A 57,671-nucleotide genomic window follows, 5' to 3' on the forward strand; every position below is an offset into this window, starting at 1 on the left:
GCTGGGGAGGACCGAACCCACTTCGCAGTCAATCAGTTTCGTCATTGCACCGAACCCCGTCGCCTCAGTTGCGGCAGCATCTCGCCGTGAGCGTGCTCGGAGAAGGTCACTTCGAGTTCCATGCCGAAGTCGAGTTCCTCGTGATCGATCCCCGCGATGTCGGCAACCAGACGCGTGCCTTCTTCGAGATCGACGAGTCCGACGGCGAGTGGGTACTCGAAAGCAGGATCCTTCGGGTGATGGATGACCGTGAAGCTGTGCAGCGTGCATCGCCGCGTGGATTCGACTGTGTCCCAACTGAACGAGCGGCATTCCGGGCACGCGGGTGCGGGTGGGTGGCGCAGCGTCTTGCAATCCGCACACCGTTGGATCTCGAGGCGGCCCTCTTTGGCCGCGGAGAAGAAGAAATCGTTGTCGTCGGTGACGGTCAGTCTCGGAACAGCGGTGTTGCGGGAGCCAGTCTCGCTCATGCGATTACCTCCTGGACTTCGAGTTGAGTATCTGTCTGGGCATCTGGTTTGAACCTGAGCAATCGAAAACGCTCTTCGACCAGCGTCTTTCCGCCCTGGTCGACGTACTTCTTGAACAGAGTGATGAAGCACCCGTGACCGAGAGCCGTCTGTTTGAACGGCGAGATCGCTTCGATGGTGAAATGCGCGGTGACGTGGTCACCGGGGCTCAGCTCCGCGAAATACTCCTGCTCGACGTTGGTCGCGACAACGGAGGTGTATCCGGCCTCGTCCAACAGCGCCAGCAGTCGTGAATAGGCGAAGTCCTCGGAGACTCCGTCGGCACGAAGTTGCTGGACCTGCCGATAACGTCGGTAACCCGCCATCACCCAGGTCGAGATCATGGCGGGCGGACAGACGACGTCTCGACGACCGGTACTGCGGGCGGCCTCGGCGTCGACGTAGATCGGGTTGCGGTCGTCGTGTGCCTCGACCCAGTTGCGGATCATCGCCTCGTTGACCGCGTAGCGAGCGACCCGGGCTGGTTCGGCCTCTGTGCCGATGAAATTCGGAAATTGCGTCTGCAGGCTCTGCACTGAAATCCTCCGTGAACGAAAGTTGAGCAAGCGCTTGATTCTGAAGCTAGCATAGGAATCCGGAAGTGGAAACACGCGATCTCACCGACGAATTGGTTCGAGCCGGAGCTATCGGGCAGGATTGCGCTACGTTCGACGCCGGCAGCCCGGCACCCCCGAAACCCTGCCCTGAGCAGGACCGACAACCAGTGGAGATTTCAGTGGCATCACCAGATCGTCGGGAGAAGATCCTGGAGAGCTCAGCCGAGCTGTTCGCCAGGAAGGGTGTCGCCACCACGACCGTTCGCGAGATCGGCGACGCCGCCGGTGTGTTCTCGGGCAGCCTCTACCACTACTTCAAGTCGAAGAATGCGATAGTTGCCGAGCTCATGCGCGGCTTCATCACCGACATTCAGCTCCGCTTCGATCAGGTGGAGAAGACGGCAAACGACCCCGAGGAAGTCCTGCGCGGCTTGATCCGCGAGACGCTGGTCGTCATCGAACTACACCCGCACCCGACGGCGATCTACCAGAACGATCGGGCTTATCTTCGCGACAACGATCTCCTGCAATCCGTCGACGGGCCTTCCCGCCAAGTCCGCGAGCATTGGATGAAAGCGATTGCCGAAGGCGTCGATCAGGGAATCTTCCGCAAAGACGTGGCACCGGAAATTTTCTATCGATCGGTACGAGACACCTTGTGGTCGACAACGCATTGGCCGGATCGCCAGAAGTACACCACCGACGAGTTCGCGGATCTGATGATCACGCTCTTCCTCTCGGGATTCAGGGTCGCCTGACCAGATCCGGCAAATCCAGATGTTTCGGGGTTCGTCCCTGCGGCAACAGGATCGACACCGCGAACACGACCACCGCGCAGCCCGCGCACACCAGGTAGGCGACGGAGAATCCGGTCCACGACGTGGAATGTTCCGAACCGCTGATCACGAATGCAGCGAGAATGGTTGCCACCGTCGCACTGCAGATCGTGCTTCCGGACGTCCGCAGAAGTGAGTTCACCCCGTTGGCAGCCGCCAGTCGCTGACGAGGTACGGCAACCAGAATCAGCAGCGAGAGCGTGCTGTACACGATGGCAGTCCCGACCGCTGTGATACCCAGTGCTGCAACCACTCCCCACAGCGGCTTACCGGCAACGGCGTGAATCCCGTACCCGCCGGCGAGGAACACGGCGCCGGTCAACATCGCGGTCCGTGAACCGAAGCGGTCGGTGATACGCACCGCAACCGGTGAGAACAGCACCATCGCGATACTCGCCGGAATCTGGCAGAGCGCTGCCGCGATGATCGACAGGCCGTACCCGGCACCCGGCCCCTTCATCCCCTGCAGCAGTTGTGTCGTGATCAGCGTGTTCCCGAAAAACGCGAACCCGACCAGCAGAGCCGCCAGATGCGGGATCAACACTGCACGTTTCACGAGAGCACGGACGTCGACCAGCGGATTTACGTTGCGCCGCTGTTGAATTACCCAGAGCGTGAACAGCACCGCCGACGCGGCCAGCATGGAGATCACCGCTCCACTGGTCCACCCCCAACTCGACCCCTGAGTGATCGGCACAAGCAGAGCAATCATCGCGGCGCTCAGACCAACCGCCCCGACGCCGTCGAATCTTCCCGACGGATTCGGCTCGGACTCTCGAATGAACAGCACCGCAGCAAGAGTCACGGACAGCCCGATGGCGGTGGTTACCCAGAACAGGACGTGCCAATTCGAGTACTGCGCGATCATCGCGGAAAACGGTATGCCCAAAGCGGTTCCGACACCGAGCGTCGAACTCATCATGGCCACTGCGCCGTTGACCTTGTTCCGTGGCAATTCGTCACGCAGCATGGAGATTCCGATGGGGATGACTGCCGACCCGGCCCCCTGCAACGCTCTCGCGAAGATGAGTACAGCGATGTCCGACGACAGCGCACACAACATCGAGCCGAGAGTCATCATCGAGAATGCAACCAGAAGCATCTTCTTCTTGCCGAACATGTCGGCGAGTCGACCGAAGATGGGAGTGACGACAGCGCCGACCAGCAGCGTGACGGTCACCAGCCAGGACACGGTCGTGCGTCCAGCGCCGGTGAAGTGCGGCAACTCCGGCAGCAGTGGAACGATGACCGTCTGCAGAACAGCCTGGAACACTGCGGCGGCGACAACGATGGGGAACAGGAAGCGGGAGCGCGGCTGCGCGAGTCCCGTATCGAAGGTGGTGACTGCAGGCGTGCCCGGCGGACGGTCGAGCGTCGTCACCCCACACCGCCTGTTCTCACTAGGTAAATATCCGTTCACCTACATTAGGTGAACGGATATTTACCTAGCAAGAATTGTGACGCCGCTCACCCGTCGAGCAGCTTTTGCACCAGCGGTGCGTACAGCGCAACCACCTCGTCCTGGGTGCCGGTGGCATGGCCGGCCATCATCCGTCGGCGCATGATCGCCACTCCGACCACCATCGACATCGCCAGTTCCGCGCGCAATCTCGCGTCGCGGCCGGACAGGCGAGCGGCGAGGGTGTCGATCATCTGCGTCGAATAGTTCTCGCGCAGCTTGCGGTTGCTCTCTTCACTGACGCCGCTCATGAACAACAAGCTCATGGACAGCGGCTTGTACGACTCCAGCGGCTTGGTGAACAGCGAGACCATGCGCTCGCCGAGCGAGTCGTTCGGGGCGTCGAAGACCGTGACCGCCGCTGCCCGGAAGTCGACCAACTCGTCGTACAACTGCTCTTTGGAACCGAAGTACTTGATGATCAGCGGTGCGCTGACGCCTGCGTCTTCGGCGATGTCCTTGAGCGTGATTTCGCGGTACGGCCGAGTCGCGAATGCTTTCCCGGCCGACGCGATGATCTGCGCACGCGTCTGCTCGGACGTACGGCGCACCTGCTGACCTTGCTCCGTGCCGCTCATCAAGCGTTCCGCGACAATTCGCGACGGCCGGACAAAGCGCGACCCAGCGTCAACTCGTCTGCGAATTCGAGATCGCCACCCATCGGAAGACCCGAAGCCAACCGAGACACCGTCAGCCCCGGAATGTCTCGCATCATGCGAACGAGATAGGTAGCTGTCGCCTCGCCCTCGGTGTTGGGGTCGGTGGCGATGATGACCTCGGACACGTCGACGCCGTCCTCCTGATTTGCGATGCGAGCCAACAACTCCCGGATACGCAACTGGTCCGGCCCGATCCCCGAGAGCGGATTGAGCGCACCGCCGAGCACGTGATAACGACCCTTGAACTCACGGGTGCGCTCGACGGCCTGGACGTCCTTCGGTTCCTCCACGACGCAGATCACCGTGCGATCGCGACGTGCGTCGGCGCAGATGCGGCACTTCTCCTGATCGGAGACAGTTCCGCACACCGTGCAGAACTGAACGCCGTCACGGATGCGCTGCAATGCATTTTTCAAACGGTCGATCTCGGGAGGCTCCACGGAGAGCAGGTGAAAAGCGATGCGTTGAGCGCTCTTCGGCCCGACTCCGGGAAGCTTCCCGAGTTCGTCGATCAGATCCTGAACCGGACCTTCGTACACGCGTTCTCGTTTCTAGAAGCCGGGGAGACCGGGAAGGCCTCCGCCGAGTCCGCCGGCCAACGGGCCGAGCTTCTCAGCAGCGACTTCCTGTGCCTTACGCGAAGCGTCCTCGATCGCGCCGATCACCAGATCCTGCAGCGTCTCGACATCTTCGGGGTCGACGACCTTGGGATCGATCTGCAGACCGACAACCTCGCCGGTGCCCTTGACCGTGGCGACAACCAGTCCGCCACCGGCCTGACCGGTCACTTCGGCCTGAGCCATTTCCTGCTGCGCCGCCATCAATTGCTGCTGCATCTGCTGAGCCTGAGCCAACAGAGCAGACATGTCGGGTGCTCCACCTGGTTGCACGAGCGGTCCTTTCTACAGAGTTATCCCCACCAGCGTAGTCGGTGCGCGCTACCGTGAGCGGGTGCGCCGGAACCAGTCAGACACCGTAAAACCGTCAAGAGGGTCAAACATGGCATCACGTGTGTTCCGCTCCACTGCCCTGATCGCCGTGGTCGGGGCCGGGCTTCTGAGCGCTGCGTGCACGATTCCGACCGAGACTGCCGAGGCCACGACTTCGGTCGAGGTGTCTCCGCTGAGCACTGTCGCCGCTGACGTCCCCGCTGCGCTCACCGGCAAGGTCGTCTTCCTCGATCCCGGGCACAGCGGGGCGAACGACGACAGCATCAACACCCAGGTCCCCACGGGCCGCGGCGGCACCAAGAACTGCCAGACCACCGGCACCAACACCGATGCCGGGTTCCCCGAGCACACCTTCAACTGGGAAGTCGCGAGCCTGGTCAAGAGCGAACTCGAAGGCCAAGGCGCCACAGTGGTCCTGAGTCGACCGGACGACATCAGCGTCGGATCTTGCGTCGACGCACGCGCCGAAGCTGCCAATTCCTCCGGCGCCGACGTAGTGGTGAGCGTTCACGCGGACGGCGCAGCAGCCGGAGCCGAGGGCTTCCACGTCTGCTACTCCGCGCCCCCGCTGAACGCGGTGCAGGCCGGCCCGTCCGTCACCTTTGCCGAAACCATGCGCGACTCACTCGTCACAGCCGGACTCACCCCGTCGACCTACATCGGTGACGACGGGCTGGCACCACGCGCCGATCTGACGGGACTCAATCTGTCGCAGCGGCCGTCGATTCTGGTCGAACTCGGCAACATGCGAAATGCCGACGAGGCAGCGCGCATGACGAGCCCGGACGGTCAGCAGGAATATGCGTCCGCCGTCACCAGCGGAGTCACCGCCTTCCTCACAACCCCCTGACCTGTCTTTCTGTGGAGAAATTCCACTTGTCCACAGGTATGTCGGCACCGCCGAGGTAGCCCGCTCACCTGGATACGGTTCTGCCATGGGGCCGATACTTCAGGTAGATTTCGCTGCTCTGCAGCAACTTTCAGCTGATCTGTCTCGAATTGCGGATCAGATCTCGGGGATCGATTCCGCCGGTACGATTTTCGAAGCCGCGGCGGCCCTGAACTCGTCCGCCGTCGCGGCTGTGTCGACTGGGAATGCCGGCGTCATCGCCGACGCGTACCGGCACCTGGCTACGCAATTGGGACTCATGGCGTCGGGAACCGCTGCCGCAGCACGTCTGTACGACGCTGCCGAGGGCGAAGTGGTGTCCGAACTGCGCGGAGCCTACTGATGCGGCCCACCGTCTCTCAGCTTCGAACGTGGTCACCGGAGAAATTGCGCACAAGCGCTTCGGAACTGATCGACATCGACCGGCAGATCGAAGTCCTCGGCAATGACGCCGGACGCAGCATCGACGCCGTCCGCGAATTCTGGCAGGGACAAGCGTCGAGCGCAGCCGCAGTGCAGTGGTCTGGTATCTCGCTTTCCTCGTCGCGGCTGTCGATTGCAGTTCGCGTAGTTGCGGATCTGTATGGCGGAGCAACCAATACGATCGGTGCGGCGCGAAAATCAGTTCTGGACCTGATCGAGGAGGCGACTCTCGAACACGGCTTGACGGTGTCAGACAGTGGAGCGGTATCGGCACCTGAGACGAAGCAGCCGTGGAATCTGGCCGACGCCATGCAAGATTCCGAAAACGACACGGCTGCACAGGTTTTTCAGCAGAAGATCTCCACTGCATTGACGGCACTCGACGACGAAGACAACCGGGCCGCGACTGCTCTGGGTGCGGCATTCCGAGAGATCGGATCACTCCTTGGCAATCAGCCTGATCGCCTCGACCGCACTGTCCTCGACATCCTCGACGGGAGGTCGACACTCCCCGGGACACCAACGGAGCTACACCGACTCTGGGAATCGCTCACGCCCAACGAGAAAGACGCGTTGGCGAGGTGGGATCCGTCCATCGGTAGCCGGGACGGCCTTCCCGCTCTGGACCGGGACTACTACAACCGGCGGTACCTCTCTGCGCTCGAGCAGTTGCCGGATCGAACGGTAGCTGCCGGATACACGGCCGTGCGCGGCGAACTTCGACCGGACACGTTCCTTCTCTCGGTCACGGATGGGCATGCCGTCGTGGCAGTCGGTAATCCCGATGCCGCCGGCAACGTCGCAACACTGGTTCCCGGAACCGGCTCCGGGCTGTCGGGCGTCGGCGGAGACCTGCAACGAACCAAGGCCATGTACGACGCGGCGGTCAGGGCGGCGCCAACGGAAGCCACATCAGTGATCCTGTGGTCCGGATACGACGCTCCCCCAGGCATTCCCGACGCAGCCTCGGATCGGTACGCCACCTCCGCAGCGCCGAGGCTCGACAGCTTCCAGGACGGGTTACGAACCTCGCATGACGGCCCGCCTTCGCACAACGTGGTGATCGGTCATTCCTACGGCAGCACCGTCATCGGTGCTGCGACTACCCGTGGCGCTTCTCTCGACGTCGACGAACTGGTTTTTGTCGCAAGCCCCGGCGTCGATGCCGAGCGCGTGAACGAACTGAGCCTGGACGGCGTCGACTCGGACGAGGTGGCTCACCATGTTCATTCGACGACGGCCTTCTGGGATCCGGTCCAATTGATCCCCAAGATCCTCGGAGTCCACGGGTTCGACCCGTCGGATCCGGAATTCGGCGCGCAGGTATTCACCGGATCTCCCGGGGAGCCTGGGTTCGGAGTTCACAGCGATTACTGGGAAAGCGGAAACCCCGCACTCACCGAATTGGGGCGGATCATTACCGGCCCGTGAAAGAAGGCGCCGTACCGGTGAAGGTACGACGCCATCTCGGTGATGCAGGATCGGTTAGACGAGTTCGCGCTTGAGGTTGTCCAGGACCTGGGCCTGGATGCGCTGCAGACCCTTCGGAGCGAACGTGCGCTCGAAGAAGCCGCCGATACCGGTGGCACCCTGCCACTGGGTGAGCGTCGTCACCGTCGTTCCGGTGCCGTTGGGGGCAACGGTCCAGGTGGTGACGAGGCTGGAGTTCGCGTCCTTCTCGGTGATGACGTTGCCGTCGACCGTCACTGTCGCCTTGACGTTGCGCGAGCGCTTTTCCGTCGCCTTGAGCGTCCACTGCGCGACGGTTCCGTCACCCTGGCCACCTTCGACGACCTTGTAGTCGAGGTACTGCTCGGACAGGATTCGCGGGCGAACCGTCTCGTAGTCCGAGAGCGCCGCGAGCACCTTGTCGGGTGCTGCTGTGACGACTGTCGAACTCATTGCATTGACCTGACCCATATGCCCTACGTCTCCTTGCTCGACCAACGCGGCTCGATACCGCGAATGACTACCCGAATCCGCACCTCGAACTGCGCAGATATTCCTTTCCATACTGCCTGCTGCGCCCGGGTATCTCGACCATCTACCCATTCCGTGTGAGCTGGTTCACCACTCGGAGCATTTACCGAGTTCGATTGCAACAACTCGATCAAATTCGGGCATTAATACCCCTCCGGATAGCTTGCACACGCAACTACCGATAGCGTCAGGGTGTGACTCTCTCGTTCAATGGGGTAGTTCAGAAGTTAGATCGAATCCGGACAAAGCAAGGCCCGGGTTCCGATGCTGCGCGTGAAATGGGGTTCGAGCAGCACAGAGAAGGCGTCGAACGCCTACTCGCGTCATACCGCGCCATTCCCGCCGATGCTTCTGTACGCCTGGCAAAGAAGACATCCAATCTGTTCCGCGCTCGCGCCAAGACGTCGGCCCCCGGCCTCGACGTCAGCGGTCTGGCAGGTGTCATCGCCGTCGATGCGCAGGCGCGCACAGCCGACGTCGCCGGCATGTGCACGTACGAGGACCTCGTCGACGCGACGCTGCCCTACGGGCTGGCGCCCCTGGTCGTGCCTCAACTCAAGACCATCACCCTGGGCGGTGCGGTGACCGGCCTGGGCATCGAGTCCACCTCGTTCCGCAACGGCCTGCCGCACGAGTCGGTACTCGAAATCGACGTACTGACCGGAAGCGGCGAGATCATCACCGCAACACCGGACGGCGAACACGCCGAACTGTTCTTCGGTTTCCCCAATTCCTACGGCACCCTTGGCTATTCGACGCGATTGAAGATCGCACTCGAACCCGTCAAGAAGTACGTCGCCTTGCGCCACGTGCGCTTCGATTCGTTGAAGAAACTCGAAGAAACGATGGATCGCATCGTCACCGAGCGCGAGTACGACGGGATCGCCGTCGACTATCTCGACGGGGTGGTCTTCACCGATTCCGAGAGCTACCTCACACTCGGCGCGCAAACCGACGAGGAAGGCCCGGTCAGCGATTACACCGACCAGGACATCTTCTACCGGTCGATCCAGCATTCGTCACTCACCCAGCCCAAGACGGATCGCTTGACCATTCGCGACTACCTGTGGCGCTGGGACACCGACTGGTTCTGGTGCTCACGAGCTTTCGGTGCACAGAACCCGAAGATCCGGCGCTTCTGGCCCAAGCAGTACCTGCGCAGCAGCTTCTACTGGAAGCTGATCGCCCTCGACCACAAGTACGACATCGGAGATCGCCTCGAAAAGCGCAAGGGCAAGCCCCCGCGCGAACGCGTCGTCCAGGACGTCGAGGTACCCATCGAACGAACCGCGGACTTCGTCTCGTGGTTCCTCGAGGAAATCCCGATCGAACCACTGTGGTTGTGCCCGTTGCGTCTTCGCGAGCCAAGCCCTGCCGCCGCTTCTGCATCACGGCCGTGGCCCCTCTACCCCCTCGAACCCAAGCGCACCTACGTCAACATCGGCTTCTGGTCTTCGGTGCCGATCGTTCCCGGTGAGCGCGAGGGGGCAGCAAATCGACTGATCGAAGAAAAGGTCAGCGATTTCGACGGACACAAATCGCTCTACTCCGACTCCTACTACTCGAAGGAAGACTTCGAGGAGCTGTACTACGGCGGCGACCGGTACATCGGACTCAAGGAACGCTACGACCCGAAATCCCGTTTATTGGATCTATTCTCTAAGGCGGTGCAACGTAAATGACCACGTTCAAAGACTCCAAAAGCCAGGACAAGCTCTCTATTGCCGAGATTCTCGAGACGCTTTCCGACGGCATGCTGCCGCTTCGATTCACCGCGTACGACGGCAGCACCGCCGGCCCCGAAGATGCCGACTACGGACTGCACCTCAAGTCGACTCGCGGAACCACTTATCTCGCAACAGCTCCCGGCGACCTCGGCATGGCCCGCGCGTACGTCTCCGGCGATCTCGAAGCCGAGGGCGTCCACCCCGGTGATCCGTACGAGATCCTGCGCATCATGGGTGACGAACTCCACCTCAAGCGCCCGTCCGCACTGACGCTCGCCAGCATCACGCGCTCCCTGGGCTGGGATCTGTTGCGGCCCATCGCCCCGCCGCCCCAGGAACATCTCCCTCGGTGGCGTCGCGTCGCAGAAGGACTGCGTCACTCCAAGACTCGTGACGCCGAAGTCATCCATCACCACTACGACGTCTCCAACACCTTCTACGAGTACGTCCTCGGCCCGTCCATGACGTACACCTGTGCCGCTTACGACAATGCGGAACAGACGCTCGAAGAAGCCCAGGAGAACAAGTACCGCCTGGTGTTCGAGAAGCTCGGACTCCAGAAGGGTGATCGACTTCTCGACATCGGCTGTGGCTGGGGCTCGATGGTCCGCTACGCGGCCAGGCGCGGCGTCAAGGTGATCGGCGTGACTCTCTCTCGCGAGCAAGCGGATTGGGCACAGAAGGCCATCGAGGACGAGGGCCTCGCCGATCTCGCCCAGGTCCGTTTCTCCGACTACCGCGACGTGGCCGAGACCGGATTCGACGCAGTGTCCTCCATCGGCCTGACCGAGCACATCGGCGTCGGAAACTACCCGGCGTACTTCGAGTTCCTCAAGGGCAAGCTGCGTGAGGGTGGGCGTCTGCTCAACCACTGCATCACCCGTCCGGACAACCGAAGCAGCGCCAAAGCAGGCGGATTCATCGACCGGTACGTCTTCCCTGACGGGGAGCTCACCGGTTCGGGTCGCATCATCTCCGAGATCCAGAACGTCGGCCTCGAGGTGCGTCACGAAGAGAACCTTCGCGAGCATTACGCACTGACGCTCGCCGGATGGTGCCAGAATCTCGTCGACAACTGGGACGCGTGCGTCGCCGAGGTCGGCGAAGGAACCGCCCGCGTCTGGGGCCTGTACATGGCCGGCTCACGACTCGGGTTCGAGCGCAATGTCGTTCAGCTGCACCAGGTTCTGGCCGTGAAGCTCGGCCCCAAGGGTGAGGCGCATGTGCCGCTTCGCCCGTGGTGGAAGGCCTAGGGGCAAAGCCCCTGTGCGCCTTTTTGGTAGTCGGCACTACCAAAAAGGCGCACAGGTGCCGCAGGCACCCGACTGCGTCCTCACCCAGCCTCCCCGCCGCAAGACCGTCTCCACCTCGTGCGCAACCTGGCACGGGGTCTTCATCACCTCGTCGAATCCGTAGACCAACCGCGGACGACCTGCCAGCTCTGCCGCATTGTCACGGCGGCGATCACGAAATGCCACTTCTGCCATGGAATGCGCCCACCGACCGTCGAGACGCACGATCAGCGGCACACTGACTTCGCTGTAATCGCAGTCCTCGTACAGCGTGCGGCCGTCGACGCGGACCGGAGACTGGCGTCTGGCCGACGGCAACCCGTGCGCCTGCTCCACGTCGACCGCATAGTGGTATTCGAGCGTTGACTGCACCCCGTCTGCCAGGAGTCGTACCGCATCGGAAAGCGCACCCTTGAATCGATGTGGTGTTCGTTCGTCAATCCGACGACGCACATCGTTCAACGGAATTCGCGCATTTGTCACTGTGGTGATGAGTGAAACGTAGGCGCTTCGCGCTGTGGATTCGGCGGTCGCAAGATCAATCGCGGTATCCGCCCGCGACGTTCGAGGTATGACTGACGGCACGCCGATGTATCGGTGGGCTCGGGATCGGTGGACGACTACCCCGGGGTGAACCACGCCACCCACTCTGACAAGTGCACCCGACGTTCGCGCTGGAACTCGGCGGATTGTCGCGGACTGACAGCGAGCGGACTTGCCGTAGGGCACGGTGACATGGACTGGCTTGTCTGCGTCGATGCGACGCATTCCCCATTCCTCAGCTGCAGTGTCGTGGCTCAGAATCGCTTGCGGGCCACCATAAAGCCAAGCGGCGTTCAAGATCATTTCTCTGGTGAGCGGGCCAGCGGTCACTGCATACACGCCTTGTAGAACGCGCTGCCATTCGCCGCGGTCCAGAAAGTTCCGCAGCATCCCTCGGTTGTATCCGAATGACGAGAGTTGCTGTTGCCGTACCAGACCGGATTGCGCATCGAGAATCCGGAGAAACTCGCTTCCACCATGAGACGTAGTCATGGCACCAAGCGTCAGGCCGAACTCCGACAGGACTGACGTGAAATTCGCTGTCGGAGTTCGTCTGTGGATAACTCACCAGCTGGGGATGAACCCCTGTGCGCCTTTTTGGTAGCCGTAACTACCAAAAAGGCGCACGGGGGCTATGCCCCTAGCGAAGCCGGCGGGGTGAACCGCGGGCCGTACTGCGCAGCGAGTTCCTTTGCACGAGCGACGAAGCCGGCCGTGCCGCCCTCGTAACCGACGATGAACTGGTGAACGCCACCGGTCCAGGCCGGGAATCCGATGCCCATGATGGAGCCGATGTTGGCGTCCGCCGTGGTGATCAGGACGTTCTCGTCGAAGCACTTCTGCGTCTCGATCGCCTCGATGAACAGCATGCGGTCGATGAGGTCCTGGATCGGGGCGTCGGAGGTTCCGGAGTTGAAGTTCTCGCGGAGTCCGGACCACAGGCCGGTGCGCTTGCCCTCTGCGTAATCGTAGAAGCCGGCTCCACCGAGCTTGCCCTTACGATCGAACTTCTCGACGAGGGTGTTGATGACCTCGCCGGCCGGATCTGCCGGCAGTTCCTTGCCTTCGGCCTTGGCGGCGTCGGCAGATTCCTTGCGGATCTTCTGCATGAGGGTGAGGTTGAGCTCATCCGAAAGCTGAAGCGGCGCAGCCGGGTAACCGGCCTGCATACCGGCCTGCTCGATGGTGGCAGGCTCGACGCCCTCGGCGAGCATGCCGATGGCCTCGTTGATGAAGGTTCCGATGACACGCGAGGTGAAGAAGCCACGCGAGTCGTTGACCACGATCGGCGTCTTGCGGATCGCCTGGACGTAGTCGAACACGCGAGCCAGAGTCTCGTCGGAAGTCTTCTCACCGCGGATGATCTCCACCAGCGGCATCTTGTCGACGGGCGAGAAGAAGTGGATGCCGATGAAGTCTTCCTGACGCTTCACGCCGGTGGCGAGACCCGTGATGGGCAGCGTCGAGGTGTTCGAGCCCAGCAGTGCCTTGGGATCGACGATGTCCTCGATCTCCTGGAACACCTTGTGCTTGAGTTCCTGGCTCTCGAACACTGCTTCGATGACGAAGTCGACGCCGGCGAAATCTGCCGGGTCAGACGTCGGGGTGATCTTGGCAAGGAGTGCGTCGGACTTCTCCTGCGTGGTCTTGCCGCGCGAGAGTGCCTTGGCCTCAATGCCTTCGGCGTACGCCTTGCCCTTGTTGGCAGCCTCGATGCTGACGTCCTTGAGGACGACGTCGAAGCCTGCCTTGGCGGAGACGTACGCGATGCCCGCGCCCATCATGCCCGCGCCGAGGACACCGACCTTCTTGATGGTGGACTTCTCGATGCCTGCCGGACGTGAACCGCCGCCGTTGATCGACTGCAGGTCGAAGAAGAACGCCTGGATCATGTTCTTCGCGACGCGGCCGGTCACCAGCGAGGTGAAGTAGCGAGCCTCGATGAGCAGCGCGTTGTCGATGTCGACCTGCGAACCCTCGACGGCTGCGGCCATGATGGCGCGCGGAGCCGGCATCGGAGCGCCCTTGAGCTGCTTACGCAGGTTCGCGGGGAACGCCGGAAGGTTGGCAGCGAATGCCGGAGTGGACGGAGTTCCGCCAGGGATCTTGTAGCCCTTGACATCCCACGGCTGAACGCCGCCTTCGGGGTTGGCCTTGATCCATGCCTTCGCAGCCGGAACCAGCTCCTCTACCGAGCCGACGACCTCGTCGATGAGGCCGACTTCCTTGGCCTGAACGGGTCCACGCTGCTGCCCCTGGAGCAGGACGCCCATGAGCGCGTTCTGCAGGCCGAGCATCCGCACGGTACGCACGACGCCGCCGCCGCCGGGCAGCAGGCCGAGGGTGACCTCGGGCAGGCCGATCTTGACGCCCTTGACGTCTGCCGCGATGCGGTGGTGGGTCGCGAGAGCGATCTCGAGGCCACCGCCGAGCGCCGCACCGTTGATGGCGGCGACGACCGGCTTGCCGAGAGTTTCGAGACGACGCAGGTCTGCCTTGATCTCGACGCTGTGGTTGTAGATCTCCTCGGCCTGCTCGGGGCCGACCTTGATCATGTTCTTGAGGTCGCCACCGGCGAAGAAGGTCTTCTTGCCGGAAGTGATGACGGCACCGGTGATGGAGTCCTTCTCGGCGACCAGACGGTCGACGGTGGCCTTCATCGACGCGATGTACGCGTCGTTCATGGTGTTTGCGCCCTGGTTGGGATCGTTGATGGTGAGCACGACGATGCCGTCGGCGTCCTGGTCCCAGTTGATGATGTTCTGATCAGTCACTTTGCTTGACTCCTGGTAAGCCTCGTTGGAAGGACGGACGCCGCGTCAGACGCGCTCGATGATGGTGGCAACGCCCATACCGCCGCCGATGCACAGGGTGATGAGGGCGCGCTTGCCGCCACGACGCTCGAGCTCGTCGACCATCGTTCCGGTGATCATCGCGCCGGTTGCACCGAGCGGGTGACCCATGGCGATCGCGCCACCGTTGACGTTGAGCTTCTCGTCCGGGATGTTCAGGTCCTTCTGGAACTTCAGGACGACGGAAGCGAATGCCTCGTTGATCTCGAAGAGGTCGATGTCGTCGACTGTCAGGCCGGCAGCTGCCAGAACCTTCTTCGACGCCGGCGTCGGGCCGGTGAGCATGATGGTGGAGTCGGCGCCGCTGGTGGCGGTGGCGACGACGCGAGCGCGCGGCGTCAGACCCATGTCCTTGCCGGCCTGCTCGCTACCGACGAGCACGAGGGCAGCGCCGTCGACGATTCCCGAGCTGTTGCCGCCGTGGTGAACGTGGTTGATCTTCTCGACCCAGTGGTACTTCTGCAGCGACACGGCGTCGAATCCGCCTATTTCACCGATCACACCGAACGCGGGAGCCAATCCGGCGAGGTTCTCTGCCGTGGTGCCCGGACGCATGTGCTCGTCGTTGTCGAGGATGGTGATGCCGTTGATGTCCTTGACCGGCACTACCGACTTGGCGAAGTATCCGCCGGTCCACGCCTTGGCGGCGAGGTCCTGCGAGCGCACGGCGTATGCGTCGACGTCGTCACGCGAGAAGCCCTCGATGGTGGCGATGAGGTCTGCGCCGACGCCCTGCGGCACGAAGTAGTTGTCGTAGTTGGTGGCGGGGTCGAGTGCCCACGGTCCACCGTCGGATCCCATCGGAACGCGGGACATCGACTCGACGCCACCGGCGATCACCAGTTCGTCCCAGCCGGACCGAACCTTCTGAGCAGCCATGTTCACGGCCTCGAGGCCGGAAGCGCAAAAACGGTTGAGCTGAACGCCGCCGACGGTGTCGGGCAGTCCCGCATCGTTGACTGCAACGCGGGCGATGTCCATTCCCTGATCGCCAACGGGGGTGACGACGCCCAGGATGAGGTCGGAGATCCGGTCCTCGTCGAGGTCGGGAAAGCGCACGCGCAGTTCCTGGATCAGACCCGTGACCAGCGAGATCGGCTTGACCGAGTGCAACGACCCGGTCTTCTTGCCGCGGCCTCGCGGGGTACGGATGGCTTCATAAATGAATGCCTCTGTGGTCACTGTGAGGTGTTCCTTCCGTGTAATTCGTCGAACCGGTCTGCAGATCGTCCGCGCCACCTTCGGTGGTGACGCATGGCCGAGGTACAGACCTCAGCCCTTTCACTGTAGAACGTGTTCCAAATTCATGGGAAGGACCGAAGCGATCCTGCTAGGTGACCGAGGTGATCAGGTGCGCGAACGCCTGCCCGCTTCGGTTCATTTCGGGTGCGCCCCCGGAAGCACTCACGGCACGATGCGATACGGCAACATCATGTCGTGATCTTCGTGATCGAGTAGATGGCAATGCCACACGTATCCCTGGAGTCGACCAGAATCAGCCATATCGTGGCGCCCACCGCCCGTCATCCCACTACCCGTCATCACACCGCTCGGAAGACGATCGAACATCGCGTCGGGATCGAAACCCAGCTCATCCGCGGTGGGGAATCGCACGATGATCCGGGTGACGGTGCCGCCGTCCACCCTGACGGTGTCCTTCATTCCCGCTTCCCACGGCGCCGGCGCGATCATCGGCCCCGCCTCGAACCCTTCGGGCGACGGAGTCCACTTGTTGCCGATCACCGGCTGCGGATGTCGGATCAAGTACTCCAGCGTCCGCATCGGTGTTCTGCCGAGAATCCGGAAATTCACCAGGTGCAGGTGTATCGGATGCGGGTCCGGCGTGGTGTTGACGATGTTCCACTGCTCGACGGTGCCTTGCCGCGGCCTCTCGACGTCCGTGGTGCTGAACGTCAGGTTGTTCAGCGTCATCTGAGCCGGTGGATTCCGCAGTTCCAGTTGCTGGCTCACCGTCACCGTGCGAATTACCGTCGGCTGCTCCAACGGGGCGAGAACGTCACGTTGCCGGCGCCCACCGCGCAGTTGCGACGGAACACCACCGGTGAATCCGCGCCTGGCGTCACCGCGGAACCGGCAGAACAGCGGCATCGTCACTTCACCGATGACAGCGGCGGGTAGCGGGGGCGCCTCGTCGTTGCGAAGCTCCACCGTCGAACCCTCCGACAGTCCGGTGAAATCGACGAGGAGGTCGTACCGCTCCCCCGGTGCGCAGCGGAAGGCATTGACCGCGACGGGCGCGTCGAGCATTCCGGCGTCGTTGCCGATGACCCAGAACGTCATCATGTTCGAGAAGTGAAGATTCCACACACTTGCCGACGACGCATTGACGATGCGGAAGCGGTAAAGGCCCCGAGCCACAGACAGTTCCGGCCACACCTTGCCGTTGACCAAGCCGACGTCGCCCACCGCGCCGCCTTCCCACGATCCTTCCGGGATCAAGATGGTGGATCGGCCGTTCTGGGCGCCTGTCGGCGTGAAGATCTTCTCCTGCAGGATCAACGGGATCTCGAATTCCTCGGCCGGCAACCCCAACGGATTTCCCAGTTTGCCGGTGTCGAATTCATCCCTGATCAGATAGTTGCCGATCAGACCGGCGTAGACGTTGAGCCGGGTGATGCCCATCGCATGATCGTGATACCAGAGGTGGGCGGCTTCCTGACCGTGCAAAAAGTGATGCATCGCAGCCTGTCCCGGCATCACCAGCAGTTCCGGGTGGCCGTCGCTCTCAGGTGAAGTGACTCCTCCGTGCAAGTGCAACGACGTCGGCGGGTGCGCACGAAAGTCGGCCTGCATTCCGTGCAGCGTCATATCCATGTCCGCTGCCAACGGATGTCCGGTCAGATCGTTCTCGAACGTCAACATGATCGGCTCGCCGGAATGCGCCTCGACGGTAGGGCCCAGATAACCGCCACCGATCTCTCCGCTGCGGTACGACAGTGCTGGGGACGGGGGAAAATCCCGATGAAAGGCATGTTGCCCCACTTGCGCTGTCAGTGTGATCTCGTTTCCGGAAAGCGTTGACAACGAATGTAGTTCGTCACAGAACGGCTCGAACTCCGGCGAATGAAAAATCAACGGAGACTCGATATCCACACTCCCCGCCGGAGCAGCACCTGCCTTTGCGCCCAAAGCAACAGCCGCTGTGCCGACTACCGACCCTTTCAGAACCGATCTTCTGGAAACCCCGATACCCATACATGCCCCTCCCCATCGAAACGGGTTGCGTTCTCCGGCAAGGAAAACGCAACCCGTCTCTCCACTTCGATCTCGGAAAATCCCCCGTCTACTTTCCGTCGATCGCCTCCAGCACCGAATCGATCAGCGACTGTGGAAGTTTCGACGGCGGAGAGATTTCCAGTTCTCCCGGAGCGCCCGGCATCGTCCAGACAGTTCTGTGCCGAGCGATCGCGAGCTTCTCCCGTGATCCGTCCTCATTGACCTTGAAGTACTCGAACTCGAGGTCGATCCCCCTCTCGTAGAGGGCAGACAAGGACATCGTGACCAGGACGTCGTCGAACGGCATGACCTCGCGCAGATGCTCAACCCTGGTGTGCACACAACGAAGTTCCCCGAGAGCGCCTCTGGCCGCCATGGCCTCACGCTGAGAACGGACCAGGAACTTTTCCCGAACCCTCGACTGCCAGATGTAATAGTTGCCGAAGTAGATGTTTCCCACGACGTTTCCGTCCTGCAACGTCGTCGAGAACACCTCGGATTCGAGCAGGTACGGATTGCGCGGCACCATCGGAGCCGAGCGGATCACGGAACCACGATCGACGTTCTTCGGTTCGGTGGGAACAGCGATGTTCTTCGTCCCCGTCGGAATCGTCATCGGCTCGATGAAATCGTGGAAGTACTGCGGCATCGGCCGTGCCGCCACCACACCGTGGGAGAGGATTTCCACCCACGTCGTCTGCATCGCACTCCACCCGATGTGAGTGCGCGTCTCGCCGTCGACCCGGCACCATTCGACATGCAGATTGGTGGTTGCCCGATCCGGACCGGTGAGCTCGGTGATCCAGATCGTCCCCTCGACAATGTCGTCGGTGTACAGGTTCGCATCGATGAACACCTCGGAGTTGTTGGTCACCATGCCCCAACGACCCGTCGCCATGTCCTCCACGATCTGCTTCGAGATCGGTCCGGTTCCCCTCTCTCGCAAAGCGCCCAACACAGCGCGAAGCTCGCGAACCCCACTGATCCACCGACGTTGCACGCGTCCCGGAACCCGACGGGGAACCGGATCGACACCGCCGGATAGCCGCTCCGGGCCACCACATGCACGTCGGAGCCGTAGGCCATCGGATCGAACTGCGCGAGAGACTTCGCCGACAACGGTCCGGAGTCGAACTGCGGTGCCGGGTCCTGCGCCGGTTCCTCCGCATCCTCCTCATGAGTCACAAACGCGAGAATCCGCTCCTCGTTGTCCGTCAACAGAGCTGGAAAAGTCAGAACCACCACGCTTCCCTCTGCGCCGCCGCGGAAGGTCACTGCGTCGTCCTCCCTGGCGCCCATCGCCAGAGAAACCGACATCTGCCCCGCGGCCTTTCGGATCGCCTCGGCCGCCGCCCACAGCCTGGTTCCCGCACGATCGAGTGATTCGCCGCCTGCGATCAACTCGTCCAGCAGCGGAATCCGCGCCGAACCCAGAAGCGCCTTCCACTGCACGGCGGTTCGGGAGCGAATCGGTTCGATGTCACACCCCTGAGGCCAGTCGCCGGCCGAACTGAGTGACTTGCTGCCGTCGTGCGAGAGCGAGACATCCACAGAGGGCGGAATATCACCGACGACGACGGGCTTTCCGGTTTCCTGCCATTCGATGGCAAAGGCATTACTCATTTGATCACCACATCCTCATCGAGATGAATGTTCACGGCCGCCTCGGCGATCGGTTTCTCCTGCTCGTGGCGTTCCGACTTGGTCAACTCGTGAATCCCCGGGGTATGCGCGACCACAACCCGCGGGCTCTTCACTCCCAACGCCCGGCTGTGTTGCGCGAGCTTGTCGAGAATGATCTGTGCGTCGCGCGCAGTCGGATCCGCGATTTCCTCAGCTGTAGGACGGCTTTCGTCGTGGGAGAGAATCTGGGAGCGATATCCCTCGAGCTGCATCACCACTCGTCCGTCCTTCACCACCGCCACGTCGGCTTGCATGTGGGTCTCTGTCTGCACCTTGTCGTAGGCGTACGCGGTGAACGAACGAGCCTCGAATCGTCCGTCGTACATGTCGATTCGCGCAATGTTGACCGGAAGGCAGATCTCCCGCGGAACCATGATCTGACCCGATTGGAGCAGGGAATCGAGGAAGTAGGGATCACCGAGGAGGTGCTGCTTACGGTCGGCTCGCGAAATAGCGCTGAAGAGAATGTGCTCGGAATCGAGGCTCGAGATCTCTTCGAGTCGGCGGAAATCGCCCTCCTGGAACAGCAACCACGAGTAGAGATCGTCCAACGGATCGATGTCGAGCACCGGTCGCGGCAACTCCTTCTCGAACTCCGGCAGTGTTTCGTCCAGCCCGAAGATGAAGTCGGCCGAGAAATGGGGCCGTCCGTACCCGGTCCGTTCGGTGCCGATCGTGACATGCACCCGCGTTCCTGCAGCATCACGATCCTGCTCCACGACGCTTGCCTTGATCTCGACTCTGGTGCCCTCGACCGTGTCGACGACGATCGGTCGATCCAGCTTGATGTCGTCGATGCGGACGCGGCCCAGAGTCACGCGTCCGGTGACATAGGCCGCCGCCTGCGACATCGCCTCGAGCCCGAACACCGTCGGAAGCAGCGCCGATCCCTTCCAGACATGATCGAGGACAAAGGGATCCGCCGAGGTGGACAACGTCGTCCGGGTCACCAGTTCTACCTGCGGCTCGAATGTCACCACTTGGTCGATGTAGCGCGACACCGCCGGCAGAGCCGGTGCTGCCGGCGCCCAGGTGTCGAGACCGCCGAGTCGACTGGTCACGACGATACGACTCGCCTCGGGTCCGCTGTCGACCAGGCGAAGGAAATGATCCACTCCCGCAGCCGTGGAAATCGGCATGACACCCATCTTCGCGAGGTGGTTGACACTGCCCATGCGGGCGCCCATGCCGGTCTCCCCCCACACGCTGTACGCGAGCGAGAACGTCCGAGTCTTCGGGTGCCCGGCGGCATACCGCACCACCATTTCGTCGAGAAGCTCGTTTCCGTATGCATACCAACTGTTTCCGGGCATACCTGTGAATCCGATGATGGAAGAGAAGCCCACGAACAGCTTCAGGTCACGATCAGCGAGCGCTTCGACGAAGTTGGCTGCGCCCAGGACCTTAGGTGCAACCTCCTTGAAAGCCGCAGCGCTGTCGACTCTCTCGAACCGCCGCGGAACATTCGCCCCCGCACCGTGGACAAACCCGGTGATCGGCCCAACCTCGACCTCGATCTGGGCGACGACGCCGGCCACCGCCGCAGCATCCGTGACGTTGCAGCGATAGTAGTGAGCGCTCAATCCGGCAGACGTGAAGTCCGCAAGAGTGGAAGCGATTTCGTCACCCGCTTGTCGCTGAGAGCTTCCGATCAGCACTAGTTCGGCGCCTGTCTTTCGACCGAGAGCCAGAGCGCATTGCGCCATGATGCCTTTCGCGCCACCGGTCACGACCACTACATCCGAACTCCCCAACCCGCTCTCGCGGACGGTGTAGTCGCTCGAGGCGAGAACCCGCGGTTGCAGTGCCGTGCGTCCCATCTCGGTGCCGTAAGTCGCGAACACATAGGATGCAACCGAATCCAACTCGGAGACGACGGTGGTTGCCACCACCGCGTCCGCAGTCGAGCCGTCGAATCCTATGACGCGGACATCCAGTTCGGGGCGCTCGTGATGCACCGAAGCGGCAAAAGCCGCCGCACTCGATACCGGCGCCGGATTGCCCAACTCGACATCGGTGAACTGAATCACTGCCAATGTGGTTCGTGCGCCTCCACTTTGCTGCGCCGGAACCATCTTGTACATGTGTTCGATCCCACGGCGCAAGCCGATTTCGGTGACGGAATCATCGGTCACACGCGGCATTACGGCAACCACGTGCTGTGCATTCGCAGGAGCGCCGTCGGAGAATGTGCGAATGTCGACCTGAGCACCACGCCCTCCCAGTTCGGATTCCAACCTTCCGACCAAACCGGCGTCGTCACCGATGACGACAAACGTCGTGTCCGTGAGGTCTCGGACTCCGTGCAACGCTGTCTCGCTCCGAACCTTTTCCAGGGTGTAATCGCGAACCCAGGTGAAGCTGTCGGCTGATAGACCCTTTGCCTTCACCGGCAGCGCCCGCGCAACCGGCTGCTGCTGCCCCGACTTCTCTTTCGCGGATCGATCGAGCACTTCGATGAGTTCACCCAGGCTGACGTTGACGAGTTCGGCCGGATCCAGATCACCCTGAACACCCAATCGCGTTGCCACAGTTGCTATCGCATCGGCAGCCTTGATCGAGTCCATGTTCAGGTCGTCGAGCAGGTGGAGATCCACATCGAGAGACTCCACCGGAAATCCGGTGTCCTCCGCGATTACCTCGAGCAGTATTCGCGACACGTCCGACTGCACCGAACTCGCTGCTGGAACGGCGGAACCGGGATTCGGTGATGCCGCAAGGATCAGCGATGCTGCTTCTCCGATCGTGGCATTGGCCAACTCGGCAGGGTCGAGGTCGACAACCTCGAACTGATGCGCAACCTTCGAAATAGCCTCTGCCGCACTGATCGAGTCGAGATTCAGATCATCGAGCAGACGCAGATCCGTTCTGATCGACTCGGCGGGGAATCCCGTCGTATCGGCGAGGATCCTGATCAGCTCACTTTCCACGGACCCAGCGCCCGCGTCAGCCGGCTCTTCGACTACCGGAGCCGAAACCGGCGAAGGAGCTTTCGCTGCTACGGATTCGTGGCCGTTAGTGACTGCCCGCGAAGTCGGAGCAGATGGAGAAGACGGAGAAGTCGCTCCACTGCCTACATCAGCACGAATCACGTCGACGAGGAAGGTCCCGCGTCGGCTCAGGTAATCGGCCAGCGCCGCAGCCGGATCCCCGCCGGACGTACCAAGTGCGAGCGGTTCGGGAGCAGAGGTAACCGTCAGCTTCGCCTCGGCCAGGTTCTCGATGAACACCTTCTGATCGGCAGGAACGAATTCGCGCACGAACCGGCCGTCGAAAAGTTCGTTCCATCGGACCTGAGCGCCGTGTACGTACATCGCGGCCAGTGCGACATTGAAGTCCTCGTCGCGTCCGGACTTGGACGCAACGGGGAAGCAGCGCACGCCGTCGGTCCCATTGATCGCCTTGGTGAGCCCGGTCAGCACACGGCCAGGACCGACCTCGACGAGCAGGTCCACGTCCTGCGAGATTCCACTTACCGTCTTGACCCAGTCGACCGGTGAGACAACCTGTTTGGTGACCAATTCGCGAAGTGCCAGTGGCGTCTGTACGCGTTTCCCTTCGACGCAGGAATACACGGGGCAAGTCAGCGAATCGACTTGCTCGTCAACGGGCGCAGTGGACTTCAGCTCCCGCTCGGCCTCGTTCATCATCTCGGAGTGGAAAGCATTCGACACGGCAAGCGCCTGAGCCGACACTCCGCGCGTCTTCGCGATGGCAACCACATCGTCGACCGCGTCTTTGGTGCCCGAAACCACGGTCTGTGTAGGCGTATTCAGATTCGCGACGGTCGCGTAACCCTTTGTTTCCGCGATGATCGCCTCAGCCGTCGATCGGTCGCAGGTCAGGCTCGCCATCGCGCCGTTTCCACCACCACTGACAGCCATGGCCGCACCCTTCGCCGCAGCCAAGGTGATCAGCGTCTTCTGGTCGTAAGCTCCTGCCGCGTAGAGCGCGGTCAACTCGCCGAGACTGTGGCCGGCGACAGCACTGGGTGTGACACCCAATCGGCGGAGGTACTCGAACCAGAGCAGCGAAGCCAAAGCGACGGCAGGCTGGGTGAACTGCGTCTGGGCGAGATCCCGCTTCCACTTCGCCAATTCCGCAGCGTCAGCGCTCTTGACCGGGTTCCGCAGAATTCGAGGCGTGATCGCCTCCGCTCCAACTCCCTCCAACCAGCCGTCCGCCTCGGTCGCCAGTTCGCGTGCCCACTCGAAGCGCTCGATCAGCACGCGCGCCATCTCTAGTTGTTGGGATCCCTGTCCAGGGAACAGGAATCCGATGTCGTGGTGGACGGCGTTCGAGATCGAGATCTCGTTGCTCACGACCTTCACCTGGCCGGATGCAGGAGCGGAGTTCTCGCAGATCACGGCAAGCTGACGCATGCGTTCGGCCAACTGCGCGGGACGTCCGGCCACCACTGCGGCACGGAAGGGCGCGGTCGGCGAGATCACTCGAGAGAGTTTCGCCGAAAAGTCCAGCAGCTCGGCAACACTCAACGGAACCGCCAGATCTGCAACATCCCGCGCTCGGGTCGCCAAGTCCACCGCGGAATCTGCAGAAAGTACGAAAACCTCGGTGGCCTGATACGACGCCATCATCGTGCGGACGTCTTGCGAGGGTGTCAGCTTGCTGGATGGTGCATCAGCCGATTCGATCGCGACGTGGCAGTTGATACCGCCGAAACCCATGGCTTGCGCACCGGCACGCATCTTCTCGGACGGATCTCTGATCTCACCGTTGACGAGCGGAAAGAGTGCCGGCGCTTCGGTTCCGAACGCCGGGTTCGGGTCGGTGCAACCGGCGAGCGGCGGAAGGATTCGTTGATTGACGGCCATGGTCGCCTTGATCAGCGCAAGGATGCCCGACGCCGCCTTCGTGTGCCCGATCAACGACTTCAGTGACGTCATGCCGATGCTACGAGCCTCGACGGGCCCGTCCGTCTGAGCGGCCTGCTGGACGCCGGCCAGTTCGACGGGGTCTCCGACGGGAGTACCAGTTCCGTGTCCTTCGACGAAGGCAACCTCGCTGGCCGCGAATCCCGCTCGCGAGTATGCGCGACGGATCATCTCGGCCTGAGTTTCGGCGCGGGGCTTGGTGATTCCACCCTTGCCATCGGTGGAGATGCCCCAGCCGCGAATCGTCGCGTACACGTAGTCGCCGTCCGCCCTGGCGTCCTCGAGTCGTTTCAAGGCCACGAATCCGCAACCTTCACCCGGGATGAATCCGCTTCGGCTTGCGTCGTACACGTTCATGTCGCCACGGGTCAGTGCACCCAAACGGGCGAATCCCACCAGTTCCAAAGGATCCAAGCTGACGTCGACTCCCCCTGCCAAGACGAAGTCGGCCGCGCCGGACGCCAGCTTTTCGGCTGCAGTCGCCACCGCGAGCATTCCGGACGCGCACGCACCGTCCACGACGTACCCGCCGCCGTTGAAGTCGAGATAATTGCAGATCCGGCCGGCAATCGTATTCGACAACATGCCGGCGAGAGTGTCTTCACTCGGCTCCACCAATGGGCCCTTGTAGACCTCTTCCATCGTCTCGGCGAGAGCATCGGCGACGGAACTGTCCAACTGGCGCGCTTCGGCTGCCACAGCGAGTGCGCGCTTGACGTAAGGCCAACGCAAACGCATCGACCACATCCGGGATTCTTCACCGGTGAGGGAGTTGCCGACGATTGCGGCGCTGCGTCCAGTGGGTACCGATCCTCGGCTGTAGCCCGCGTCGGTCAAAGCCCCGAGTGCTGTTTCCAGAGCCAACCAGTGTGTGAGATCTGTCGACTTGAAGGTCCGCTCCGGTATCCGGCGACCGACCCAGTCGAATTCGAAACCATCCATGAACGCGCCGCGATCGGCGTATGTCTTGTCGACGTCGTCAGGGCTCGCGCTCCAGTAGTCGTCGAGGGACATCCGTGACTCCGGAAACTTTCGGAATTGCATCCGACGCGCGAGGACGTTCTCCCAAAATCCTTGCAGATCATGTGCACCGGGGGACCACATGCTCATCCCGACTATCGCAATCGCAGGATTAGTTGAATCTTCAGTCATCTTACACTTCCTATTTTCGCGCGCATCCACGGGAGACTCAATCGACCGAAGACTAACCACGCCCTCATCGGTGTGTAAAACGCAGATTCACCTCAAGGCATAAACAAATAACAAAGGTTGTTCGGCGCAATGAACGTGTCTCAGCAATTTGACAGCAATCGAGAGTTAGCTGTAACTCGGAGTTACTTATTTGCTTCGTAACCGGTCATGCTCCTGCTTGAACATCCGTACCGGATCCCGGTTTCACGGTCGCCATTTTCTCGCGATCGGCAAATATTCAGTTGAATATGCACCGAAATGCCGCAATGCCGAATATGTGGCCAATTCGCCGAATGTCCCAAATTGGTCGATCCCCGCAAAACAAACATCCGACAACTATCAATCTGAACATTCGTGACACACCGAAATTTAACAGCAGCACTCGAATGCCCATCAGACAACGAGAAATTCCAGATATTCTTCGGCGACCATCGTCCGAATCGACGTTTCGTTACACCGGAACTGAGCGAACGAATGTGCCAGCAAACCAGCCACATACAATTCAGCTTTGCGAGGCCGAGCCGGTGCGCTTTCGAGACGCGCGCGCACAAAGGGAACGGCACTTATAACAATTCGATCACACAGTGGTGCAGCTGGATTCCGACAGCTGTTTCACGCACACGGACCGAGACGGCAACTCAGCTTTCGAGGCGGCGAGCTCCGAGGACGTCCTTGAGGAGTTCCTTTGCAACATCCTCGGGATCACGTCTGGCAGTCGGATCAGCGGGCTCCGCCGCCTCCGCAAACATCTCGTCCTCGTCCTCCGGCGTTGCAGGCGGAGGAGTTGCCTCGTAGTCGACCTCAGGAGCAGGGGCCGGTCCAGGGTCTTCCGGATAGTCGGGGGCCTCGGGCGGCGGAATGTCGTCCGAATCTCCGCGCTGGGGCTGCGGGGCCTTGGGCTGCTGCGCTGCGCGCTCCTGGCTGGGGCGCGAGAAGCGGGGCGCAGCGGCAGGGCGGCTCGGAGCTTCCGTCGCCTTGGTTGCGCTCGATACTGTCGGCGCTGTAGGCGCACCTTCTTGATACTCGACTTGCCAAGTGCCACCGAACATTTCGGCAAGGACCTCGCAAATGACCGCCGCGTTGTGCGGTTGCGTCACACGAGCACCCAGGACCGGTGAGCCGTGAGCGATGACAACGACATGTCCACGCACGTCGTGAACCGTCGCAGCGGACAGCATGGCCGGAAGAACCTTGTTTCGTTCACCGACCTTGTTGCGCAAGGTGTTCCACGATTCACGGAGAGTCTCGACTGTGGGGCCTGCCGAGACCGGCGCAGCTTCGGCAACCGCCGGCTCGTCGAACTCGGGCTCGGGCTCGTAGTCGGGTTCCGGCTCGGCAAGCCCGATCAGCTCTTCCGCTTCGACAGGAGCAGGGGCCGGTGGTTCAACCACAGGAGCTTCAACTATTGGAGCTTCGGCAACCGGAGCTTCAACCACTGGAGCTTCAGCAACCGGCGGTTCCACGATCTCGACGGTGGGAGGCTCGACCACGGGAACTGCCGCTACCGGAGGTTCTACGACAGGAGCTTCCACAACCGGCGGTGCCGCCGGAGCAGGCGCGGCTGGTTCCGGCCGTGCCTCAGGCTCGGCCTTACGTTGGGAGGGCCGTTGGAACTTGGAAGCAATCTCCGGTTCGAGCGGCGGCACGGTCGGTGCCGGCGTTGCTGCCGCGCGAGGGGCAGCCGCGACTCCGGCAGCCGGAATACCTTGTTCCAGGCGCTCCAGCCGCTGCAATACAGCTGACTCGGTGTCGGAGGCCGACGGCAGCAGCATTCGCGCGCACATCACTTCGAGCAGCAGCCGCGGCGCCGTCGCCCCACGCATTTCGCTGAGTCCGGCATGGACAGTTTCGGCGAAGCGGGTGAGCGTGGCCGGGCCGACTCGTTGAATCTGCTCACGCATCGTGACCAGCTCCGCTTCCGGAGCGTCGACCAATCCTCGTTCGCTGGCGTCGGAAACAGCCTGCATCAAGATGAGATCACGCAGGCGCTCGAGAAGATCGAGCGCGAATCGGCGTGGATCGTGACCGGCGTCCATCACGCGATCGACAGTGCCGAACAACGCGGCCCCGTCACTGGCAGACAGGGCGTCTACTGCTTCGTCGATGAGCGCGACGTCGGTGACTCCGAGAAGAGAGAGCGCGCGCGGATACGTGACACCTTCTTCTCCTGCGCCCGCGAGCAGCTGATCGAGGACACTCAACGAGTCACGAGGGGAACCGCCGCCGGCCTTGATGACCAGTGGATACACCGCAGGCTCGACCGGTACGCCCTCCTGGGCGCAGATCTTTTCCAGGAGTCCGCGCATGGTCGACGGCGCCAACAGGCGGAACGGGTAATGGTGTGTACGCGAACGGATGGTCGGGAGAACCTTTTCCGGTTCCGTCGTCGCAAAGATGAAGATGAGGTGTTCCGGCGGCTCTTCGACGATCTTGAGCAGCGCATTGAAACCCGCCGCCGTCACCATATGTGCCTCGTCGATGATGAAGACGCGGTAGCGAGATGCGGCGGGTGCGTGGAACGCCTTGTCTCGGAGTTCTCGGGTGTCGTCGACGCCACCGTGACTTGCGGCGTCGAGTTCCGTCACATCCAGGTTGCCTGTGCCGCCCGGGCCCAGCGAAACGCACGAGTCGCACACGTTGCACGGCGTCGACGTCGGTCCCTGCTCACAGTTCAGCGAACGCGCCAGGATTCGCGCCGACGACGTCTTTCCGCAGCCGCGCGGGCCGGAAAACAGGTAGGCATGGTTGATGCGTCCGGTGTCGAGGGCCGTGCTGAGCGGTGCGGTGACATGCTCCTGCCCCACCACCTCGGCGAAGGACGCGGGTCGATACTTCCGGTACAGGGCCACGCGCAAAGACTACCGGCGACCCACGACAGGTGGTCCGGTGCGGGTGCAACGCCGACTTCTCCCGAAACATGTTCGCAACACAATCGCAGTGCGGAGGCAACCGCACGCACTCATCGTGGGTTCCGTGCACGCGGGCTGGTCCGCGTGCGTGAGGAGAAAACTGTGCCCGCCACCATCGATGCCGGAGCGACTGCCTGGTTGCTCGTCAGTACTGCACTCGTACTTCTGATGACGCCAGGACTCGCACTGTTCTACGGCGGCATGGTCCGCTCGACGGGCGTACTCAACATGATCATGATGAGTTTCGTCTCGATCGCACTCGTCACGGTTGCGTGGTTGTCCGTGGGCTACAGCCTCGTGTTCGGCGACGATCACGGTGGCATCATCGGCGGACTCGAGCACATCGGCATGGCGGGCATCGACCCGTCGACGGTGCACGGGAATGTCCCGGAAGTGTTGTTCGCAACCTTCCAATTGACGTTCGCAATCCTTACTGCAGCGCTCATCAGTGGTGCGATCGCCGACCGCGCGAAGTTCTCCGCCTGGATGATCTTCGTCCCCATCTGGTCCTTGCTCGTCTATGTCCCCGTCGCTCACTGGGTGTGGAATCCGCAGGGATGGCTCGCCCAGATGGGCGCACTCGACTACGCCGGTGGCCTCGTGGTCGAAATCGTGTCCGGAGCGTCGGGTCTGGCATTGGCACTGGTCCTCGGCCAGCGGATGGGTTTCAAGGCCGAGTCGATGCGTCCGCACAATCTGCCGTTCGTCCTGCTCGGCGTCGGCCTGCTCTGGTTCGGTTGGTTCGGATTCAACGCCGGCTCGGCCCTTGCGGCCGACGGTATGGCCTCGCAGATCTTCCTCAACACACTCGTCGCCGGTTGCACCGGACTACTCGGCTGGCTGTTCGTCGAGCAGAATCGTGACGGACACCCCACGACGTTCGGCGCAGCTTCGGGCGTCGTCGCCGGTCTGGTCGCGATCACCCCGTCGTGCGGAACGGTGAACATGTTCGGTGCGCTCGTCATCGGTCTGATCGCCGGCATCGTCTGCTCGTACGCCGTGGGATGGAAGCACAAGCTCGGCTACGACGACTCCCTCGACGTCGTCGGCGTGCACCTCGTCGGCGGAATCGTCGGCTCGTTGCTGATCGGACTCCTCGCGACGGCCGTGATGACGGGCGGTCCGGAAGGTTTGTTCTTCGGCGGTGGATTCGCGCAGTTGGGCAAGCAGTTCGTCGGCGTCGTCGTGGTCGCGCTCTATGCCTTCGGTGTGACCTACGGTCTCGGAAAGCTCATCGACAAGACCTTCGGCTTCCGCATTTCGCGTGAAGACGAGGCCCGCGGAATCGACGTTGCCCTGCACGCGGAGTCGGCCTACGAGCACGGAGTACTCGGCCACGGTCCGATCGGCGGACAGAACCCGAGCCCGTTCCTCCAGCGTCAGCGGGAGGAACGGGAGAACCGCGAGCGGGACTGACCGCCCTCACCGGTTCGCGATTTCCTCCATCAGGATCGGAACGCCGACATTGCAGGAATGAATCCCGACGACGGTGGTCAGTTTCAGCACCTCGAGAATCTCCTTCGGGGTCACTCCCATGTCGAGCGCGGCGCGAATATGGCGTCGTACGCCGGGTGCGTACATGTGTGTGCTCGCCGCATCGACGGCTATGCACAGCAACTGGATCACCTGAGGTGACAGCACCCCGCTGTTCCAGGGCTGCATCGCTGTCTTCATGTACAGCTCGGTCCACTCGGGATCCAGCTCCGAAAGTCCGTCCCACAACGGATTCCAGCCACCCGAATCCTTCATGGCCTGGGTCACGGGAAAAGCTTCACTTGCTCGAACGTCAGTCATCGATCTCCTCAGACCATCGAAAATGCTTGATTCAGTTCACGTTTGAGAATCTTTCCGGTTGCCGTCATCGGCAGCGACGGCACGAACTCGATGCGGCGCGGATATTTGTAGGCGGCAATCTGTTCCCGCGACCATTCCACGAGATCCGATTCGGAGATCTCTTCACTCGGCTCTCGGATCACGTAGGCGACAACTTCTTCGCCGAGGCTCGTGTCCGGCACCCCGACGACGGCGACGAGTGAGACGGCTGGGTGAGTGAGCAGAACCTCTTCGATTTCGCGTGGGTAGACGTTGAATCCGCCCCGCACGATCATGTCCTTCGCGCGATCGACGATGTAGTAATTTCCGTCGGTATCGACCCGTGCCAAATCCCCGGTGCGAAACCATCCGTCGCACATGACTTCCGCCGTCGCCTCTGGTCGGTTGAAATAGCCCTTCATGACGTTGTGCCCGCGAATGGCCAACTCTCCCACTTCATCGGGGCCGGCGATCGTGTGCCAAGAGTCGTCGACAAGCCGCGCTTCGACGCCCCAGATCGGCACGCCGATCGAACCGGGCCGGGGGTCACTCTCCGGGGCACTGAACAAGGCCAGCGGAGAGGTCTCGGACAACCCGTACCCTTCGAGGATCTGAACACCGAAGCGTTCCCGGAACTGTGTCAATATTTCCACGGGAAGCGCTGCGCCACCCGAGATCGCGCACCGCATGTTCTGTGCAACGGTCTCGATATCCACCCCGGATTTCACTACCTCGTCCAGCACGCCGAGCAGTCCCCAATACATGGTCGGGACGCCCGCGAAGACCGAGATCTTTTCGCGTTCCATGATCTCGAGTGCCGCGGTCGCATCGAAGCGCGGCATCAACACCAAAGTGGCACCGACGCAGATTCCCGCATTCATGGTCACTGTCTGGCCGAACGAGTGGAACAACGGCAAAGTCAGGAGATAACGCTCATGCATGGACGGAACGCTCTCGAACAACCGGTTGGTCGACAGTGCATTCAAGACCATGTTGCAGTGAGTGAGTTCGGCGCCCTTGGGCTTTCCTGTAGTGCCGCTGGTGTAGAGAATGACCGCGGTGTCCGTCGGTTCACGAACAACCGCGGCTGCAGGCGTTTCCGTGCCGGACACGGATGCCAGTGCTTCGCCTAGAGTCTCGACTCCGAGGATCGACGACGGTGCACCCGGTTCGGCGCTGATCACGATCAGGGCCGAACAGGTCTCGCTCTGCTCGAACCCGGCGATGGCGTACTCGGCGATCGGCAATTCGGGACTTCCCTCGAAACAGAAGTACAGCTTCGCTTCCGAATCAGCCAGGTGATAGGCAATTTCGCGCCCCTTGAGCAGGATGTTCAGAGGAACGACGACGCCACCGGCCTTGAGAATCCCGTAGTAGACGATCGGGAACTCGAGAACGTTCGGGCAGGACAACGCCACCTTGTCACCTGGCTCGACACCCCGCGAGACGAGCAGATGGGCGATGCGATTCGCGTAGGCGTCGAACTGCGCATACGTCAGCCTCGCTTCCCCGAGAACCAGCGCATCCCGTTCCGGGTATCGCCGGGCCGAATCTTCCAGCAGAGCAGCAAGATCAAGCACGACTGTGTTCCTCCTGCGCCTCGGAATCCGTGGCATGAGACGAGGCGGCGCGCGACACCGACTCGAGCAGTTCCCGCACCAACGATTCCGCCCGCGGCCAATACCCGTATCCGGACGCCGGATTGAGATGTCCGACCTCACCCAGATCCAGCAACCGACTCCCCCATCCTTCAGCCAGACCCACAACTCGGCGATACCCGGCGAGCGGATCGTTCCGACTCGCCGCGACCGTGCTTGGAAACGGCAGACGCTGACGCGGTATCGGTAGCCACCCGTGACGGTCGAGATCTTCGAGAGACGGATAGGACTCGGGCAGCGGAAGTTCGAGATCCGCCGGCGTGACCAGAAGTGCGCCCGCAACCTCTCGATGATGCGCCCTCGCCCAGTGAGCAACTGTCATGACTCCGGCGCTGTGCCCGACCAGGACCACCGGCCCGCAGACACTTGTCAGCACCTCGTTCAATGCCGCAACCCTCGCATCGCGGCTGAGCTTGTCGGTCTCGAGGGGAGGAACCGTCAGAACGTTGTCGAGCCTGCGCGCGAGGTGAGTCTGCCAATGATCTTCGACATGATCCCGCAGACCGGGAACCATTACTACCGTAGTTGATTCATTCATCATGAGCTCCGAACGTCTGTTACTTCAGTGGCGCCGGGGATCTCGGGCCGATTCTGCAACGTCGCCAGCCGCCTCATCCCGGCGGGATAGGCACGCTTGCCGGCTACCAACGCGAGGGCCGCGACGACATAGACGAAGGGCGAAAGCTGTAGAGCGCCGAGAAGACCCAGGTGATCGGCGAGGATGCCGACAACGAAGGGACCGAGCGCCAGCCCGAGAAGGTTGTTGGCGACGGTGAGCGTTCCCATGGCCGACGCTCGAATCGAGTGATGGGTAAGGTTCGCGACCATAGCTGCCGTCGGCCCCGACGAACCGGCGGAGAAGAATGCACCGATACCGAGCAACACGAGTTGTGCTGTCCCCGTGCCCAACCGGAGCCCGATGCTCAGCGTCACCAACGAGATGGCGCAGTAGACGATGGCGGTGGTCCATTTTCGCGCCGAATCGTCGCGGCTGAATCTATCTGTGATGAAACCGCAGACCACCATCCCGCTTCCGACCAGGAGGACGAACACGGAAGCCGTGACGCCGGCCTTGTCCGGGGCCAGATCGTAGTAACGATTGAAGAAGCTCGGCAACCACGCCAGAAGTACTGCGGCGGTGAACATCTGGAGACCACCACCGATGTAGGCGAACAACACGGCTGGATTGGTGAACAGCGAGGACACCGGCGCACGAAAACCGTCGTGTCTCACCGCTTCCCCGGCGGCATCCGGCGCGGCCTCGACGGCGTAAGCGGTGAGCTTCTTCTCGGTGACGAGGGCACGGAAGAGCGCGACCAGAATCAGACCGAAGATTGCCATGGCGGCAAAAGACCACCGCCAACTGAACTGGACTGCGATGAACCCACCGATTGCCACACCGATGACCGAACCGAACGATCCACCGGCCATGAAGGCACCTGCAAGAGCTGCGTGCACGCGGGGCGCAAACACACTGAGGACCACGGCGATACCCACGCTGCCGTACGCCGCTTCACCGACACCGACCAGGAACCGGGCGCCCAACATCTGTTCGTAGGTCTGAGCGATTGCGCACAGCAACGTCGCGACACTCCACAACACCGCCATCAAGATCAAGCTCTTGACGCGGCCCCAGCGGTCCGCGAGCAGCGACAACGGGAACGTCAACAGCCCGACCATCAATGCCACCACGCTGCTCAGGGAGGCGAGGTGCGAATCGGAGAGATCCCAGTCCGCTTTCAGGATCGGGAAGACTGCACTGAGCACCTGCCTCGACATGTAGTCCGAGAGCAGAAGACCGAAAGCCAGGGCGAAAACGATCCACGGGTATAACTTTCGTCGTCCGCCGATTCCGAGCGCGGTGTCCACACGTGGCGTGGCGGGAGCTTGCAGTCCCATGACTCTCCTAGGAAGTACTCGAGGTAGACGGGGGGATTCGGGGGTACGAACCGTCGCGGTTCGTACCCCCGGAACTGTTGTACGAGAGGGTGTGAACTCAGGCGTGCTGCGTGAATCCCAGCTGGCCGATACGGCGGTTGGGCGCGTAACCCAGCTTCGCCAACGTCTCGTCGGTGTCGGCATACGTCTCGCCGATCCGGTAGATGTCCCGAGCTTCCTTCGCGGTAGCCACCTCGCGGCCCAATTCGCCTGCAATGCGCACCAACTGCTCGATCTGCTGCACCGACGTCATCTTCTCGCCCTTGCGGCCCCAGATGGTGTCCTCGTTGCCGCAGCGAGCGTGCAAGCCCATCGCGATGGCCATCGTGTTCACCGGCAGGACGCTACGCATCAGCGTTTCCAGCGTCAGGCACGCACCGTCGGGAACACGCTGGACGAAGTTCATCATGTTGTACGGGTTGGGTCCGTCGAAGCCGCCGCCGATTGCGACCCACGTGAGGTTGACCGGACCCGTGTAGATGCCGCGTCGGATCAACCGCTCCACCGTTTCGAGCTGCGGAATACTGGACAACTGGAAATGCGGCTGGATTCCGGCGGCCTGCAACCGGCGCAGGTGCTCTGCCACCCACTCCGGACCGGCGGGCACAGTCATTTCCCGATACGTATCGGCCAATTCCGGACGCTGCATCGACGTACCCGCGATGTCGTCGTCGGTCATCAGTTCCATGATGTTCATCTGGCTGGTATTGATCGCGATCGTCACCTGATCGGGAGCCGGCTCCAATTCCGCCAGCATGTGACGCACGTCGTCGGACAACCACTTCGCATCGGCACCTTCCCCCTCCGGGGCAAACGAAATCGACCCGCCGACCTGCAGAATCATCTCGGGAACGGCCTCACGCAAGCGACCGAGAAGCTCGTTGAACTTCGACAGACGCTTCGAGCCCTTGCCGTCGAGTTCACGCACGTGGATGTGGAGAACTGTGGCACCGGCGTTGAAACAGTCGACGGCTTGCTGGACGTGCTCGTCCATCGACAGAGGGAGGTCTTCTGCAAAATCGTCCGGCTCCCACTCCGGTCCGTAGGGAGCAACGGTGATGACAAGCTTGTCCTGGGTTTCGGGGAACAGTGAATCGTCGTGGAAATGCATAGCGTGACTCCGATCGAGTGAATGAATTTATCTTCGGGGCTGGGAAGAGAGATCAGAACGGTGCGTCGCCGATGATTCCGGCGCGCTCCATCTTTCGAACCGCGGGCCAGTAGTCCTGCACCGCGTAATGCTGTGTCGATCGGTTGTCCCAGATCGCGACGCTGTTTTCGGTCCAACGCCACCGAACCTGGTACTCGGGAATCTGAGCCTGGCTCGCCAGGTAAGTGAGCAGATTCCCGGCGCCGGGGGCGTAATCGATTCCATAGCGGACGTTCTCGGGCGTGTGATAGTTCACGAGGTGTGTGGCGAACGAATTGACGAAGAGAATCTTCTCGCCGGTCTCCGGATGTGTTCGTACCACGGGATGTTCGGCGTCGGGAAAGCGTTCCTTCAGCTGGTGCCGCTGTTCGATCGGCATCCGAGCGCCGAAGGTCGACTCGATACTGTGCCTGGCACGCAGATCCTTGATCTGCTCCTTGACCCGCGCCGGCAGATTTTCGTAGGCGAGTGCCATGTTCACCCAAATCGTGTCGCCGCCGACAGGAGGTGTTTCCACACAACGCAATACACATCCCATGGGCGGGTTAACGCGCCAGGTGGCGTCGCAGTGATATGCATTCTCGAAATGCTCCGGCGGGCTGTCCAGATCCTTGTAGATGCGGACCAGGCCCGGGTGGTCGGGGTCGCTGCCCAGAGCCGGATGATCCTCGAATTCACCGAATCGCTGGGCAAGTTCTACGTGCTCGGCTTTGGAGAAGGTCTGGTCGCGAAAGAACAGAACCTTGTGTTCGAGCAACAATGCCTTGATTTCGGCGAAGAGTGCATCATCTCGCGCGACCTCGCCGAGATCCACCCCGGACAACTCTGCCCCGATCGAACAGGTCAATTTCTCGACGCGGATCGTATTCCTCGACGAGGGAAGGTTTTCTGTGAGCGTTGCGGTGTTGGTCATGACAATTCCTCTGGGAAGTGCTGTTTCGGTTCAGACGGAGAAGACGGAGGAACCGATACTGCGACCGGACTCCATGTCGTGGTGCGCACGCACCGCATCTTCGAGGGGGTATCGCTGGTTGATCTCGATCTTGATTCGCCCGGACTCGACGTGTGAGAACAGTTCGCCCGCCAGTTCGGCACGTTCTTCGGGATCCGCGATGTAATCGGCGAGAGCCGGACGTGTGAGGAAGAGTGATCCCTTGACTGCCAACTGCATTGCCTGAATCGGCGGAGTCGGTCCGGACGCCGTTCCGAAGCACACCAGCAGCCCCCGCCTGGCAAGGCAATCGAGAGAGATGTCGAACGTGGATTGCCCGATACTGTCGTAGACAACCGGCACGCCGACGCCCCCGGTGATCTCCTTGACACGCGCGACGACGTCCTCGCGGGTGTAGATGACGACTTCATCGCAACCGTGAGCTCGGGCAACGCTCGCCTTCTCGTCGCTCGACACCGTTCCGATCACTTTGATTCCCAACAGTTTTGCCCACTGGGTGAAGATCAGTCCAACCCCGCCCGCCGCAGCATGTAGCAACACGGTGTCTCCCGCTTTCAACGGGTAGATGCGACGCAGAAGGTAGGCGGCAGTCAGTCCTCGCATGGTCATGGCGGCCGCGGTGTCGAAGGCGATGCCGTCGGGTAGCGCGATCAGGTCGGACGACGCCATGATCCGCTCGGTGGCGTACGCACCCAGCGGACTGCCGGTGTAGGTCACACGGTCCCCCACTGCAAAATCGACTACTCCCTCGCCGATCTCTTCGACCACACCGGCGCCCTCGACGCCCATCCCGGCAGGCAATTGCGCAGGATAGAGGCCACTTCGAAAGTAGGTGTCGGCGAAGTTCAACCCCACCGCTTCATGACGAACCCGAACCTCTCCGGCGCCCGGTCGTCCTACCTCGATCTCTTCCCAACGCATGACGGACGGTGTGCCGATCTCGTGGAACCGAATGGCGTTTGCCATCAATGCTCTCCAATTCTGTGAGCGGGCTCGACTCGATTACGGTCGAGCTGTATTCGTACGCAACAACTTCCAGAAGTCGGTGCTCGGCTTCCTGGTCGTGCCGAACTGATGTGAACAAAACTATGTGAGATCCGGCTCACATGCTTAACTTGACGAGACACACAACACAACATTTCGGGACATCGAGTAAAGGGGGCCCCATGAAGCCACTCGCCCGCTACGCGTCACTGAACCGATACGTCGACCTGTGCCGAACAGTGGACGTGGACGCTGTGGCCCTCATGAGAAGTGTCGGCCTGAGCCCGGCAAGCCTGGCGAACCCCGACCAATGGGTACCGGCCGCCTCCATCGCATCGCTCCTGGAGCGATCGGCAGCGGAGTCCGGACACGAAGACTTCGGGCTTCTACTCGCTGGCCTGCGTCGACTGTCCAATCTCGGTCCCCTCAGCTTGGTCATCAGGGAAGAACCAGACGTCAGGAGCGCACTCGACGTATTGATGCGATACGAGCACACGTACAACGAGTCATTACGCATTCGATTGAACGAGGTCAACGGACTCGCCACCCTGCGAATCTCGCTCGAGGTCGGCGAACCGGTCGACACCAGACAGAGCGTCGAACTCGCAGTCGGCGCGACACTGCAGATCCTGCGGAGTTTCCTGGGTTCTCGATGGCAACCGGTCAGCGTGGGATTCACTCACAATGCCCCGAAAGACACGAGCACGCATCGGCGAATCCTCGGCGAGACGGTGGAATTCGATCACGAGTTCACCGGTATCGTTTTCTTCGCCGCCGACCTGGATGCGGCTAACCAACTTTCCGACGAGTTACTCCGGCCGTACGCTCGCCAGTTCCTCGACTCGCTTCCCGCCTCGGAAACCTCCGATACCCTCAGCCGCACCAAGGAATTGATCGAAGTTCTGCTTCCGACCGGCCGCTGCTCTGTCGAGCAGGTGGCACGCAGTCTCGGATTCGACCGGCGGACACTGCACCGTCATCTCGCCGAATCCGGAGATACGTTCACGGCCGTTCTCAATTCGGTTCGAAGCTCCCTCGCGGAACGATTTGTCTCCAACCCTCGCTATTCGTTGACCGAAGTGGCTGTGCACCTCGGGTTTTCGACGCAGGGTAGTTTCTCGCGCTGGTTTCGCACTCAGTTCTCGATGAGCCCGAGCGCGTGGCGGACTCAGCGCTCGATCAGCTGACCAGCACGACTCCGACGTAGGCGATCGTTGCCACCCACACAGTGGAAATCGCGGCCAGCACGAATGGCCGGGCGCCAACTCCACGAATGACGCTCAACCGCACCCCCAGCCCGAGTGCGAACATCGCGGCCGCCAACAGCGCCGTCTGCACCGTCTTCGCCAGCCCCAGAAGCTCATCCGGCAAGATGCCCGTGGAGCGCAAGCCCATGCAGCCGATGAATGCCACGACGAACAACGGAATCAGCGGGGGACGCTTGGCGGCAGTGCTGTCGACCATCCTGCGTTGCCGGATACTCAGAAACGCCATGACCGGCGCCAACATCAACACGCGCGCAAGTTTCACCACGGTCGCGACACCCAACGCGGTGGCGCCGAGAGCGCTGCCGGCAGCCACCACTTGCGCCACTTCGTGGATCGACCCACCGGCCCACATGCCTGCACCGACCTCGTTCATACCGAAAGCGTTGGCCAACAGTGGGATTGTCGGAATCATCAGAGTTCCGAAGATCACCACCAACGCAACAGCGGTGAGCAACTCTTCCTCTCGCGCATTCACCACACCGTCCGCAGCAGCCACGGCGGCAGCGCCACAGATCGAGAAGCCGCAGGCAATCAGAATTCTCTGCGACCAACTCAATCCGAGAAGTTTTCCGGCATACATGGTCCCGGCGATACCGAGGAATACAATCGCCACCACAACGGCGATCACTCCCCAGCCCAAACCGACGATGTCGGAGAACATCAATTGCAGCCCGAGCAGAGCGATACCCACCCGAAGTAGCCGTTTCGCCGAGAATGCCAGGCCAGGTTGGAATTTCGCCGGCAAAGAGACGGTATTCGCCAACACCGCACCCGCCACGATCGCAATCAGCAACGGACTCACGGCGGAGGTGAACTGACCGGCTATCAGCGCGACCGTGGCCCCCAAGGCGCACAACGCAACTCCGGGCACCAATGCAGCCACACTGGACCACCGTCGTACTTCTGACGAAGGGGCGACTGCGGGTTTCTCGGCCACGGACTTCACATCACGGTTCACTCATCCAGCGTCCTTGAGCCACCATCGCTCCGGTAGGGCGATTTCTACCATCACGGCATATCAAATCGATATGAACGGGAAGTTCGGTATAGCCTGTTTGCATGACCAGACGGTGGCCCGACCTCACCACTCTCGAGCTACTCATCGGCATCGATGATCACGGAAGTCTCAGTGCGGCAAGCCGTTCAGCAAACATTGCGCAGCCGAATGCCAGCCGCGCCGTCAAAGCCCTCGAGCGGCAGCTCGGGATGCCACTCATACACCGAAGGTCGACGGGGGCGACTTTGACTCCGCAGGGGACCGTCATCGTCCACTGGGCGCGCCGCGTCCTCGCCAACTCGAGGCAGCTTCTCGACGTCGCCGAAGGGATGCGGACCGAACGATCCGCGGAATTGACCGTGTGTGCCAGCATGACCGTCGCCGAACATCTGATTCCGGCCTGGCTCGGTATCTTTCGGTCACTACATCCTGGTGTCACCGTCCACCTTCAGGTCTACAACTCGACCCGCGTCCTCGAGGCTGTCGAGGTGGGAATGTGCGACCTCGGATTCGTCGAGTCACCGACCGTTCCGAAGAGCCTGTCCAGCGTCACCGTCGCGCGTGACTCGCTGGTCGTGGTCGTTCATCCGGATCATCCATGGGCGCGTCGACGAAAGCCGCTGACCGTCGCCGAACTGGCAGCGACGCCGCTGCTGGTGCGCGAGCCCGGATCGGGAACCAGAACGACTCTCGACCTGGCGTTACACGAATACGAGCGCGGTGCACCGTTGTTGGAACTGGGTAGTTCGGCCGCGATTCGAACCAGCGTGCTCGGTGGCGTCGGCCCGGCGGTACTGAGCACGCTGGCCGTCGAGGACCAGGTGAAGCAGGGAGAACTTCGGGTCGTAGCCGTCGAAGGCTTGGAACTCGACCGATCCCTGCGCGCAGTGTGGCGTCCCCCGCGTCAGCTCGAGGGTCCCGCAGGAGACCTGATGAAAGTAGTGCGTGCGAGCGGGTCCCGGAAATCCTGAAAGCGGCTTACTTCTTGTCGGCCTTCGCTGCTGCCTTTGCGGCCTTCTTGAACTCGCGGACCTCGAGCAAAGACTGTTCGTCGACCACGTCTGCAATCGAGCGCCTCGAACCTTCGAGCCCGTAGTCGCCGGCCGCTTGGCGCCAACCTTTCGGCTCGACGCCGATCTGTTTTCCGAGCAACGCCAGGAAGATCCGGGCTTTCTGATCCCCGTAACCGGGTAGGGCTTTGAGCCGCTTCAGCACTTCCTTGCCGTCGGGATTTCCCGAAGTCCAGATCGCCGCGGTGTCGCCGTCGTAGTTCTCGACGATGAACTGGCACATGAGCTGGATACGCTCGCCCATCGACTTGGGGAATCGGTGCACAGCCGGAGGCTCGGCACAGACGGCGATGAACTCGTCGGTGTCCATGTCGGCGATACGCCTGACGTCGATACCGCTGAGCCGATCCGCCAGCTTCTTCGGACCGAGGAAGGCCGTTTCCATCGGAACCTGTTGATCGAGAAGCATTCCGATCAACAACGCCAACGGGTCCTCGGCGAGGAGAGCATCAGCTTCGGGGTCACCGACAAGGTTCAGTTGAAGTGCCATGAGTCCGATACTGCCACGTCAGGCGGCAGTTGTGACCGGCGCCGACGCATCCGGGGCCGGAATCTTCCACTTCTTCCAGCCGAACAGAACCACCGTCGAGACCGCGGCAAGCGTGAAGACCCAGAGGTAGACGCCGACGGTCGGAATCCGCAGATACTCGGGCGGCACGAACATGAACAGGCCCATTCCGATGAAGCGATCCGTACCCGGAATGACCGACGGGTCCCACCAGGTGTGAGACCAGTTCAAGACCGGGAGCAGGAAAACGAACGGCGCCACCCACGCCCAGCGCTTCTTCGACACCATCGCGTAGTGCGCGGCGAGGACGACCAGCGGGACGAACCACACCCAGTGATGGCCCCACGAGAACGGCGAGACAGTGGTCGCAGTCAACCCCGTCATGGTGAGGCCGAGCAATTTCTGGCCGTGCCGGTGAGCAATCCACGCGGCACCGAGTCCGAGGCATACCGCCAGCGCACTGAAGACTAGAACCAGGACCCGCGACGGCGTCGGAGTGTGAGTGAGCTGAGCGATCAGACCGGACACGGACTGGTTGCTCGGAGCATCCGTCGGTCCGACGCGTTCGCTGTCGACAAGAGTGCCGGTCCAGTACTTGTACGCATCGTTGTAGATCACGACGAAGCCGATCGCAACGGTCGCAGCGAACGTCACGACGGCCGTCACCAACGCACGCCATTGACGAGTGATGAAGAGGTACGCCCAGAAGAAGGCCGGAGTGAGCTTCACGCCGGCGGCGATGCCTGCCCCGATTCCTCGGAGCCGACTCTTCTCGTCCCGACCGAGGTCCCATACGATCAAGAGCAGCAGGAAGATGTTGATCTGCCCGAGCCAGAGCGTCGTACGTATCGGTTCCATGAACAGAAAGATCGTCGTCGCCAACGCACTCACGGCGTACGCCTTCACGTCGAGCCGATAACCGAGGTACTTCCAGCACAACACGATCACTGCGAACAACGCAGCGATGTTCAAACCCGTCCACACAACAATCGCCTGTTTGAACGAGAGCACCGCCCACACCGTGAACAGCAAAGCCGCAAACGGGGTGTACGTGAACATCATTCCGTCCAGGACTGGCCCGTCGTACAACGGAAGGCCCTGAACCACAACGCTGCCGCCGTGGCGGTAGACGTCGAGATCGAGGAAATTTTCGAAGATCCCCCAGTACCGCGTATTCATCGGCACGGCGAAAAGAACCATCAGCACGGACGCGACTGCCAGAACACCGAGTACAGAGAATCCGAGAACACCGACACGGAGGGTGCGTCGCGGTATGTCAGCTTCGATGACCGACTCTGATTTCGCGGTGTGCGCCTCGAAAGAAGGCCCATCCGAAGCGTTGATCGCGCCCGTCACTACAACCTCCGGGATTCACACCCTATGTCGGGAATTGATGCTCCGAACGGTACAAGACAAGACCGAAAAGTACCGACCGGGCACGCCGCTTCGAGAACTCAGATCTCGGAGAGACGCGATTCGGTAGCTGCGAGCAGAACACACGTAGCCACGCCGTCCATGGCAACTTCGAGTTCAGCCTTGGACGGGAAGCTCGGGGCCAACCGGATGTTCCGGTCATCCGGATCCGTGCTGTACGGGAAAGCCGACCCGGCAGCGGTGAGCGCGATACCCGCGTTCTTCGCCAGTTCGATGACCCGCTTGGCCGTGCCGTCGACCACGTCGAGGCTGATGAAGTATCCGCCCTTCGGCTCGGTCCAAGACGCGACCTTCGATGCACCGAGACGATCCTCGAGGATCCGCAGTACGAGCTCGAACTTGGGCGCGAGGAACGCGCGATGCTTCTCCATGTGCGCACGAACGCCGTCGGCATTGCCGAAGAAACGCAGGTGGCGAAGCTGATTGACCTTGTCCGGTCCGATGCTCTTCTTGCCCAGGAACTTCTGGTACCAGGCAAGGTTTTCCGCCGAGCTACCGAAGAAGCTCACACCAGCGCCGGCGAAAGTGATCTTGGACGTCGACGCGAACACGAGCGGACGGTTGGGGTGTCCGGCCTCCGCTGCCATCGAGAGAATGTCGTAGGAAGGCGCAGTCTCGCCGACAAGCGGATGTACGGCGTACGCGTTGTCCCAGTACAGGCGGAAGTCGGGCGCGGCCGTCGGCATCGACGCGAGCGTACGGACAATTTCTTCGGAGTACACGGCACCGGTGGGGTTCGCGTAAACCGGAACCGCCCACATGCCCTTGATCTGCGGATCTGACGCAACAAGTTCGGCGATCTTGACGACATCCGGGCCGTCGTGGTTCATCGGCACCGCGATCATCTCGATGCCGAGGGACTCGGTGATCGCGAAGTGGCGGTCGTAGCCCGGTGCCGGGCAGAGAAACTTGATCTTCTCTTCCTGTGCCCACGGCCGGGCCGAATCCGGTGTGCCATGAAGCAGTGAGAACACGACGTTGTCGTGCATGATCTCGAGGCTCGCGTTGTTTCCGGCGAGAAGGTTCGCAACGGGGATACCCAGCAGCTCGCCGAAGATGGCGCGCAGTTCCGGCAGACCGGTGAGTCCGCCGTAGTTACGGCAGTCGGTGCCGCTTCCGTCACGGAAATCACCGTCGCCGGGCAGCGTCAGCAGCTCTGCGGAAAGGTCGAGTTGTTCCGGGGAAGGCTTACCGCGGGTCAGATCGAGTGCGAGCTTCTGCGCCTGGAGCTGCGTGTACTTCGCGCTCTGGCTCTCATGCTCGGAGGTGAGTTCTTCATGGCTCATCAACCCGATCTGGGTTTGGATAGGCATCCGGAGCGGCCTTTCACCGACGAGGCGGGGTCGGGTATGTGAAAAAATAGAGGACCCCGCGCACCCGGCAGAGCCCGTTGACCCTTGCTGCCTTCCGGCCCTGGGGGAGTTCACAGGATGCGCGCCGCGCGGGATCCAATGAACAGTGTAGACGGCTTTCTCCGGCCGCTGCACACCACCTACCGGGGCCGAGATGCAAACCTCGAGTTCCACCGGTTCTTCGCAGGTCAGGTACCCGTTTAACGCTTCGCGCCCGCAATTGGGTATGCTGCTCCACGGAGGATTCGCCTAGTGGCCTATGGCGCTCGCCTGGAACGCGGGTTGGGTTAACGCCCTCAGGGGTTCAAATCCCCTATCCTCCGCCAAAGGAACCCCTGTGAACTGCTGAGAAGCGGTTCACAGGGGTTCTTTTCTGTCCTCATGCAACGAGTAATGCAACAGGGTCTCGGTTCAGCTCGATGTTCTGCGAGCTCAGACGGTCTGCCGACTCGTGGTGGTTTCGATCCCGCAGCGCGCCGAATCGGAATGCTGCTGCGTGATTTCGAGTGGCCCGCCGATGGCCCGAACCCGATTCGGGAAGCTATGGCCACATCTGCTCCTGCAGCCCGCGTTGGTCATGAAATGACACCCGCGCCGCAAGTCTTATTTATCCAGATCCCATTCTGGATAAGATAGGCATGGAAAGCAAGGCGGCAATATAGCGTGGATACAGGGAGAGACCAGATGGCGTACAGGACGTTGAAATCGATCTTTCACCAACGAGATCGTGCTGGTGCCGATGCTGAGGAGCGAGCGCGACGCGATTCTCCCGCCGCCGTCCACTGGGACCTACTGATCGGCGAACACTCGACGTTCGCACTGATGACACCCGAAGTCGCAGCGCTGATCGAACGGATCATGAGCTTCGAGCCGAAGATCCGGGCTGAGTGGAACGGGCTGCCGGCCCTCGCGCGCACCCACTACCTGCATCGCATGGTGATCGACGAGATCCAGGCAACGAACGAGATCGAACAGGTCCGCTCAACCCGGAAGGAGATCAGCGAGGCAATCGAGATGGTGTGGGCGGAGCAACCCCTCGCGAACAAGCGGTTCGCCGAGATGGCGCGGCTCTATCTCAATATCGGCAACGACCAGGCCGAGAGTCCGCAGACGCTCGACGACATCCGAGACGTCTACGACGCGGTAACTCGGGGCGAGATTCGCGACGAGGACGCCCCCGATGGGAAGCGGTTCCGGCAAGGGCCAGTATCGATCACGTCAGGAATCAAGGTCGTGCACACCGGTGTGGTACCCGAGTCAGCGATCGACGACGCGCTGACCCTCATGCTGAGCCAGGGGGGCGACGACTCGATTCCACGACTGATCAGGGCAGTGGTCGCGCACTTCATCTTCGAGTACACGCACCCGTTCTACGACGGCAACGGCCGAACCGGACGCTACCTTCTCGCGCTGGACCTTCGACAGGTGTTGGCTCCGTATGCGAGCCTGGCATTGTCGGCGACCGTCGCCGACAACAAGGATCGTTACTACAAAGCATTCTCTGACGCGGAGAATCCATTGAACCGCGGAGATCTGACGCCCTACCTGATCGATATGCTGGAGATCATCGCCGAGGCGCAACATCGACTGCTGCTCGACCTCTCCGAGAGGCGGCATAAGATCGACACACTCGAGGCGCGTATCCGCGTTCTGGTGGAGGATGAGGAATTTCCGCTGAACTTGGGACTCGATCGCGAGTCGACGCCGCCGGTTGATAGCAACCACATCGGCGCAGTCCTGTTCACCCTGGGTCAGGCCCACTGCTTCGAGGCGAACCGCGCCATCAAGTTGAACACCCTGGTCGAGGTGGTGGGTCGATCCAGCCAGTTCGCCCGCCCGCGACTTCAGCGCCTGGACGATGCCGGGATCATTGAGACGGTTACGAAGAGACCGCTGCGCTTCCGGCTCACGGCACGGGGGGTATCGCTCCTCGATCTGGATGGGGAGTGATTTTCGCCAGGTCGCAGATGGGCTAGGTGGCGATTGGGCGCACGATCGACGTTTCCATTCCCACTCGCGAATGGAGTGCAGTGGCCGCAACATTTGTGGTCTTCGTCGGCGCACTGGTTCTGCCGCCGGGTACCGCACGACGATTGGTTGCAGCGAGCTGGGCCGTCCACCCGATTTTCGACCTACTTCACGAGCGTGGTCCAGAATCACGTCTGCCGGATTGGTACCCCGCAATTGCGCGGGATACGACCTCGGAGCCGCTGGACTTCTTGCTGCCGAACCACGCAATTTCGTTTGACAGACTCACAAACCCGAGGACAGACTTTCCGTCCAACCCAACCATCGGGAGTACGCGTGATTGCCGGCCAGACCAATCTGCTCGCAGATTGCAGCAGTTGCTTCGGTCTGTGCTGCGTCGCACTCCCCTTTTCCAAGTCCTCCGACTTCGCGACCAACAAGAATGCCTGCGACCCCTGCAAGAACCTGCAGCAGGATTTCCGTTGCGGCATTCACACCGGATTGCGAAAGAAGGGCTTCACCGGTTGCACCGTCTACGACTGTTTCGGTGCGGGACAGAAGGTTTCACAGCAGACCTACGACGGCGTCAGCTGGCGTGATGCCCCGGAGACCGCGTCAGACATGTTCGAAACCTTCCCTGTCATACGCCAGTTGCACGAACTGCTCTGGTATCTCGCCGAAGCCCGCTCGCTGAAGCAAACCCACTCGATACGAAAGGAACTCGACGCTGCACTCGCAGAGACGGAAAGCCTGACCAACGGCACACCTTCGCAGATTCAAACCGTCGACGTCTCAGCACACCGAGCGGCAGTCAACACACTGCTCTTGCAGACGAGTAACCTTGTGCGCTCACCGATCTCAACCAAGAAGGGTCGAAAACTCGACCACCGCGGCGCAGACCTCATCGGCGCCAAATTTCGTGGTTCCGATCTACGTGGGGCCAACTTTCGCGGGAGTTACCTGATCGGTGCAGACCTCCGCGACTGCGAACTCGATCGAGCCGATCTGATCGGTGCAGACTTGCGCGGCACCGACATTCGCGGCGCAAAACTCCGCGGCAGTATCTTTCTCACGCAGTTCCAGATCAACGCGGCGATCGGCGATTCGGCTACCACGCTGCCCGATTCACTGACCCGCCCCAGCCACTGGGCCTGAACCCGACTGTCAACTCCGTCGTCTGTCGGCGACTGTCAACTCCGTCGACGGAGAACGACCTTGTTAGCTTCCGGATCGACAGACACCCACGGCGGGTCACCGTCCGTTCCGTCCTCACGATGCATCAATGCGCTCTGACGCTGTTCGAATTCATGATGCTTGGACCCCTGAAACAGGGCAGCAACCTCTTCGAAGCCCGCGGCCGAGACCGGACGAGTCGTACGTCCCCGAGTCCACGGCAGTGCCCGGCCGCCGGTGAGCCGGTTCCAGAGAGTCTCGGCGAAAGCGAACAGGACCAGCAGCACGAGCAAGCCTGGCAGCGTCAACGCGAACAGAGTGCCCATGAAAGAAGTCTAGCGACGAACGCCCCCGGTCCCCTCGACTTCCGATCGGCCGCCCTATGTCTGGTCCCGCGGTCGATGATCTGCCACAATGCAAGCTGTTACGACTAGTAACACCTTCGGGGGGAGGATTTCACGTGAGCTTGATACTTGCAGCTACCGATCGCTCGGAGCTTGCCCAGACGCTTGGTACCGAATTAATACATTTCGGGCACCAGATACAGCTCGTCCGCACCGGGCGTCGACTACTCGATGACCTGGACACCGACAGTTTCGATATCGCCGTGATCGATCTCCTTCTGCCGGACATCGACGGCTACGAGATCGCACGGCAGATCCGCTTGCGCAGTTCGATGCCGATCATGATGCTGGTGGATACCTACGAGGACATCGACGAAGCACCACATCGCGCTGTCTCGGACTTTGTGCTGAACCCGATCGATTCTCACGCGCTCGATCTTCGGGTCACCGCAATCCTTCGTGAAACCGCACATCCCGCCCCCGGCAAACACCAACGTCACGGTGACCTGCTCCTCGATCGACGTGCGATGACGGCGACGATGGGCGGAAAGCTGCTGGTCCTCAGTCGGACCGAATGGCGGGTACTCCTGGAGCTGTCGACCGAGCCTGGGCGCGTGTACTCACGTGATCACCTGATCCGAAACGTGTGGGGTTCCGACCACGAAAGGACGCGTGTAGTCGACGCAACCATTCTCAGCCTGCGGTCCAAACTCGAATCCGATCCCGCGAAACCGAAGTACATCAAAACCATCAGGGGATTCGGATACCGCTTCGGCCCGGTCGACTGAAGTCGCCTTCGTGTCGGTGCCGCTCGATAAGCTCTTGTCATGGGTTGGTACACACCACAATCGGTCGCCCCGGATCTCTCCGACATCCTGGTGTGTGGCTGGACGGCGTGCGCAGAAGGAGAACACCTCCTCGTGCCCGATGCTTGCATGGACGTGCTGTGGATACGCGGCGTCGGCATACGCGTCTGTGGCCCCGAAACCGCTGCATGGTCATTCACTCTTCCGCCCGGAACACGCTCCGTGGGTGTTCGATTCCGCCCTGGATCGGCATCGCCGATGTTGCGAACCTCGGCGTCCGAGCTTCGGGATTCTCGCGCCGATCTCAGCGATGTAACCGACGCACGCACGGAACGAATACTGTTGAACCGCTTGGAAAATTCCGAAGACCACGAACAGGTCTCCATCCTCGAAAGCGCTGTTCGGAGTTGGGTAAGTTCGAGTTTCCGTCACGATCCGGTGATCAACCACGTTCGCACCGCACTGTCCGAACATTCGTGGAATGTCAGCTCTCTCGCCGACGCGGCGGCACTGACTTCGCGCCAACTCCAACGTCGATGCAACGACGCCTTCGGATACGGCCCGGCAACGCTGCGCTCGATCCTGCGCCTCCAGCGCTTCATGGCGCTCGCTCGCAGTCGACCCGCGCTGGGACTCGCTGAATCCGCCGCCCACTGCGGATTCAGCGATCAGGCCCACTTGACCCGTGAATGCCGCCGAATCTCGTCGCTGACCCCGGCGGCTCTACTCCGCACCCAAGCCCCCGACTGGCACGGGTCGGATACCGTTGTCGCGCTGGCGGAGGGAGACGCGGTCGCGTAATCCCGACCGCGCTCCCCCGCCGTCACTTCTGGCTGAAAAGCGTCCTTGCCGACCACAGCCCACCGAGGGAAAGAACTGCGACCGTCATGTAGTAGTAACTGGGGGCGTCGAGCGAGCCTGTTGTACTGATCAACCAGGTCAAGACCAACGGCGCGATTCCGCCGAGCAAAGTCACTCCGAGGTTGTACGACAATGACATTCCGGTAGCCCGGATCTCTGCCGGGAACAGCGAACTCATCAGGGCGGGCAAGGGACCGAAGGCAAACGCCATGATGACACCCAGGACCGAAACAACCAGGACGAGAGTCAGAGTCGACGGGTGATCGACCATCAATTTGAAGAGCGGCCAGGCCAAGACGATTGCCGCAACGGCGGCCCAGGTCATAACTCTCGCCGGTCCGACCCGGTCTGCAAGATGCCCGATCAACGGCACGGTGATCAAGGTGACCAGTCCGGCGACGATGCCGCCGAGATAGCCGGCCGAGGCGGAAACTCCGAGGTTCTTCACGGCAAACGTCGGCATGTACAAGATGAGGTAGATCGAGATAGTCGCGACGCCCACTACTGCGGCACCGGTCAGCACCCGGCCGAGATGCCTGGTCAGCGTCGTCTTCAGCGGAGCCCTTTCCGGAACGCTCGTCTTGAAATCGTCCGTTTCGTCAAGCTTGGCACGGATGTAGAGTCCGACCGGCCCGACGATGATGCCGAAGAAGAACGGAACGCGCCAGCCCCACGAGTAGAGCGCTTCATGCGAAAGGTGAGTGTTGAGCACGTATCCGAACAGCGATGCCAGGAAAACCGAGGCACCCTGGCTGGCAACTTGCCAGGAAGAGTAGAACGCCTTCTTGTGTGGCGCAGTCTCCACGAGGAAGGTTGTAGCAGTACCGAATTCACCGCCAGCGGAGAATCCTTGAATGAGACGTGAGACAAGGATGACGACGCCGGCCCACGGTCCGATCATCGAGGTCGTCGGCGCCACGGCCATGATGAGCGTGCCGATCATCATCAGCATCATCGTCAACGTCAAGGCGTTCTTGCGCCCGCGACGATCGGCGTAGCTACCGAGAACCATCCCGCCAAGCGGCCGGATGACGTACGAGATCGCGAACGTCGCGAACGTCAGTATCAAACCGAGCGTGTTGTCGCCGCCGGGAAAGAAATTATGGGCGATCACCACTGCGAATGATGCGTAGACGATGACGTCGAACCATTCGAGCGCAGCGCCGAGCGAACTGCTGATCACCGCCTTGCGAGCAGCGGCCAGGCGTTCCGGGGTGACTGTTCCGGAGGTTGGCGTAGTTGCCGTGGACATGGTTTTCCTTAGGGGGTCAGGGTGGGTCAGGCGCGGGCGTGAGCGATGACGTTCCGAACGAACTGCTCGCACTGTGCCAATTGTTCAAGTGTCACGTACTCGTCAGGTGCATGCGCCTGAGTGATGCTTCCCGGCCCACACACGACAGTGGGGATACCGATAGTCGCGAACATCCCGGCCTCGGTGGCGTACGCGACCTTTTCGTCCGAGGCCCGACCACCCCATTGTTCGACCAGTGCGGCCGCCGAAGCATTCGCATCCGTCTCCAGGGGAGGAACCGAGGCCGACACGTGCATCGTCACGGAGGCTGACGGGTTTTCTTCCTGCATCAGGTTTTCGATCCGATTCGCCTCGGCGGCAAAGCGTTCGAGCAAATCTGCGGCGCCAGCTGAGCTGATGCTCCTGAATTCGAAAGTGATGGAGCAATCCTCGGGGACAGTGTTCACTGCGATCCCGCCGGATACGAGATTGACCGAACACGTCGTCCAGGCCACGTCGAATGCGTCGTCGTACGGGCCGGACGCACGGAGCTCGTCGGCCGCGCTTCTGACGAATCGAATCAACTCCGCGCCGTATTCGATCGCGTTGACTCCTTGCGGAGTAAGCGACGAGTGCGCCGAAACACCATGCAGATCAACACGTATGACGTTCATCGACTTGTGTGCGCGAATGACCCGCATCTCCGACGGCTCTCCGACGACGCACACATCAGGGCACAGGTTCCGGGAAACAACCTCCTCGACCAACCCGGCCGCACCGATGCAGCCGACTTCCTCGTCGTAGGAGAATGCAAAGTGAATAGGCTTCGCCAGCGGCCGAGCAACGATGTCGGGGATCGCAGCGACGACGATCCCGATGAACGACTTCATGTCGCACGTGCCACGTCCGTACAGGCTTCCGTCGCGAACGTCGGGCGCGAAAGGGTCGCTACTCCAGTCTTGATCGTCGACCGGCACTACGTCTGTATGGCCGGAGAACATCACACCGCCGGCAGTACTTCCGTCAGGAGGAGTGAACGTTGCCAACAAGTTGAGCTTCGTTCCCTCGTCATCGGCAACAAGTACCGGCTCGACCCCATGGCGACGTAGTTCCGCCGCAATGAGATCGATCAACGGTCGATTGCTCACGGCACTCGTCGTATCGATTCCGATGAGGCGTTGCACCCACTCGAGGCTTCTCTCTGTCGGAACAGCGGGCAACGTGGTCGATGACATCTGGTTTCTCCTTTCACAGCATGAACGCGGTGGGCACTCGCCACCGCGTTCTGCCCTTCGAGCATGAATGAAGTGATCCCAGACACAGTGAAGATGCACGATACTTGCACCATGATCGAAGAAACGCAGGATTCCGCCGTACTGGACGACGTCGACCTCGCCCTGATCAATTGCCTGCAACTCGACCCGCGAGCGTCGTGGCGCACGGTTGGCGACGCGCTCAAAGTGGATCCGGTTACCGTAGCTCGCCGCTGGCAGCGGTTACAGGATTCCGGCACCGCCTGGGTCTCTGCCAGGGCAACCGGCCATGGCCGTCCGGAGTCGTGTCTGGCTTTCGTCGAAGTCGACTGCACGACTTCGAACGCGTTGACGATTGCAGAACGACTTGCCCGCTGGCCGCACGTACTGAGCGTCGAACACACAAGCGGCCCAGGCGACTTGACACTTCTCGTCGAGGTCAGAGACATGGCTTTCCTGTCGCGCTTCCTGCTTCGGTCGCTCGCGTCGGTACCCGGGATCGTCAGTTCGCGTGCACACCTCGTCACCGAGGTCTTCGCGATCGGAGACGACTGGAAATTGCAGGTACTCGATGCCGCGCAGCGAGCGACGATGACAGACCGGCCTGTGCGATACAAATACGCGCCGACGGATCAGCGCCATCACGGGAAGACGTTCGACGCTGTCGACCGCCAATTGATATTGAAACTGGGTGAGGACGGTCGATCCTCGATTGCCGAGCTCACGGTCGGTACCGGCCTCAGCGAAAGTACGGTCAGGCGGCGACTTGCCGAATTGACGTCGCGCAACCAGATCGTGTTCCGCTGCGACGTGTCTCTGCCACTGTCCGGCTGGCCCCTCGTGACCTGGGTGTGGGGATATGTCGATCCCACGGACCGGTCGACGATTCGTGCCCTGGTGGAGCGAGTGCCGGGAACGCGGGTGTGCATGCGGATATCCGGTGGACGCGCCAACACACTGCTCGCGATCGCCGCACACTCCCTTCGCGAAACTCCCATTACCGAAGTACAACTCGCACAAGAGGCACCGGGCCTGGTGGTGCTGAACAGGTCAGTGGTGCTGCGATCGATGAAGAGGGTGGGCCGACTTCTCGACGACGAGGGCAAGAGTGCCGGGGTTGTACCGATGGACATCTGGGCGGAAGCCCCGGAGATCGAGTGAATGTCCGAAATAATCAATCATGACGCGCCGCGGTGGAGAAGGATTGTTGTCATGACTTCAACAGAGATCTCCCCCGCCCAGCGTTATCGGGATCTGGCCGCCGGATTCACGGCCCGGATCGACGCCGTACCCGCCGACCGCTGGGACGACGATTCCCCCTGCGAGGGCTGGACCGCCCGCGACGTGGTGAGACACGTGCTCGACAGCGAACGAGACATGGTCAAGGTAGTCGGCCTGGAATTGGCACCCGGTCCGTCGGTCGACGACGACCCGTCGGCAGCCTGGGCGGCCGTCCGCGATTCGATGCAGGAAATTCTGGACGATCCGGCAAAGTCCACCCTGGAATACGACGGACACTTCGGCAGGACCAACCTCGGGGCCACGGTCGAAGGGTTCTTGTGTTTCGATCTGGTCATCCACGGTTGGGACCTCGCGGCCGCAACCGGCACCGATACGACGATGCGAGACGCGGACGTGGAGTGGGTGTCGGAGATCGCCGCGGGCCTGGGCGAGTCGATCCGCATGAGCGGTGTGTGCGGCCCGGAAATACAGGTTCCGGACAACGCTGACAAAGCGACGAAACTCCTTGCCTTCCTCGGCCGGAAGGCGTGAAAAAGCACCCCTGACGTGGGCATTACTTCCATACGCATGTAATGTCGCGGTATGCCGGAACGCCGAAAATCCTCCACGAGTCCAGACCTGCTTGCGGCGGCATTGTTCGATGTCGCCGCGGAATCCGGACTGGAAAATGCCAGCGTTCGCGAGGTCGCAAAACGGGCGGGTGTCTCGATCGGCGCAGTGCAACATCATTTCTCGACCAAGGACGAGATGTTCGCATTCGCACTGCGAACACTCGTCGATCGATTGTTGACGCGACTGGCCGAATCGTCCGCCGACGCAGACCCGCATACCGCCCTGTTCCAGGCACTCTCGCAACTCCTGCCCCTCGACGAGCAACGCACGCGTGAGGCGCATGTGCTCGCCGCGTTTGCCGTGCGCGCCGCAACCAGTGAGTCACTCTCCGAAATCCGCCGGACAACCCTGTTCACAATCCGCACCGGCATCTCGACAGTTCTGATCGGCATCGGAACTCCGGAAGCGGAAACCAGAGCGGCACTTCTGCTTTCAACCGTCAATGGATTGGCACTCGACGCACTCGGAAGCCCCGCCATGTATCCGCCGCAGTACCTCGATCACGCTTTGGAAACCCAGATCCGCCTCACCCTGCACGACGCCGAGAACCCGCTCGCCTCCGTCGGGCTCGCCAGCTGACGTGGAAGGAGCAGGACGCTTCGCGCCGAGTCCGTCCGGCGATCTCCATCTGGGAAACCTCCGGACTGCCCTCCTGGCCTGGCTGTTCGCCCGCACCAGCGGGCGCGACTTCCTCATTCGGGTAGAGGATCTCGACCGTGTCCGCCCCGGCGCGATGGAACGACAACTCGACGATCTGCGCAGGCTCGGCCTCACGTGGGACGGCCCAGTCGTATTGCAGTCACACCGTCTTCCCTTGTACCACAAGGCTATCGACCAATTGCGCGAGCGTGACCTGACCTATCCCTGCTTCTGCACACGCAAGGAGATCCTGCAGGCACCGTCAGCGCCCCATGCTCCAGACGGCGCCTACCCCGGCACGTGTCGGAACCTTTCGGAGGCCGAACGCGCCGAGAAATCGGCAAGTGGCCGATCTCCCGCGCTGAGGCTACGGGCCGGCATCGACTCGTTCACCGTCCATGACGAACTGTTCGGCGAGGTGACGGGACCAGTCGACGACGTCGTCCTGCTCCGCGGAGACGGGGTGCCCGCTTACAACCTTGCCGTTGTCGTCGACGACGGTGCACAGAACATCGACCAGGTGGTTCGCGGCGACGACCTCCTGACCTCGGCTCCGCGTCAGGCATACCTTGCCCAGCTGCTCGACATCGAACCACCGTCGTACGCCCACGTTCCTCTTGCCTTGAACAGTGAAGGCAAGCGACTCGCGAAGCGCGACGGCGCAGTGACTCTGGCAGATCAACTCGAGGCCGGACGCAGTACCGAGCAGGTTCTGACGATGATCGCGTCGAGCATCGGTCTCGCCGAACCCGGCGAGGTTGTCACACCACCCCAATTGGCGGATCGATTCGACTCTCGCAAGATCCCCCGGACCCCGTGGATTTTCCCGGCGAAGTAAGTGACGTATCAATCGGTGCCTCGTCGGAACAAAACTACGATTGTCCGATATGACAAAGCCGTCCGCAATAGCTATTCGTTGGCAATTCTCGAATAGTGAAGTACGGTCGAGACTGGCGAAGGAAATTCAGGGCGAGTTGTTCCTGCAAAAACCACGCCCGGGATCTGAACCTGGAATCCGACCACAGTACCCACTTGCAGCATCCACGCTGACACGCACGTGCGGCACGGGCGACTCAGGACGAAAAGGAATACGCATGGTCCGCGAGCTTCGCGAGGCACTCGACGACCATCAATTCGAGGTGTTGTATCAACCCCAGGTCAATCTGAACTCGTCAGCAATTATCAGCTATGAAGCTCTTTTGCGTTGGCGCCATCCGCTGCGAGGGTTGATCGAACCTCAAGATTTCATGCGCTCCGCCGAATCCTCTGGGCTCATCATTCCCATCGGGCTACAAGCTCTGGAAATGATTTGTGCCCAAACAGCGTCGTGGCCTGAGCACATGATGGTCGCGGTCAACTTTTCGCCTCGCCAACTCGCTACCCCGCACGCCGCTCACGAGATCCTCGGAGCGCTCGACAGTTCACAAACGCCACTGAGCAGAATAATCGTGGAAGTCACCGAACTCGGCGTCGTAGGCCGGCATGCCGCCGAGACTCTTCACGTCTTGCACAACGAGGGAATTCGAATCGCGCTGGATGATTTCGGGGCGGGCTTCGCGTCCTTCTCCGCATTGTCGGAATTGCCGCTCGACATTCTCAAGATCGACCAATCCTTGACCTGGGCTGTCAGCGCAGCGGGTCGTGCTGGAGACCGCGCCTTCATGGTCATGGAGTCCATCGCCGACATCGCTCGGAAGCTAGGGCTTGATTCGATCGCAGAGGGCGTCGAAACCGCGGAACACGCAGCCAACGTCTTGCGGGCCGGCTGCGACATGGGCCAGGGCTATTACTTCGGCAAGCCACTTCCTGCGTCGTCCGTCGTCACTCCCGTGTGAGCGCTCGCCACTTCAGCACGACGACACTTCAGTACGACGACGATGCACTCGCTATGAGTGCGACCACGAGAATCACGGCAAAAATTGCCAAGAAGGCCGCGCCGACCGCAATTCCGGCTATCGCAAGCCCGCGCCCCTGTTGACCTGTCTGCTTGATCTGATTGAGCGCGACAATTCCCAGAATGATTCCGACGATTCCGCCGAGACTGTAGAAGCAACCACCCGCAAGCGATACAACCAGCGATGCAATTGCGAGACCATTGGTGCCGACCGGCTGCATCGGCGGTGCGTACCCACCCGCGAATTGATTCGGTTGACCGTACGCATTCGGCGGCTGAGCGTACTGAGCCTGTCCGTATTGAGCTTGTCCGTATTGTCCGGGTTGCTGATATTGATTCTGCTGATATTGATTCTGCGGTCCGAAATTTTGCGGCGGCAGGTACGGGTTCGGTTCACCGATTCCGCCCGGCTGGGGGTTATTACCGGGCGGGTTGTACGACGGCGGTGGATAACCCGGGTACTGCTCGTTGGGAGTGGTATATCCGGGAACTTCAGGTGAAGACTGCGTTTCGGACGGGGACACGCCGTACCCCTCAGGAGGCAGGCTCGGAAATTCTCCGTACCCAGGTTTTGCCTGGTAATCGCTCGAAGAATCGTCGTTGTTGCCCCCGGAACTCGTCATACAACGCAGCCTAAACCACAGGTGACCTCCGAATCCAAGTGAGCAGATGTCATCCACATCGCTCTTTGATCCCAGTAGGGTCATATCCACTGTCACACTCGAGCGCGATATTTACGACTGAGGGGAACACATGACAACCGGTGGGTACGACCCCAACCAGAATCCAGAAGGCGGGAAGCAATTCCCACCCCAGGATCCATATGGCCAGCAGGGAACACCTCCTCCCGGAAGTTACCCCCCTCCCGCAGGCCCCCCGCAAGGCGGAAGCTACCCGCCCCCGCAGGGCGGAAACTTCCCGCCCCCTCAGGGTGGCAACTACCCGCCTCCCGGTGGATACCCGCCGCCGCCCCAGGGCGGAAACTTCCCGCCGCCTCCGCAGTTCAACGACCAAGGTGCGTACGGCGGAGGAAACCGGCTGCCCTCTGGCGCCGAAGCCGGTGGACTGGGTATTCGATTCGGCGCTCGCCTTATCGACTACATCATTCTCGGCCTAGTGGTCGGGCTCCTGATCATCTTCGTCGATTCGGGATACTGGATAACAGGCCTGCTGACTGCCCTTCTGACATTCGCATATTTCGTTGGGTTCGAGGTCACACAAGGTTGGACCCCAGGCAAGAAGCTCCTTGGGCTGTCGGTGAAGGCCCCGGGAGGCGCGGGCCTTCCCACTCCGCAGCAGTCCGCAATTCGCAACGCATTCAACCTCTTGTCGATCATTCCGATCATCGGAGGACTTCTCTCGCTCGTTGCGTACATCGTCATCGCGGTCACCATCAACAACAGCCCCACCAAGCAGGGCAAGCATGACGAGCTCGCTGGTGGAACTCAGGTAGTCAAGGGTTAGGTGCGCATATGACAACCGGTGGGCACGACCCCAACCAGAATCCCGAGGACGGAAAGCAATTCCCGCCCCAGGATCCCTACGGCCAGCAGGGAACGCCTCCTCCTGGGAGCTATCCCCCGCCGGCGGGGCCTCCGCAGGGCGGAAGCTACCCGCCGTCTGGTGGATACCCCCCACCTCCTCAAGGTGGCAATTACCCGCCGCCAGGTGGATATCCGCCGCCTCCACAGGGTGGAAGCTATCCCCCTCCCGGTGGCAACTACCCACCGCCCGGTGGATACCCGCCACCTCCCGGAGGCGGTAACTTCCCACCGCCGCCCGCCAACGACTACGGCGCAGGATTCGGTGGACCGCAGCTTTCTGTGGGTGCGGCAATTACCTACGGCTGGAACAAGTTCAAAGACAACGCATTGGTTTGGATCGGAATCTCGATCATCGCGTTCTTGATCGCCGGACTGATCCAGGGCGCTTTC

51 protein-coding genes, 1 tRNA gene and 1 other RNA gene (2 of these 53 running past the window's edge) are annotated in these 57,671 nt (G+C 61.6%); 21 read left to right on the plus strand and 32 right to left on the minus strand.

Annotation, left to right across the window (positions count from 1 at the left end):
* The 3 genes in view from RhoBH5_RS20780 to RhoBH5_RS20790 are tightly spaced (each overlapping or abutting the next) and all read right to left on the minus strand, a layout consistent with a single transcriptional unit that may run on beyond the window.
* A protein-coding gene (locus RhoBH5_RS20780) for an acyl dehydratase (RefSeq protein ID WP_030535712.1) crosses the window boundary here: on the minus strand, positions 1-45 show its 5' end (the start). It extends 369 nt beyond the left edge of the window; only the first 45 of its 414 coding nucleotides appear in the window; it begins with the start codon at positions 43-45; the stop codon falls past the left edge of the window.
* Positions 42-470 carry a Zn-ribbon domain-containing OB-fold protein gene (locus tag RhoBH5_RS20785; RefSeq protein ID WP_030535713.1) on the minus strand — a complete coding sequence of 143 codons (429 nt, stop codon included), beginning with the start codon at positions 468-470 and terminating at the stop codon, positions 42-44. Before RhoBH5_RS20785 ends, RhoBH5_RS20780 begins: the two co-directional genes overlap by 4 nt.
* Positions 467-1,045: an FAS1-like dehydratase domain-containing protein gene (locus tag RhoBH5_RS20790; RefSeq protein ID WP_065455103.1), complete on the minus strand. Its 579-nt coding sequence runs from the start codon at positions 1,043-1,045 to the stop codon at positions 467-469. The genes RhoBH5_RS20785 and RhoBH5_RS20790 overlap by 4 nt, the downstream gene beginning before the upstream one ends.
* Before the next feature lie 65 nt (positions 1,046-1,110).
* Here RhoBH5_RS20790 and RhoBH5_RS20795 point away from each other — a divergent pair, with 65 nt between their 5' ends.
* Positions 1,111-1,824: a TetR/AcrR family transcriptional regulator gene (locus RhoBH5_RS20795; protein ID WP_175280092.1), complete on the plus strand. Its 714-nt coding sequence runs from the start codon at positions 1,111-1,113 to the stop codon at positions 1,822-1,824.
* Here the strand turns inward: RhoBH5_RS20795 and RhoBH5_RS20800 are convergent.
* From RhoBH5_RS20800 to RhoBH5_RS20815, 4 genes are all read right to left on the minus strand, one after another.
* A complete protein-coding gene (locus RhoBH5_RS20800; RefSeq protein WP_270008735.1) occupies positions 1,811-3,283 on the minus strand; it encodes an MFS transporter in 1,473 nt (490 codons plus the stop codon). The genes RhoBH5_RS20795 and RhoBH5_RS20800 overlap by 14 nt on opposite strands.
* An 86-nt stretch (positions 3,284-3,369) precedes the next feature.
* The gene (locus RhoBH5_RS20805; RefSeq protein WP_054188608.1) at positions 3,370-3,939 is read right to left on the minus strand and encodes a TetR/AcrR family transcriptional regulator; all 570 of its coding nucleotides are present in this window, start codon (positions 3,937-3,939) and stop codon (positions 3,370-3,372) included.
* Positions 3,939-4,559, minus strand: a complete 621-nt coding sequence (gene recR, locus RhoBH5_RS20810) for a recombination mediator RecR (RefSeq protein WP_003943917.1) — start codon at positions 4,557-4,559, stop codon at positions 3,939-3,941. The genes RhoBH5_RS20805 and recR overlap by 1 nt, the downstream gene beginning before the upstream one ends.
* Positions 4,560-4,571: 12 nt before the next feature.
* Positions 4,572-4,910 carry a YbaB/EbfC family nucleoid-associated protein gene (locus RhoBH5_RS20815; RefSeq protein WP_003943929.1) on the minus strand — a complete coding sequence of 113 codons (339 nt, stop codon included), beginning with the start codon at positions 4,908-4,910 and terminating at the stop codon, positions 4,572-4,574.
* Positions 4,911-5,019: 109 nt separating this feature from the next.
* Here RhoBH5_RS20815 and RhoBH5_RS20820 point away from each other — a divergent pair, with 109 nt between their 5' ends.
* The 3 genes from RhoBH5_RS20820 to RhoBH5_RS20830 all read left to right on the plus strand — a co-directional run bounded on the left by RhoBH5_RS20820 (position 5,020) and on the right by RhoBH5_RS20830 (position 7,713).
* Entirely contained in the window at positions 5,020-5,820 is an 801-nt protein-coding gene (locus RhoBH5_RS20820; RefSeq protein WP_270008736.1) for an Rv3717 family N-acetylmuramoyl-L-alanine amidase, read from the plus strand.
* An 85-nt stretch (positions 5,821-5,905) separates the two neighbouring features.
* Positions 5,906-6,202: a hypothetical protein gene (locus RhoBH5_RS20825; RefSeq protein WP_218695389.1), complete on the plus strand. Its 297-nt coding sequence runs from the start codon at positions 5,906-5,908 to the stop codon at positions 6,200-6,202.
* On the plus strand, positions 6,202-7,713 hold the full coding sequence (locus RhoBH5_RS20830) for an alpha/beta hydrolase (RefSeq protein ID WP_270008737.1): 1,512 nt from the start codon (positions 6,202-6,204) through the stop codon (positions 7,711-7,713). The genes RhoBH5_RS20825 and RhoBH5_RS20830 overlap by 1 nt, the downstream gene beginning before the upstream one ends.
* Before the next feature lie 54 nt (positions 7,714-7,767).
* On the opposite strand, the gene RhoBH5_RS20835 is transcribed toward RhoBH5_RS20830, so the two are convergent.
* Positions 7,768-8,202, minus strand: a complete 435-nt coding sequence (locus RhoBH5_RS20835; protein WP_003943959.1) for an SRPBCC family protein — start codon at positions 8,200-8,202, stop codon at positions 7,768-7,770.
* A gap of 338 nt (positions 8,203-8,540) precedes the next feature.
* On the opposite strand from RhoBH5_RS20835, the gene RhoBH5_RS20840 reads away from it, so the two are divergent.
* Entirely contained in the window at positions 8,541-9,944 is a 1,404-nt protein-coding gene (locus RhoBH5_RS20840) for an FAD-binding oxidoreductase (RefSeq protein ID WP_042447764.1), read from the plus strand.
* Positions 9,941-11,242 carry a class I SAM-dependent methyltransferase gene (locus RhoBH5_RS20845; RefSeq protein ID WP_003943932.1) on the plus strand — a complete coding sequence of 434 codons (1,302 nt, stop codon included), beginning with the start codon at positions 9,941-9,943 and terminating at the stop codon, positions 11,240-11,242. Before RhoBH5_RS20840 ends, RhoBH5_RS20845 begins: the two co-directional genes overlap by 4 nt.
* A 36-nt stretch (positions 11,243-11,278) precedes the next feature.
* Here RhoBH5_RS20845 and RhoBH5_RS20850 read toward each other — a convergent pair whose 3' ends face one another.
* The 8 genes from RhoBH5_RS20850 to RhoBH5_RS20885 all read right to left on the minus strand — a co-directional run bounded on the left by RhoBH5_RS20850 (position 11,279) and on the right by RhoBH5_RS20885 (position 28,531).
* Positions 11,279-12,316 (minus strand): type IV toxin-antitoxin system AbiEi family antitoxin domain-containing protein, encoded by a 1,038-nt coding sequence (locus RhoBH5_RS20850; RefSeq protein WP_003943834.1) that lies wholly within the window; start codon positions 12,314-12,316, stop codon positions 11,279-11,281.
* A 140-nt stretch (positions 12,317-12,456) separates the two neighbouring features.
* A complete protein-coding gene (locus RhoBH5_RS20855) occupies positions 12,457-14,598 on the minus strand; it encodes a 3-hydroxyacyl-CoA dehydrogenase NAD-binding domain-containing protein (protein ID WP_270008738.1) in 2,142 nt (713 codons plus the stop codon).
* 45 nt (positions 14,599-14,643) lie between these two features.
* Positions 14,644-15,858, minus strand: coding sequence for an acetyl-CoA C-acetyltransferase (locus tag RhoBH5_RS20860; RefSeq protein WP_007731553.1), 1,215 nt, complete (start codon positions 15,856-15,858; stop codon positions 14,644-14,646).
* 222 nt (positions 15,859-16,080) lie between these two features.
* Complete coding sequence (locus RhoBH5_RS20865; RefSeq protein ID WP_270008739.1) at positions 16,081-17,892, minus strand: multicopper oxidase family protein; 1,812 nt, start codon at positions 17,890-17,892, stop codon at positions 16,081-16,083.
* Between the two features lie 88 nt (positions 17,893-17,980).
* Entirely contained in the window at positions 17,981-18,811 is an 831-nt protein-coding gene (locus RhoBH5_RS20870) for a thioesterase family protein (protein ID WP_270008740.1), read from the minus strand.
* Positions 18,784-19,536 carry a hypothetical protein gene (locus RhoBH5_RS20875; protein ID WP_270008741.1) on the minus strand — a complete coding sequence of 251 codons (753 nt, stop codon included), beginning with the start codon at positions 19,534-19,536 and terminating at the stop codon, positions 18,784-18,786. The genes RhoBH5_RS20870 and RhoBH5_RS20875 overlap by 28 nt, the downstream gene beginning before the upstream one ends.
* Positions 19,533-25,643 carry a type I polyketide synthase gene (locus tag RhoBH5_RS20880; RefSeq protein ID WP_270008742.1) on the minus strand — a complete coding sequence of 2,037 codons (6,111 nt, stop codon included), beginning with the start codon at positions 25,641-25,643 and terminating at the stop codon, positions 19,533-19,535. Before RhoBH5_RS20880 ends, RhoBH5_RS20875 begins: the two co-directional genes overlap by 4 nt.
* A gap of 677 nt (positions 25,644-26,320) precedes the next feature.
* Positions 26,321-28,531, minus strand: coding sequence for a DNA polymerase III subunit gamma and tau (locus RhoBH5_RS20885; protein WP_270008743.1), 2,211 nt, complete (start codon positions 28,529-28,531; stop codon positions 26,321-26,323).
* A gap of 162 nt (positions 28,532-28,693) precedes the next feature.
* Here RhoBH5_RS20885 and RhoBH5_RS20890 point away from each other — a divergent pair, with 162 nt between their 5' ends.
* Positions 28,694-30,007, plus strand: a complete 1,314-nt coding sequence (locus tag RhoBH5_RS20890) for an ammonium transporter (RefSeq protein ID WP_270008744.1) — start codon at positions 28,694-28,696, stop codon at positions 30,005-30,007.
* 6 nt (positions 30,008-30,013) lie between these two features.
* Here the strand turns inward: RhoBH5_RS20890 and RhoBH5_RS20895 are convergent, their stop codons facing one another.
* From RhoBH5_RS20895 to RhoBH5_RS20925, 7 genes are all read right to left on the minus strand, one after another.
* Positions 30,014-30,385 (minus strand): carboxymuconolactone decarboxylase family protein, encoded by a 372-nt coding sequence (locus RhoBH5_RS20895; protein WP_020905896.1) that lies wholly within the window; start codon positions 30,383-30,385, stop codon positions 30,014-30,016.
* A gap of 8 nt (positions 30,386-30,393) precedes the next feature.
* Positions 30,394-31,983 (minus strand): long-chain-fatty-acid--CoA ligase, encoded by a 1,590-nt coding sequence (locus tag RhoBH5_RS20900; protein WP_125050224.1) that lies wholly within the window; start codon positions 31,981-31,983, stop codon positions 30,394-30,396.
* Positions 31,976-32,599, minus strand: coding sequence for an RBBP9/YdeN family alpha/beta hydrolase (locus tag RhoBH5_RS20905; RefSeq protein WP_125050223.1), 624 nt, complete (start codon positions 32,597-32,599; stop codon positions 31,976-31,978). Before RhoBH5_RS20905 ends, RhoBH5_RS20900 begins: the two co-directional genes overlap by 8 nt.
* Positions 32,599-33,960, minus strand: a complete 1,362-nt coding sequence (locus RhoBH5_RS20910; protein ID WP_007731563.1) for an MFS transporter — start codon at positions 33,958-33,960, stop codon at positions 32,599-32,601. The genes RhoBH5_RS20905 and RhoBH5_RS20910 overlap by 1 nt, the downstream gene beginning before the upstream one ends.
* A gap of 97 nt (positions 33,961-34,057) precedes the next feature.
* Complete coding sequence (locus tag RhoBH5_RS20915) at positions 34,058-35,110, minus strand: 3-keto-5-aminohexanoate cleavage protein (protein ID WP_003943988.1); 1,053 nt, start codon at positions 35,108-35,110, stop codon at positions 34,058-34,060.
* 52 nt (positions 35,111-35,162) lie between these two features.
* Positions 35,163-36,062 (minus strand): TauD/TfdA dioxygenase family protein, encoded by a 900-nt coding sequence (locus RhoBH5_RS20920; RefSeq protein WP_270008745.1) that lies wholly within the window; start codon positions 36,060-36,062, stop codon positions 35,163-35,165.
* Positions 36,063-36,092: 30 nt separating this feature from the next.
* The gene (locus RhoBH5_RS20925; RefSeq protein ID WP_003943928.1) at positions 36,093-37,067 is read right to left on the minus strand and encodes a quinone oxidoreductase family protein; all 975 of its coding nucleotides are present in this window, start codon (positions 37,065-37,067) and stop codon (positions 36,093-36,095) included.
* A 200-nt stretch (positions 37,068-37,267) separates the two neighbouring features.
* Here RhoBH5_RS20925 and RhoBH5_RS20930 point away from each other — a divergent pair, with 200 nt between their 5' ends.
* A complete protein-coding gene (locus RhoBH5_RS20930) occupies positions 37,268-38,272 on the plus strand; it encodes an AraC family transcriptional regulator (RefSeq protein WP_007731570.1) in 1,005 nt (334 codons plus the stop codon).
* Here RhoBH5_RS20930 and RhoBH5_RS20935 read toward each other — a convergent pair.
* Complete coding sequence (locus RhoBH5_RS20935) at positions 38,265-39,311, minus strand: YeiH family protein (protein WP_080726573.1); 1,047 nt, start codon at positions 39,309-39,311, stop codon at positions 38,265-38,267. The two genes, RhoBH5_RS20930 and RhoBH5_RS20935, sit on opposite strands and share 8 nt — an antisense overlap.
* A gap of 101 nt (positions 39,312-39,412) precedes the next feature.
* Between RhoBH5_RS20935 and RhoBH5_RS20940 the strand changes: the two genes are divergently transcribed.
* Positions 39,413-40,321 carry a LysR family transcriptional regulator gene (locus RhoBH5_RS20940; protein ID WP_003943906.1) on the plus strand — a complete coding sequence of 303 codons (909 nt, stop codon included), beginning with the start codon at positions 39,413-39,415 and terminating at the stop codon, positions 40,319-40,321.
* A gap of 7 nt (positions 40,322-40,328) precedes the next feature.
* On the opposite strand, the gene RhoBH5_RS20945 is transcribed toward RhoBH5_RS20940, so the two are convergent.
* The 4 genes from RhoBH5_RS20945 to ffs all read right to left on the minus strand — a co-directional run bounded on the left by RhoBH5_RS20945 (position 40,329) and on the right by ffs (position 43,816).
* Positions 40,329-40,910: an HhH-GPD-type base excision DNA repair protein gene (locus RhoBH5_RS20945; RefSeq protein WP_003943868.1), complete on the minus strand. Its 582-nt coding sequence runs from the start codon at positions 40,908-40,910 to the stop codon at positions 40,329-40,331.
* 18 nt (positions 40,911-40,928) lie between these two features.
* Positions 40,929-42,284: a glycosyltransferase 87 family protein gene (locus tag RhoBH5_RS20950; RefSeq protein WP_125050222.1), complete on the minus strand. Its 1,356-nt coding sequence runs from the start codon at positions 42,282-42,284 to the stop codon at positions 40,929-40,931.
* A 98-nt stretch (positions 42,285-42,382) separates the two neighbouring features.
* Positions 42,383-43,675 (minus strand): aminotransferase class I/II-fold pyridoxal phosphate-dependent enzyme, encoded by a 1,293-nt coding sequence (locus tag RhoBH5_RS20955; protein WP_003943985.1) that lies wholly within the window; start codon positions 43,673-43,675, stop codon positions 42,383-42,385.
* Between the two features lie 41 nt (positions 43,676-43,716).
* Positions 43,717-43,816, minus strand: an RNA gene (gene ffs, locus RhoBH5_RS20960) — signal recognition particle sRNA small type.
* A 136-nt stretch (positions 43,817-43,952) separates the two neighbouring features.
* On the opposite strand from ffs, the gene RhoBH5_RS20965 reads away from it, so the two are divergent.
* The 3 genes from RhoBH5_RS20965 to RhoBH5_RS20975 all read left to right on the plus strand — a co-directional run bounded on the left by RhoBH5_RS20965 (position 43,953) and on the right by RhoBH5_RS20975 (position 46,837).
* Positions 43,953-44,040 (plus strand) — tRNA-Ser (locus RhoBH5_RS20965).
* Positions 44,041-44,572: 532 nt separating this feature from the next.
* A complete protein-coding gene (locus tag RhoBH5_RS20970) occupies positions 44,573-45,664 on the plus strand; it encodes a Fic family protein (RefSeq protein ID WP_233272360.1) in 1,092 nt (363 codons plus the stop codon).
* Positions 45,665-46,018: 354 nt separating this feature from the next.
* A complete protein-coding gene (locus RhoBH5_RS20975) occupies positions 46,019-46,837 on the plus strand; it encodes a pentapeptide repeat-containing protein (RefSeq protein WP_221742587.1) in 819 nt (272 codons plus the stop codon).
* Between the two features lie 35 nt (positions 46,838-46,872).
* Here the strand turns inward: RhoBH5_RS20975 and RhoBH5_RS20980 are convergent, their stop codons facing one another.
* Positions 46,873-47,181, minus strand: coding sequence for a DUF6191 domain-containing protein (locus tag RhoBH5_RS20980; protein ID WP_007731580.1), 309 nt, complete (start codon positions 47,179-47,181; stop codon positions 46,873-46,875).
* 134 nt (positions 47,182-47,315) lie between these two features.
* Between RhoBH5_RS20980 and RhoBH5_RS20985 the strand changes: the two genes are divergently transcribed.
* Together RhoBH5_RS20985 and RhoBH5_RS20990 are read left to right on the plus strand one after the other, a co-directional pair.
* Positions 47,316-47,987, plus strand: a complete 672-nt coding sequence (locus RhoBH5_RS20985) for a response regulator transcription factor (protein ID WP_007731581.1) — start codon at positions 47,316-47,318, stop codon at positions 47,985-47,987.
* A 39-nt stretch (positions 47,988-48,026) separates the two neighbouring features.
* Complete coding sequence (locus RhoBH5_RS20990; protein WP_003943809.1) at positions 48,027-48,806, plus strand: helix-turn-helix domain-containing protein; 780 nt, start codon at positions 48,027-48,029, stop codon at positions 48,804-48,806.
* 22 nt (positions 48,807-48,828) lie between these two features.
* Here RhoBH5_RS20990 and RhoBH5_RS20995 read toward each other — a convergent pair whose 3' ends face one another.
* Together RhoBH5_RS20995 and argE are read right to left on the minus strand one after the other, a co-directional pair.
* Positions 48,829-50,118: an MFS transporter gene (locus RhoBH5_RS20995; protein ID WP_030535736.1), complete on the minus strand. Its 1,290-nt coding sequence runs from the start codon at positions 50,116-50,118 to the stop codon at positions 48,829-48,831.
* A gap of 26 nt (positions 50,119-50,144) precedes the next feature.
* On the minus strand, positions 50,145-51,332 hold the full coding sequence (argE, locus tag RhoBH5_RS21000; protein ID WP_270008746.1) for an acetylornithine deacetylase: 1,188 nt from the start codon (positions 51,330-51,332) through the stop codon (positions 50,145-50,147).
* Between the two features lie 111 nt (positions 51,333-51,443).
* Between argE and RhoBH5_RS21005 the strand changes: the two genes are divergently transcribed.
* From RhoBH5_RS21005 to RhoBH5_RS21025, 5 genes are all read left to right on the plus strand, one after another.
* On the plus strand, positions 51,444-52,511 hold the full coding sequence (locus RhoBH5_RS21005; protein ID WP_064073653.1) for an Lrp/AsnC family transcriptional regulator: 1,068 nt from the start codon (positions 51,444-51,446) through the stop codon (positions 52,509-52,511).
* Positions 52,512-52,562: 51 nt separating this feature from the next.
* Positions 52,563-53,123: a TIGR03086 family metal-binding protein gene (locus tag RhoBH5_RS21010; RefSeq protein ID WP_007731584.1), complete on the plus strand. Its 561-nt coding sequence runs from the start codon at positions 52,563-52,565 to the stop codon at positions 53,121-53,123.
* A gap of 51 nt (positions 53,124-53,174) precedes the next feature.
* A complete protein-coding gene (locus tag RhoBH5_RS21015; RefSeq protein ID WP_019746515.1) occupies positions 53,175-53,783 on the plus strand; it encodes a TetR/AcrR family transcriptional regulator in 609 nt (202 codons plus the stop codon).
* Between the two features lies 1 nt (position 53,784).
* On the plus strand, positions 53,785-54,681 hold the full coding sequence (gene gluQRS, locus RhoBH5_RS21020; RefSeq protein ID WP_042447725.1) for a tRNA glutamyl-Q(34) synthetase GluQRS: 897 nt from the start codon (positions 53,785-53,787) through the stop codon (positions 54,679-54,681).
* A 256-nt stretch (positions 54,682-54,937) separates the two neighbouring features.
* Positions 54,938-55,678 carry an EAL domain-containing protein gene (locus RhoBH5_RS21025; RefSeq protein ID WP_003943863.1) on the plus strand — a complete coding sequence of 247 codons (741 nt, stop codon included), beginning with the start codon at positions 54,938-54,940 and terminating at the stop codon, positions 55,676-55,678.
* 28 nt (positions 55,679-55,706) lie between these two features.
* Here the strand turns inward: RhoBH5_RS21025 and RhoBH5_RS21030 are convergent, their stop codons facing one another.
* On the minus strand, positions 55,707-56,360 hold the full coding sequence (locus RhoBH5_RS21030; RefSeq protein WP_007731588.1) for a DUF4190 domain-containing protein: 654 nt from the start codon (positions 56,358-56,360) through the stop codon (positions 55,707-55,709).
* 130 nt (positions 56,361-56,490) lie between these two features.
* On the opposite strand from RhoBH5_RS21030, the gene RhoBH5_RS32715 reads away from it, so the two are divergent.
* Both RhoBH5_RS32715 and RhoBH5_RS21040 read left to right on the plus strand, forming a co-directional pair.
* Positions 56,491-57,201, plus strand: a complete 711-nt coding sequence (locus RhoBH5_RS32715; RefSeq protein WP_007731590.1) for an RDD family protein — start codon at positions 56,491-56,493, stop codon at positions 57,199-57,201.
* A gap of 8 nt (positions 57,202-57,209) precedes the next feature.
* Positions 57,210-57,671: the 5' end (the start) of a hypothetical protein gene (locus RhoBH5_RS21040; protein ID WP_238592518.1), read on the plus strand. It continues 504 nt past the right edge of the window; the window shows 462 of its 966 coding nt (coding positions 1-462); the start codon lies at positions 57,210-57,212; its stop codon lies off the right edge, out of view.

It is taken from the genome of Rhodococcus sp. BH5, from assembly GCF_027583855.1.
In the GTDB taxonomy this organism is placed as follows: Bacteria; Actinomycetota; Actinomycetes; order Mycobacteriales; family Mycobacteriaceae; genus Rhodococcus_F; species Rhodococcus_F qingshengii.

Coding starts and splice junctions, on each gene's coding strand:
- RhoBH5_RS20995 (WP_030535736.1), bottom strand. CDS start 50,118: ATGTCCACGGCAACTACGCCAACCTCCGGAACAGTCACCCCGGAACGC.
- RhoBH5_RS20940 (WP_003943906.1), top strand. CDS start 39,413: ATGACCAGACGGTGGCCCGACCTCACCACTCTCGAGCTACTCATCGGC.
- RhoBH5_RS20820 (WP_270008736.1), top strand. CDS start 5,020: ATGGCATCACGTGTGTTCCGCTCCACTGCCCTGATCGCCGTGGTCGGG.
- RhoBH5_RS20895 (WP_020905896.1), bottom strand. CDS start 30,385: ATGACTGACGTTCGAGCAAGTGAAGCTTTTCCCGTGACCCAGGCCATG.
- RhoBH5_RS20850 (WP_003943834.1), bottom strand. CDS start 12,316: ATGACTACGTCTCATGGTGGAAGCGAGTTTCTCCGGATTCTCGATGCG.
- RhoBH5_RS21010 (WP_007731584.1), top strand. CDS start 52,563: ATGACTTCAACAGAGATCTCCCCCGCCCAGCGTTATCGGGATCTGGCC.
- RhoBH5_RS20920 (WP_270008745.1), bottom strand. CDS start 36,062: ATGACCAACACCGCAACGCTCACAGAAAACCTTCCCTCGTCGAGGAAT.
- RhoBH5_RS20955 (WP_003943985.1), bottom strand. CDS start 43,675: ATGCCTATCCAAACCCAGATCGGGTTGATGAGCCATGAAGAACTCACC.
- RhoBH5_RS20905 (WP_125050223.1), bottom strand. CDS start 32,599: ATGAATGAATCAACTACGGTAGTAATGGTTCCCGGTCTGCGGGATCAT.
- RhoBH5_RS21030 (WP_007731588.1), bottom strand. CDS start 56,360: ATGACGAGTTCCGGGGGCAACAACGACGATTCTTCGAGCGATTACCAG.
- RhoBH5_RS20825 (WP_218695389.1), top strand. CDS start 5,906: ATGGGGCCGATACTTCAGGTAGATTTCGCTGCTCTGCAGCAACTTTCA.
- RhoBH5_RS20945 (WP_003943868.1), bottom strand. CDS start 40,910: ATGGCACTTCAACTGAACCTTGTCGGTGACCCCGAAGCTGATGCTCTC.
- RhoBH5_RS20930 (WP_007731570.1), top strand. CDS start 37,268: ATGAAGCCACTCGCCCGCTACGCGTCACTGAACCGATACGTCGACCTG.
- RhoBH5_RS21005 (WP_064073653.1), top strand. CDS start 51,444: ATGATCGAAGAAACGCAGGATTCCGCCGTACTGGACGACGTCGACCTC.
- RhoBH5_RS20845 (WP_003943932.1), top strand. CDS start 9,941: ATGACCACGTTCAAAGACTCCAAAAGCCAGGACAAGCTCTCTATTGCC.
- RhoBH5_RS20840 (WP_042447764.1), top strand. CDS start 8,541: ATGGGGTTCGAGCAGCACAGAGAAGGCGTCGAACGCCTACTCGCGTCA.
- RhoBH5_RS20980 (WP_007731580.1), bottom strand. CDS start 47,181: ATGGGCACTCTGTTCGCGTTGACGCTGCCAGGCTTGCTCGTGCTGCTG.
- RhoBH5_RS20830 (WP_270008737.1), top strand. CDS start 6,202: ATGCGGCCCACCGTCTCTCAGCTTCGAACGTGGTCACCGGAGAAATTG.
- RhoBH5_RS20880 (WP_270008742.1), bottom strand. CDS start 25,643: ATGACTGAAGATTCAACTAATCCTGCGATTGCGATAGTCGGGATGAGC.
- RhoBH5_RS20805 (WP_054188608.1), bottom strand. CDS start 3,939: ATGAGCGGCACGGAGCAAGGTCAGCAGGTGCGCCGTACGTCCGAGCAG.
- RhoBH5_RS20910 (WP_007731563.1), bottom strand. CDS start 33,960: ATGGGACTGCAAGCTCCCGCCACGCCACGTGTGGACACCGCGCTCGGA.
- RhoBH5_RS21015 (WP_019746515.1), top strand. CDS start 53,175: ATGCCGGAACGCCGAAAATCCTCCACGAGTCCAGACCTGCTTGCGGCG.
- RhoBH5_RS20865 (WP_270008739.1), bottom strand. CDS start 17,892: ATGGGTATCGGGGTTTCCAGAAGATCGGTTCTGAAAGGGTCGGTAGTC.
- RhoBH5_RS21025 (WP_003943863.1), top strand. CDS start 54,938: ATGGTCCGCGAGCTTCGCGAGGCACTCGACGACCATCAATTCGAGGTG.
- RhoBH5_RS20875 (WP_270008741.1), bottom strand. CDS start 19,536: ATGAGTAATGCCTTTGCCATCGAATGGCAGGAAACCGGAAAGCCCGTC.
- RhoBH5_RS32715 (WP_007731590.1), top strand. CDS start 56,491: ATGACAACCGGTGGGTACGACCCCAACCAGAATCCAGAAGGCGGGAAG.
- RhoBH5_RS20870 (WP_270008740.1), bottom strand. CDS start 18,811: ATGGCGACGGGTCGTTGGGGCATGGTGACCAACAACTCCGAGGTGTTC.
- RhoBH5_RS20915 (WP_003943988.1), bottom strand. CDS start 35,110: ATGCATTTCCACGACGATTCACTGTTCCCCGAAACCCAGGACAAGCTT.
- RhoBH5_RS20925 (WP_003943928.1), bottom strand. CDS start 37,067: ATGGCAAACGCCATTCGGTTCCACGAGATCGGCACACCGTCCGTCATG.
- argE (WP_270008746.1), bottom strand. CDS start 51,332: ATGTCATCGACCACGTTGCCCGCTGTTCCGACAGAGAGAAGCCTCGAG.
- RhoBH5_RS20785 (WP_030535713.1), bottom strand. CDS start 470: ATGAGCGAGACTGGCTCCCGCAACACCGCTGTTCCGAGACTGACCGTC.
- RhoBH5_RS20990 (WP_003943809.1), top strand. CDS start 48,027: ATGGGTTGGTACACACCACAATCGGTCGCCCCGGATCTCTCCGACATC.
- RhoBH5_RS20835 (WP_003943959.1), bottom strand. CDS start 8,202: ATGGGTCAGGTCAATGCAATGAGTTCGACAGTCGTCACAGCAGCACCC.
- RhoBH5_RS20970 (WP_233272360.1), top strand. CDS start 44,573: ATGAGCTTCGAGCCGAAGATCCGGGCTGAGTGGAACGGGCTGCCGGCC.